Source organism: Exiguobacterium sp. LL15 (assembly GCF_024436095.1).
Taxonomy (GTDB): domain Bacteria; phylum Bacillota; class Bacilli; order Exiguobacteriales; family Exiguobacteriaceae; genus Exiguobacterium_A; species Exiguobacterium_A indicum.
In genome coordinates this window covers 951,409-1,009,079 of sequence record NZ_JANFNX010000001.1, presented here as the reverse complement: position 1 = coordinate 1,009,079, position 57,671 = coordinate 951,409, and the positions used below count along the sequence as shown (strand labels likewise).

The following is a 57,671-nucleotide window of genomic DNA, read 5'->3' as shown; positions in this document are numbered from 1 at the left end:
TTCCGAACGATCCTTTAAACGGATACTTTTCGTTCTTCTTCCGATACGCATCAATTCGAACTTGGAGCTTCTGTAACTCTTCTGCAACAAGTAAATCCATCAACTTAACAGTTGGTTTCGTGTCGACATCAACTAACAGATAGATGAATGTTCCGCCACCTTCAAAACTGTTTGATGGTGGGTCACTCATATAACGCGGAATGAGCCGCCCTAACTCGATTTGATAACGCTCCATGAGCGGAGTGTCCGCTTCCATCGTCTTAATGGGCAAAACACCCGTGTCTTTTTGATACGCATCGACAGCATCCTGTACGGTACGTAACTGTTGCGGATACGGTACGCGGTTCGACGGTTTCTGACTGTCTGGAAATAGACAACCTGATAACAACGTCACCGGAATGAGCATGAGGATCACGAACCACTTCTTCATGCGCTTGGTCCCGCCATGACGATGAACACCATGATGATCGATGCGACGATGAAACAGACGAATGCCAAAGTCGATACGAGAATCTGCCATATCCCTTTCAATTTCGTCCGACTGACCGTGACCAGCAAGACACTGATCGCAAAGAGTCCGATGCCAGCGAACGAGATCCACATTTTTATTAATCCTGGACTCAAGGTTTCCACCCCACTCCGTTAATCTTTCGTTGTGAAGAGATGCTCGATTTCATTTTTTTGTGGTCGTTGCATCAACTTTTTGACTTCTTCTTCCGGCGTATGACCATCGAAAAGAACGTGGTATAACGCAGAAGTGATTGGCAGTTCGCACTGCTTCGTCTCCGCTAAATCATAGGCGGCTTGTGTCGCACGAACACCTTCGACGACCATTCCCATGTTTTCTAGCACCGTTTCTAACTTTTCACCGCGACCGATGGCATTCCCCGCACGCCAATTGCGACTATGGACCGATGTACAAGTAACGATCAAGTCACCCATTCCCGTCAATCCAGTAAACGTCATCGGTTTAGCTCCAAGCATCGTACCGAGACGCGCCATTTCGACCATTCCACGCGTTATCAAAGCAGCTTTCGCGTTGTCACCATAACCAAGACCATCCGTCATCCCGGCGGCAAGCGCGATGATGTTCTTCAAAGCACCACCGAGTTCTGCGCCAATGATATCCGCATTCAGATAGACACGGAAGTTTTCATTCGTGAACAGCTCTTGAACACGACCTGCTTCTTCTAAATCTTCTGAAGCAATCGTTACCGTCGTCGGTTTACGTAATGCGACCTCTTCAGCATGGGATGGACCCGTCAAGACACAAATCGCTTTACGCTTCGCTGGATCGACCTCTGCTTCGATTAATTCTGACAACCGAAGATGTGTCTTTGGCTCGATTCCTTTCGATGCATGGATCAAAACGACAGGTTCCGTCAGCAACTCATTTAGTTGACGAGAAACCGCTCGAATCGCAGAGGATGGTGTGACGATCAAGATATGCGTCGCCCCTTCGACCGCTTCTTTAAGATCCGTCGTTGCCTTTAATGCTTTTGGTAACGCAACACCTGGCAAGAACTGCGTATTTTCATGATGCTCATTGATGCGGTCGACATTCATTTGTTCACGACCGTAAAGAATGACTTCTTGATCATTATCAGCTAAGACGAGCGAGAGGGCTGTTCCCCAGCTCCCTGCTCCGATGACTGCGATTTTGGTCATACTGACTCACCTCATTATTGTTTTTGACGGGCTAAAATCCGGATTGGTGTACCTGTGAAGTCAAATGCCTCCCGGATCCGGTTCTCGAGATATCGTTTATAGGAGAAGTGCAACAATTCTGGATCATTGACGAACAAAACGAACGTTGGCGGACGTGACGCGACTTGAGTCGCATAGTTGATCCGAAGACGAACCCCTTTATCCGTCGGCGCCGGGTTCATCGCGACCGCGTCAACGATGACATCGTTCAAGACACTTGTCTGAATACGTTGTGCATGACTGTGTGCTGCTTGTTGAATGACCGGTAACAACGTCTGCAAACGACGTTTTGTTTTTGCTGAGACGAAGACGATCGGTGCATAGTCAAGGAAACGGAATTCTTCCCGGATCTCTTCTTGCATCTTTTTCATCGTCTTATCATCTTTTTCGACAGCATCCCATTTATTGACGACAATGATGACCGCACGACCTGCTTCGTGCGCATATCCCGCCACTTTTTTATCTTGCTCGATGATGCCTTCTTCGCCATCAAGAACGACACAGACGACATCTGCCCGTTCGATTGCTTTTTGAGCACGCATGACGCTAAAACGTTCTGTTGATTCATAGACTTTCCCGCGTTTTCGCATCCCGGCCGTATCGATGATGACGTATTCTTGATCATCCCGCGTAAACGGTGTATCAATCGCATCGCGTGTCGTACCAGCGATGTTTGAGACGATGACACGTTCTTCACCGAGAATCGAGTTCGTCATACTTGATTTCCCGACGTTCGGACGACCAATCAAGGCAAACTTGATCGTACTTTCGTCATATTCTAATTCTTCTTTATCTGGTGCGAGTTCAAGGACACGATCGAGTAAGTCACCGAGACCAAGACCATGTGTACCAGAAATCGGGAACAAGTCTCCGAATCCAAGGGAGTAAAATTCATACATTAAATCACGCATTTCAAAGTTATCGACTTTGTTGACAGCGACGACGACCGGTTTATTCGAACGGAATAACATGTTCGCGACTTCCTCATCCGCTGCTGTAATTCCTTCGCGTCCGTTCACCATGAAAATGATGACATCCGCTTCATCAATGGCGAGCTCCGCCTGATGACGCATCATTTGAAGTAGGGGCTCATCCCCGACTTCGATTCCACCTGTATCAATCAAATGAAAATGACGATTCAGCCATTCTCCAGTTCCGTAAATACGGTCGCGGGTAACGCCTGGCTTGTCTTCTACGATTGAAACCCGATCTCCAATCACCCGGTTAAAAATCGTCGACTTTCCGATATTTGGGCGACCTACGATCGCCACGACTGGAATTGCCATCCCAACACCTTCTTTCTCTTCTCTCGCTTCATAGCCGTTCTATTGTATCAAATCAAACTGTCATATACCATAACAAACCGCATATAAAAAGCGGACACGCTTGTGTCCGCTTTGTGTCATTACTTATTCTTTCTGATCAGAATCGTCTTCAGTCAAGTCAGCGACTGAGAATCCTTCTGATTGATTCGTATAATCCGAATAATCGTCAGCGGATGATTCTTCCTCTTCAAGGACACGTGTTGATAGCGAAATCTTATGCTCATCAAGACGCACTTCGAGGACTTTCGCCTCAATTTCCTGTCCTTCTTCGAGTACTTCCGAAGGTGAACCGATGTGACGGTTCGCGATTTGCGAAATGTGTAAAAGTCCTTCTACTTGTGGCGCAAGTTCAATGAAAGCCCCGAACTGAACGAGACGACGCACACGTCCTTTGACGATATCGCCAGCTTCGATCTTCCCTTCCATCTGTTGCCATGGACCAGGTTGTGTTTCCTTGATCGATAACTTCACCTTTTCCGTATCACGGTCGACACCAAGTACTTTGACTTCGACTTTTTGACCTTCCGTGACGATATCCGAAGGACGTTCGACACGGTGGTGTGCCATCTCCGAAATATGAACGAGACCGTCGACGCCACCGATATCAACGAAAGCACCAAAGTCCGTTAAACGTTGGACTGTACCTTCGAGGATTTGACCTACTTCTAAATTTTCGAGTGTCTCTTTTTTCTTCGCGTTCAATTCGCCTTCAACGACGGCTTTATGCGAGAGAATGACACGGTTCTTCTCTTGATCGAGTTCAACGACCTTGACTTCGATCGAACGACCGATGTAATCCGAGAAATCCTCGACATAATGCCGTTCGACGAGTGACGCCGGAATGAATCCGCGGACACCGATATCAACGACGAGTCCACCTTTGACGATGTCCTTGACGACAACTTCAAAGATCTCACCTGATTTATACTTCTCTTCTACTTGCTCCCACGCTTTGAGCGCGTCGATTTCTCGTTTCGAGACGACGACCTCTTCATCCGTGATTTTCTTGACCTTCACTTGTAGTTCATCTCCGACGTTCAGCACGCCGCGAATATCATCGAGATGAAGACTCGATACTTCGCTGATCGGTAAGATGGCTTCTGTTTTATATCCGATATCAATGAGTGCTTGCTTGTCTTCAATTTTCACGACCATTCCGGTAACTACCTGGTCCCGATGAATTTCAAAATCAGGCATATCTTTCATTTCTTCGACCATTCCAAAACAACCTCCTCACGATGAGTACAAGAAACGCCTGACAGATGTCAATGCGTTTATCCTGCTTCTAACTTCTTACAATTCTGACTATTTGTCAAGGTATTAAGCGTGATTGAAGTAGACGGATTTGATTTCGTCCATGATTCGGTCAGAAATCGATTTCGCCGCGCCGCGTTGGTCACGTAAATCCGAGATATCAACTGGTTTTCCGATCGCAACATGCATCCGTTTGAACGGGCGGTATGATCCGATGATGGCAATCGGTAAAATCTGAGCATTCGATCGTAACGCAAAGAAGCCGACACCTGGTTGTGCTGATGTGAATTCACCTGGCGCAGATCGCGTTCCTTCTGGGAAAATACCGACCGTCTCATCTGAATTCAAGAGCTCAATCGTCCGTTTCAAAGCTTGACGATCGCCTTGACCGCGACCGACAGGATATGTTCCTGCCGCAATCATTAATTGTTTTAAGGCAGGAACTTTGAACAGTTCTTCTTTTGCCATGTAACGCACCGCGCGTTCCGGTGGGATCGCGCTGACGAGGAAGACTGGGTCCCAGTTCGAGCTGTGGTTGGCACAGACAAGTAAGGAACCGTCTTTCGGAATGTTCTCTTGCCCAGTCACTTTCAATCGGAAGACTGTTTTCGCAATGACCCAGACGACAAACCGCGCAATCCGGTAAATGGTATCTTGACGTTTCATTTTAGGACACCCTCTGCTAGCTCCATCAATCGGACGACGACTTCATCAATCGTCATCTCTGTCGTATCGAGATATAGTGCATCGTCAGCTTGGCGTAATGGCGAGACTTCACGCTCACTGTCGCGCTTATCACGCAGTGCGATCTCTTCTTGAAGAATCGTGATGTCACTGTCCATTCCACGCGCGATATTTTCACGATGTCTTCGAGCTGCACGCTCTTCCACAGTTGCCGTTAAAAAGACTTTTAATTCTGCATCCGGCAATACGACTGTACCGATATCACGTCCATCCATGACGATTCCGCCGCGTTCAGCTAATTTTCGCTGTGCCGTGACGAGTGCAGCCCGGACTTCTTTTTGACGAGCGACGAACGAGACATTATTCGTGATTTCGATGGAACGAATCGCATCCGTCACTTCGCGATCACCAATAAAGACACGTTGCCCGTTTTCGCCTGGTGTTAAACGAATATCAAGCGATTTCATTAATTCTCCGAGCGCTTCCCCATTATTGAGATCAAGCGATTGTTCAAGTGCTGCCAACGTCACGGCCCGGTACATAGCTCCTGTATCAATGTATACATAGTCAAGGCGCGCTGCCAATTGTTTTGCGATCGTACTTTTCCCAGCACCCGCTGGTCCATCTAAAGCGATTTGAATCTTTTTCATCATCCATCCAATCCTTCCATCTTCCCTATGATTGATAGGGATTCATTCTTCCGAACGTTATCATAGCAAAAAAATGCGGTCAGGTGAATGGATTCATGCCCCTTCTTGAACTTTTCATTTGCATTTGATAACAGTGACGCAATACAAGTTCACGACTTCTGTCGGGAATCATCGTAAATTGGAAGGCTAATTCATACCTTTCTTCCCGTCGATCGATTCGAACAAGTTCAGCCACGACGTCTAGTGTACTTGATACCCCATCACCCGTAGGTAAGATGAATGTCATCTCCACTTCTTCATCTTTTGCAATCGGTAATTGATCTGACAAGATCATCATTCCACCAGCCGATAAATCAAGCGTCACCGTCGTAAACGGCTCGAAATGCGCTTTATGAGGATGTACAGCGACATCGAGTATTTGCGGCACTCGAACGAACTGACGTCGTTGGATGCGTTCGATTTGATCATCCTTTGGTCGTTTCAAAGCATAACGTTGACCACGAAGTGGATCATTTTGTCGTTCAACGACGACCGTATCAAATCCAAATAATTTGCCTTTCTCCTTAAAAAAATAAAATGAAACTTCTTCTTGCTCTGACAAGATGAATGTTTTAAGTGTCGCGACCTCACTCGGCGCTTCAATCCAAATCAAACGGTTCGTCACGGCCGTCACTTTTGAGCGACCTTGTCGATCCTCACTATTCGAAAGCATTACCAAATCCCCGATTTCCATCATGTTACTCCGCTCCTACTCTCTATTCGATACCATCTGAATGTTGTTTTTTCCGTTTAAATCGTCGATTCAAACGATTGGCACCTCGTACTTGAAATAATCCGATCGTCCATAAGATAACCATAAAGACGATTGGCAAAAAAGATATACCACCATTTTCCAATATTAACAAATTAAATAAGATATGCGCAAATACCGGAAGCGCAATCGAAAGGGATAGCCAACGATAAGGATGAGGCGAGAATTTCGCCATCCCCATGAAGAATCCCATGATGACCGCAAACAATGCATGCCCAGATACGGGTAAGAGTGCCCGGAAAAGCATATGTTCGACGGTTCCATTCACCATCAGATATAAAATATTCTCAAGCGTTGCGAACCCAAGTGAACAAGCTACCGCGTAAATGATCCCGTCGTAATAATCATTAAACCGTTGATGAATATAGACCGTATAAAAGACGACAAACCATTTGGCGAATTCTTCCGTAACGGCTGTTCGAATCAATTGCACCTCTTCACGCCCACCAAATTCGGTCTGGACGATATAGTCGATGAACATCAAGGGAAAGACGAGTAATATGCCGAAAATGAAACTTCGAAGGATATAGCCGACTGGCTCCGACTCATGTTCGTGACGGAGATAAAAATAAGTTAGGAGTGCGATGCCTGGGGCAACTCCGGAGAAAACGATTTGAACCACGCTTCCTCTCCCCCTTTCTTCCTCATTTATAAGAATAAAGGTTTCTTGGAAAAAAGAAAACGTCCTCGTTGTTTCAAGAGGGAAAAAGGTTACAATATGGGAGAACGAATCGAATCCGTCATAGAAAGTAGGTGAAGGTCTTCTGTCTGTAGACAAGGACCCTTTAGCATGAAATCATTATTACTCATTCATACGGGTGGAACGATCGCCATGGCACAGGATCATGCTGGTCATGTCCTACCAAACGATATCAATCCACTCGACGCCTCACTCCCGCGAGCAACAGATATTGCCAACATCACGACGCGTCACTTCGCAAACTTACCTTCTCCGCACATGACACCTGACATCATGTTGCGTCTAGCCCATTTCATCGAGAGTGAGTTCAAGAAGGAACATTACGACGGCGTCGTCATCACTCACGGCACGGACACACTGGAAGAGACGGCTTATTTCTTACATTTGACGCTTGGTGCACCCGTTCCGATCGTTTTGACAGGAGCTATGCGTTCTTCCAATGAGGTCGGATCCGATGGTGAATTTAATCTGATTACGGCACTTCGTGTCGCTGTCAGTGAAGCTGCGCGCGGAAAAGGTGTTCTCGTCGTCTTCAACGGGGAAATTCATTCGGCATTCAACGTCACAAAAACACATACGTCATCCGTCGATACATTCAAATCCGTTCATTTCGGAAACCTTGGAATGGTAACGAAGGATCATGTCTACTTATTCAATACACCACTCTTAAAACAAACACACATGGTGACTTCGCTCTCAAAACGCGTCGCCGTTCTCAAAGTCTATGCCGGTATGGAACCCGACCTGTTACTTGCTGTGAAACAACTCGGCTATGATGGACTCGTCCTTGAAGTCCTTGGTCAAGGAAATGTACCACCAAGTATCGTAGATGCGATCGCTGAATTGATTACCGTCATGCCGATCGTCATCGTCAGCCGTTGTTTCAACGGAATCGTTCAAGACGTCTATGGATATACGGGTGGCGGACAACAATTAAAAGAACTCGGCGTCATTTTCTCAAATGGACTGAATTCACAAAAAGCACGGCTTAAACTGATGGTCGAACTTGAAATCGATGCTTCACAACTAGAACTCGAAGAATCATTTCGTGTTGAATAAATGAACAAAACCTCTTGATTCGGAAATTTTCCTTCCAAATCAAGAGGTTTTGTTTAGGCTTGTATCGATGCACCACGTAACCGTTCAACAAGATGATTGGCAATACTTGCACCGTGAAAACGACCATTTTCAATGAATATCTTATTGGCGTCATATCCTGCTGCCACGACACCTGCGATATAGATGCCCGGTACATTCGACTCCATCGTCTCTTCGTCATGACTTGGAATACCTGTTTTACGATCAATCGTAATGCCTGTGTCAGCGAACAATCCGACATCGGGTGTGTAACCTGTCATCGCAAACACAAAATCAGCACGGACGGTCTGTTTATCTCCATCTATTTGATAAACCACCTCTTGCTCCGTAATTTCTTCGATTGACGCTCCAAAAATCATCTTGACCTTTTCCGAACGAACGAGAGATTCGAAGTTCGGCAACACCCATGGTTTGATGGATGGACTATACTCCGGTCCACGGTAAAGGACTGTCACACGTGCTCCCGCTTTTTCAAGTTCAATCGCTGCATCGACGCTCGAGTTTTTTCCACCGATAACGACGACATCTTGATCAAAATACGGATGTCCTTCCGTAAAGTAGTGCGAGACATGAGGTAATTCCTCTCCAGGAACATCCATTCGGTTCGGTAAACCATAATAACCTGTCGCAAGCACGACGAAGCGAGCTTCTCGGCTTCTTTTTTCCCCGGAACGCTCCGAATGGATAATAAAATGATCCGCTTGACGTTCAATCCGCTCAACCGTCTCAAACGGACGAATCGTCAACTGTTTTCGTTTGACGACTTCTCGATAATAGACGAGCGCGTCGAGACGTCGCGGTTTTAATTCTTTATTGATAAACGGTATACCACCAATTTCTAACTTCTCACTACTTGAAAAGAACGTTTGATGCGTCGGATAACGATAGATCGCTTCGACGATATTTCCCTTTTCGAGCACTTCGACGTCTAGTCCCCGATCTTGCATTTCGATCGCTGCCGATAACCCACACGGTCCTGCACCGATTACGATACAATCTAACATTCGAATATCTCCTCTTCCGGTTGCTTTTTTTATATCTTAGCAAATCTCTACCATAGACGAAAGAAATTGCAATGCAAAACGCCCGCTCTTCGTAAAGAAGAAGCGGACGTTCATCTTAATATTAGACCCAGCCACGGAAACGAGATGCTTCCGCCATCTTCCGGACACCTACCATATAAGCGGCAAGTCGCATGTCGACATTTCGCGTCTGCGCTGTCTGATAGACTTGGTTGAACGAGTTCACGAGTACTTTTTCAAGTTTCTCGTGTACTTCCTCTTCCGTCCAGTAATATCCTTGGTTGTTCTGTACCCATTCGAAGTAAGAAACCGTTACGCCACCACTCGAAGCAAGAACATCCGGAACGATCAAAATGTCACGTTCAGCGAGAATTTTCGTCGCTTCGTTCGTCGTCGGACCGTTAGCCGCTTCAACGACGATCGCTGCTTTGATATCGTGCGCATTGTCTTCTGTGATTTGATTCTCGATTGCTGCCGGAACAAGAATATCACATTCAAGTTCAAGCAATTCTTTATTCGAGATCGTATTTTTGAACAATGTCGTCACGGTACCGAACGAGTCACGACGGTCGAGTAGGTATGGAATATCGAGACCGTTTGGATCATGGAGTGCCCCGTACGCATCGCTGATCGCGATGACTTTTGCACCTAAATCATACATGAATTTCGATAAGAAACTTCCGGCGTTGCCGAATCCTTGAACGACGACACGTGCGCCTTCGAGCGAGATACCCTTTTTAGCAGCCGCTTCCCGAATCATGATTGCGACACCTTTCGCCGTCGCTGTCTCACGACCGTGTGAGCCACCGAGGACGAGCGGTTTCCCTGTAATGAAACCAGGTGAGTTGAATTCATCGATTCGACTGTATTCGTCCATCATCCATGCCATGATTTGCGAGTTCGTGAAGACGTCAGGTGCTGGAATATCCTTCGTCGGTCCAACGATTTGACTGATAGCACGGACATACCCACGGCTGAGACGTTCGATTTCACGGAAGCTCATCTCACGTGGATCACAGATGATTCCGCCTTTCCCGCCGCCGTATGGTAAGTCAACGATACCTGCCTTCAGACTCATCCAGACGGATAATGCTTTGACTTCGACTTCCGTCACGTTCGGGTGGAAACGAATTCCACCTTTCGTTGGTCCAACGGCATCGTTATGTTGCGCACGATATCCTGTGAAGATTTTCGTCGAACCATCATCCATCCGTACCGGAATCCGGACTGTCAACATCCGGAGTGGTTCTTTAAGTAATTCGTACATCTCGTCTGGATAACCAAGTTTCCCTAGTGCCTCCTTGACGATTTCTTGTGTCGCTTCCAGTACGTTCTTGCGATGATTCGCATGTTGTTGGTCAGTGATCATTCCAACGTTCCTCCCCATAAGTGGCATCCCCTATGCCGTTTCCTTGTTCGGATAAAGTATACTCTTTTCTCGAACGTAATGAAAGGGGTTACGCCTATATTTGTAAGCGCTTTCTCACTTCTTTTCCTAGGATATCATTGATTTGGTTGTTTTGTTTGACGATGTCGTTCGATCGCAAGTTCCATGAAATATTCGACCAATTCCGGATATTCAATTCCCACTGCTCGTGCACCGTCCGGGAATAGACTAGTCGAAGTCATACCAGGAAGTGTATTCGTCTCCAAGATGACTGGATTTCCGGATTCCGGCACAAGGAAATCAGATCGCGAGTATCCTGCACAGCCAAGGACTTGATGCGCTTTAACAGCCCATTCTTGAAGTTTTTCTGTCGTTGCTTCATCCAGTTCAGCAGGACAAATATGCTCCGAACCACCGATGGCATATTTGGATTCATAGTCATAAAAGGCGTTCTTCGGAATGATCTCGATGACAGGTAGTGCTTTTTCTGCCCCTTTATGACCGACGACCGGGACTGTCACTTCACGCCCTTTAATGAATTGTTCAACAAGCACTGCATCGTCCGCTTCGAACGCCTTCGCGATTCCTTCACGTAACATCTTCTCGTCTTGAGCAATCGTCAATCCGTTTGATGAGCCTTCTTGTGCTGGTTTGACGACACAAGGAAATTGACCATCCCACTCTGCGATTTTCGCTTCGATATCAGCTCCACGCTCTAACAGCACATCACGGGCGATCGTAATGCCTGCTTTATCAAAGTGAACTTTCGAACGTGCCTTATCCATCGCAAGCGCTGACGCTAACACACCTGAACCTGTATATGGAATGTCTGCCAGTTCAAGCAATGCTTGTACGCGTCCATCTTCACCAATTTTCCCGTGAAGAGCGATGACAGCCACATCTACATCCAGCTGGAAGAGTTCATGCGCTTGATCAGGATGGAAATCAACAGCCGTGACCTCATGCCCTTTACTGTTTAATGCTTCCATGATCGACTTTCCACTGTTTAATGAAACCTCCCGTTCTCCTGAAGTCCCACCGTATAATACTGCCACTTTCATCCTACTTCACTCCTTCTTCTTACGTTCAATGATTATCATACCATCCTTCTGACGATGAAAAAATACAAAATGGTGCCACTTCCAGCAGAAGACAAAAAGGTGCGGCATCCCCCTATGATGGAATGTCGCACCTGATGTTTTACATATTAAACTGTTCGGCTATCGTTGCGACGGCATGTTCCGCCTGAATCGTTTTCCCATACTCCGCCATGACGAGTGGACTTTTCGGGCTCGGCTCACCGTATTCAGACAAAATCGTCGTCACCGTCTGCTCGAGCGCCTCATTCATTCGTTCTTGGAAATAGAGATAGTAGCTTCCCTCGAAGAAGTAGAGGCTACCACCTGTCTCTGTCCGAGGCATATGTCGCAATAATCCATGACTCGCTTGAATGACGTCTTCTAGCGAGTGTAGAGCATATAAGACGTGATGGACGATATCGACTGTCATGCGGATTTCGACTTGATCGAACTCCTCGTTCATCTCTTCTGGCAAATCGCCTTCACGACGTACATCAACGAGCATCCCGTCATTCGGAAAGAATGTAACGAAAAATTCGAGTGTTCCCGCTGCTTGAAAACCAAAATTCGATTCGGCTTCTTCTAATAGATTACGCAATAAAGCTTGTCCCTTCCCGATAGCCAACGTTTCTGGTCGGACGTCGTGAAGCGATAACTCTTGCTTTGTGATGAAGACACGAAGGTGTCCTTGTTTCATTTGTTCAAACCTCATAATAGACTCCTCCAGTCAAAACCGGAAACACAGATGTCTCCGTTCGTTATGAACCATACTATACACCAGTTGTCGGAGTGAGTCGACTTAACCAACTTTTCCAAGATTGATCGTCTGCACCAAGTAAATGTGGACCATATCGTTCCGGGAGCTGATCGACCGCATAACCACCAAGACCAATCTCAAGATCCGGAAAATCAGACATTAGACGTGCTAACGCTTCATCAAGTAACGGTAAATGATCGGATAACGTGCAGGAAAGAATAACGGCTTTCGGTTGCAACTGATGCGTGACAGTCACTAAGTCCTGAACCGGTATACCGGAACCGAGGAAAATGACATCAAATCCAGATTGACGTAAGTAAAGCGTGAAGAAAAGTAGCCCAAGTTCGTGTTCTTCTTCCGGCGCGCAGACACAGACGATTCGCGGTAAAAATGGATTGATCGGCATCTGTAACGACAGTGTCGAGAGGCGAGCTCTTAGAAATGCCGTCGCAAAATGCTCATGCGCAATCGTAATCTCTCCCGACTCCCACTTCACTCCAATCTCATGTAAGAGCGGACCGACGATGTCCTGAATGACTTTATCGAAGCTAAACATCGAGAATGCTTTATTCATAATGTCGTGCGCATGTCGTTCTTCAAAGTTCGTCAATGCCTGGAACAACTGATCTCGCAGTTCGACTCCATAATCGTGCGGTACCTCAGCCCGATTAACAGGCATCTCATACAACTGGATTGCTTTAGAGACAGACAATCCCTCTTTTTGTTTATCGACGATCCAGCGTAATTTCGCGACGTCGTTATCACTATAAATGCGATGTCCGGATTCACTTCGATCCGGATCGAGCACCTGATATCTCCGCTCCCAAGCACGAATGGTCGTCGGGTTGAGTCCCACTAACGCAGCGACTGCTTTGATATTATATTTCCCACGATCCATGCATCGTGCCTCCTTCCCCTTCCTTTCTAGTATACGCTGAAAGGAAAAAAATCTCCGTTCACAATGTGCCCTTACATCATGAAACCGATGGAGACGAAGGCGATGATGATCGTGATCATGAGTACCGTCAGCGTGATTGCTAGCGGATTTTTTCGAAACGGTTGTTTCAATCGCTCGTTACGAACGTGTTCGATACGCGAAGAACGCGGTGGCAATGACTGATCCTCTTCGTTCTGATGCAACCGTCGTTGATCTTGTTTACTCAATGTTTATCACCTTTTCTTGAAAAATATAACGATATTGTCTAGTTTACACCGAATCTAGTGATGAAAAAAAGACTTGTTCTAAACGCATTTTCCAATCTACCGGTTGATGGGTCTTTCTCTTCACCGGATTTTCCCATTCAATCGTTCCGCACACATCACAACACCGTGGTTGTACGATTGCCTGCTCATCAAAATGATGCAACAACATCGTACGGCGACATTCGTTCCGATGAATGTAGTCCATCATCAGGTTGACCTCTTGTCTTTTTAATTGTTTACGTTCCGTTTGCCACTGGATGATGCGTTCCTTCGACCACCCGTTCTCGAGTTGCGATTTGAGTAATCGATATGCCGGATCTTCCGGATTAAGACGAAGACGATTTTCCATCTTGGCATAGGATTCGCCTTGATTCATCCCTTGTTGCAATTGATCGATCCATAAGACGGGTGCATATTGCGTGTCGATCAAGTACGTCTGTAATTGTTCATCTTGAGCAGCGTAGAGTAAAATCGCCGTTGCCTCTTTACCATCACGACCAGCACGTCCGACTTCCTGCATATAGGCTTCAATCGTCGCAGGCATCGTATAGTGAATGACCGTTCGGACGTTACCTTTATCGACACCCATTCCGAACGCACTCGTACACACGAGACAGTCCATCTCATCATGAAGAAACTGTTGTTGAACAAGTTGGCGATCTTCTATCGTCAACCCAGCATGATAATAGGTCGCACCGTCAATGATTCCAGCAATTCGTTCCGCTTCTTTACGGGTCGTCGTATAGATGACGCATGGGCGAACGATGCGTTCCATCCACCGAGCAACTGCCGCATCTTTTTCTTCTCGATCAACGCGATCGACAACATATTGGATTTCTGGTCGGTTGACAGAACGACGGATGATTTGTGGCTCATGCATACGCAGTTGTGTTCGAATATCTTGCTCGACAGCACGAGTTGCTGTTGCCGTTAAGGCGAGACATGGTGGAAGGCCGAGTTCTTGTCGAATGTGACCAAGTCTTGCATACTCCGGTCGAAATTCGTGACCCCATTGGGAGATACAATGCGCCTCATCTACGACGAAGAGCGCAATCTTTACCTGTTTTAGCCGAGCCCGAATCTGCGGCAGCGCGAGTTGCTCCGGTGATAAGTAAAGATATCGTAGATGTTCGAGTACAGATAAAATCTGTTCTTTCTCTTCTCGCGTCTCGACAGATGTTAATTTAGCGACAGATCGCTCTCCTCGGCGCTTGATTTGCATGACCTGGTCTTCAATCAACGAGAGTAACGGAGACAAAATTAACGTCAGCCCTTCATTTTGTACATAAGAAGGAAATTGATAACAGACAGACTTTCCTCCACCTGTCGGCAAAATTGCTAGTGTATCTGTTCCGTTTAGGATGGCATCGATGATTTGGCGTTGCCCTGGTCGAAATGCTTCGTAACCAAAATGACGATGCAATAACGCTTCCATTACATTCCCTCCCATTTACTACGTGCTAACACCAATCGAATTTGAAAATAAGATATATCGGATTGCATCTCACTCTTGATTCGCTTTAGCGCGTAGGTTCCGAGTCGCTGTGCAATCTGTCGTACCTCTTCTTGCTGAGATGGCGTGACAAAATGATCCAGCGGAAACGAAGGAGCATACATCGCAATCTCAACGAGATGATCTTCCATCGTACTATTTTTTAATCGTCTTCGGATCGCAACCGCTTCAACGGTTAACCCCTGTTGCAATAACTCCCATGTCGTTTGCGCAGACTGCGTCATTTTTGTCGTGTGTAGATCAGCGCCTATTTGCTTTAAAAGTGGTGTTTTTTCCAAGTCATCGATGCACTTTCGCCAAGCGATCGTAAATTCGTATTGGACAGTCTCCACATCTGTTTTCATCATTTGAGCTAATTGTGGATAAGACCATCCTGCTTGCACGCCAGACAAGCGGTAACTAATTAATGTCGCATCTCGTTCTGATAAGCGCTCAAGGAGAAATATCAACTCTTGCTGCATATCATGTAACCATTCTGCTCGATTCGAGATGGTCGGAAGAACACTTTTTACCCATTCACGGACGATGGTTTCCTGTTGCACAGGAATGAACGGCTGTTTTGCTTCCAAGCAAATCATCGTTTGAACCAAAAGGCTGAGTCGTTTCCACATCATCTCAGCATAACCACGAAGTTCTCCACCTAGTTGATCAATGATCGCACGATCCGTTTGATTTATTAGTCGTGCGCCTTCGTGCGTCAGTCGCAAGGTCTCTTGCCGCTCAATCCAATTCTTCTGCGCGAGTTCAGCCAAGATTGTTTCGAATCGTTGTTTACTGACTAATACAGTACCGAACACCGATTCCAAATCATAAAAATGGGCATCTTGCAGAGAAGTCGCTGATTTCTTTCCTTGAAAAACATGATAAAGACTCCGGTCTGATCGTTCATTTCGAAGGCGCTGAATCGATTCCAGAAAAATACGCTCGAGTAAAGAAACTTCCATATGTCACGCTCCCTTCTAATGTAAATTGTTTATCAATTTGAAGATGATTTCCCATCCTTTTTCTTTTCGTTACGTTTTAGACATACTATTTGCGGGCATGTGATGATATATACATTTTCTGTTGTCACTTACGCTTCGTCATTGAAATGCAACGATGAGTCCGATACAATGACATATAGATGAGAACAGCGTGTTTCAATAATGTTTTCGTATAGAGAGGAGACCGTTCAATGGCTAAATTTACGATTGTCGACAAAGATACTTGCATCGCTTGTGGTGCTTGTGGAGCAGCGGCACCAGATATCTATGATTATGATGATGAGGGTTTGGCGTATGTCATTCTTGATGATAACAATGGTACTGCCGAAATTCCAGAAGCATTATTCGACGATATGATTGATGCATTCGAAGGTTGCCCGACGGATTCAATCAAAGTAGCAGATGAATCGTTCGATGGCGATGCGTTAAAATTCGAATAAGTGAATAAAAAAAGATGTTTCCTCGCGAAGCATCTTTTTTTATTGGACTTTTTCTCATTCAATCTATCGATTATCTAAAAAAACCGGACATCGCCAATTGGCAACATCCGGTCTATGATTAGTAAAAATTTAGCGTTTTCCTTTGATATACGGTACACCGACAGCTTTTGGTGCATCCGCACGACCAACGACACCAGCAAGTGCTAAGATCGTCAATAAATACGGCGCAATCAACAGATACACTTGTGGAATTTGATCGAGTAACGGCAATTGCTGACCGATGATCGAAATCGCTTGAGCGAACCCGAAGAAGAGGGCTGCCCCCATGGCACCGAGTGGATTCCATTTTCCGAAGATCATCGCCGCAATCGCGAGGAAGCCTTGACCGAGAATCGTCGTCACACTGAAGTTCAATGAAATCGACGTCGCGTAGACAGCACCAGCAAGACCACCGAAACCACCAGAGATCATAACACCGATGAAACGCATCTTCGTGACGTTGATTCCCATCGTGTCCGCTGCCATCGGGTGTTCCCCGACAGAACGTAAACGAAGACCAAATGGTGTCTTGAAGATGATGTACCAGGCGACGAACGCGAGAACGATCGCGATATACGATGTGTAGTAGACGTTCGCGAAGAACATCTTCAAGACTGGAATATCAGACAAGAATGGTACATTTTCTTTCGAAATCCGGTTTGGAATCGAATCCGTCTGTCCTTTACTGTAAAGTGCCCGGACAAGGAAGATCGCAAGACCGACCGCAAGCAAGTTGATCGCTACTCCAAGAACCGTTTGGTCTGCTCGGAAGAGGATTGCTGGAATCGCAAGGAACAGTGAGAAAACTGCCCCAACGACGATCGCGATGAGCATCGCAAGCCAAGGACTCGCAGCACCTAAGCCCATTTTCGATAAAGTCAATGCCGTGACGACACCTGTGAAGGCACCCATGACCATTAATCCTTCTAACGCGATGTTGACGACGCCAGAACGCTCACTGAAAATGCCGCCAAGTGCTGCAATGATTAACGGAGCCGAATAGGCGAGCGCGATTGGCACGATGATATAAAGTACTTCAAGAAAGCCCATTATTGACCGGCTCCTTTCGCTTTTTTAGATTCTTTCTTAACCGTGAACTTCTCGATGACGAGACGAATCGCGTAACCCGAAGCCACGAAGATGATGATGAATGCGATGATGATTTTGATCAGTTCCGGTGGAATACCAATCTGTTGCATCGACAGACCACCGATGTTGAGTCCTGCAAACAGTAACGCCGCGAGAACGACACCGATCGGGTTATTCGCACCTAACAAGGCAACCGCGATTCCGTCGAATCCAACACCTGTGAAGGACGCGTTCAATGTCATATTTTGGAACGTCCCAAGACCTTCCATCGCTCCAGCGAGACCTGCGAACACACCTGAGATGACGAACGATAAGATGATGTTTCGGTTAACGCCCATCCCTGCATATTCTGCAGCATTTTTATTGAATCCAACTGCTCGGAGTTCATAACCAAGCGTTGTTTTCCACAAAATGAACCAGAAGACGAGGGCAGCGATGACTGCGATGAAAATCCCGTTATGCAATCGTGAAAAATCCGTCATCTCTTGTAAGAACGGTGAAGCAAGGGATGCTGATTCCTTGACTGACTCCGTCCGCTCGTTCGTAATACCGATGACATGACGTAAAATATCATTCGTCACATACAATGCGATATAGTTCATCATGATTGACGTGATGACTTCATGCACATGAAACTTCGCTTTTAAGATACCAGGAATCGATGCCCAAAGTGCACCTGCTAAACCTGCTCCAATTAGAGCAAGCGGTAAATGAATCGCCATCGGTAGATCAAACTCAATCCCAATCCAAACTGCGACCATCCACCCGACGAGAACCTGACCTTCAACCCCGATGTTAAAGAGTCCAGTTCGGAAAGCAAACGCGACAGCAAGACCGGCAAAGATCAACGGAGCTGCTGCTCGCAATGTTTCACCGATGCTGTATGGTTCGCCAAAAATACCATAGAATAACTGATCAAAACCGGCAATCGGATCATACCCGCCGATGACCATGACGATCGCCCCGACGACCATTCCAAGGATGATGGAAAGAATCGGAATGAGGATGCCGTAAAAACGCTCTAACTTCATGAATGACCTACCTCCTCTTTCTTACCGCCGGCCATCAAGAAGCCAAGCTCGATCTCATTCGTTTCTTTTGGATCCAAGAAGGCAACTGTTTTTCCTTCATAAAGAACGGCAATCCGATCTGATACTTGAAGAATTTCTTCGAGTTCGAATGAAATCAACAAGACAGCGCGACCTTTTTCGCGTTCAAGAACCAACTGTTCATGAATGAACTCGATTGCTCCGACATCAAGACCACGTGTCGGTTGTGCTGCAATCAATAAGTCTGGTGAACGATCGACTTCACGCGCAATGATCGCTTTTTGCTGGTTACCACCTGACAAGGCACGAGCAAACGTCTCTGGACTTGGAGTTCGGACGTCGAACTTCTCGATGAGCGTTTTTGCTTTTTCCATGACTTGTTTATAGTTCATGATGCCTGCTTTTGAATACGGTTGTTTGTAATACGTTTGTAAGACCATGTTATGTCCGATTGAATAATCGAGGACAAGTCCATGTTTATGACGGTCTTGCGGAATGTGACCGACACCTGATTCCGTCACTTTACGTGGCTTCAAGTTTTTGATCGATTTATTGTTGAGGAAGATTTCTCCACTATCCGCTTTACGGAGACCAGTGATGGCTTCAATCAATTCCGTTTGCCCGTTTCCGTCGATTCCGGCAATTCCGACGATCTCTCCGGCACGAATGTCGAGATTTAATCCATCGACGGCTTTGATGCCGCGACTGTCCTTGACGACTAGATCCTTGATGTCGAGAACGAGTTCTTGTGGAGTTGCCTTGGAATACTCCGCATTAAAGTTGACTTCACGACCTACCATCATTTCAGCAAGACGCGACTGTGTCATCGTCTCATCGATATCGACCGTTCCGATATACTTACCACGGCGAATCGTCGTACAGCGATCAGCTACTTCCATGATTTCCTTCAGTTTGTGCGTGATGAGGATGATCGACTTTCCTTCTGCGATCAAGCGATTCATAATCTGAATCAATTCTTTGATCTCTTGTGGTGTCAAGACAGCAGATGGTTCATCGAAGATCAAGATGTCTGCACCACGGTACAACGTCTTTAAAATTTCAACACGCTGTTGCATTCCGACTGAGATATCCTCGATTTTTGCATCAGGATCAACAGCAAGACCATACTGTTCAGAAATCTGGCGTACCTTCTCACGTGCAGTTGCACGGTCGATCTTAATTCCGGCACGTGGCTCTGCACCTAAAATGATGTTTTCAGTAACAGTGAAATTTTGAACGAGCATGAAGTGTTGGTGCACCATACCGATTCCAAGATCGTTCGCGACGTTCGGACTCGTAATATTGGCTTTTTCACCACGTACACGAATTTCTCCAGCCTCAGGCTGATACAAACCAAATAAGACGTTCATCAGCGTCGATTTTCCGGCACCGTTTTCACCAAGTAAAGCGTGAATCTCACCTTTCCGAAGCTGGAGCGTGATGTTATCATTTGCGACGAAACTGCCAAACTCTTTTCTGATGTTTAGCATCTCAATGACGTATTCCAAGAAAATCCACTCCCATGTTTAGTTTAAAAGGGGGAGCCGCAATGCTAGCGACCCCCGCTTTCATTATTATTTCAGTGACGCTTCGTATTCTTTGTACTCGTCGTCTGTCGCTGGGACTTTAACGTCGCCATCGATGATTTGTTTTTTGTACTCTTCGACTTTGTCGAGCGCTTCTTTCGAAACGTTGTCTTTTGAAGGTGCGATATCAACACCGCCGTCTTTCAGACCAAACTCAACGACTTTACCTGCAGGGAAGTTGCCGTCTTTCGTATCTTTAGCGACTTGTTCAACTGCTGTATCAACACGTTTAACCATTGACGTCAATGTGACGTTCTCAGGCATACCTTCTTCGACTTGGTCACGGTCTACACCGATAACCCAAACATCTTCACCGTTTTTCTTACGGTTTTTCGCTTCTGTGAATACCCCTTGTCCTGTACCACCAGCTGCATGATAGATGACGTCGACTTTTTTACCGTACATACCTGAAGCGATCGCTTGTCCTTTTTCAGCAGCGTTGAAGTCTTCTGCATATTGAACTTCGATGTCAGCGTCAGGGTTGACTGCTTTAACACCTGCTTTGAATCCACTTTCGAACTTCTTGATCAAGTCAGAGTTAACGCCGCCGACGAATCCGACTTTATCTGATTTCGTTGTCAAACCAGCAACGACACCAACGAGGAACGATCCTTCATTTTCTTTGAAGACGATTGACGCGACGTTTGGCTTGTCAACGACCATATCGACGAGTGCGAAGTTGCTCTTTTTGAACTGATCCGCTACTTTACCGATATCTTCTCCCATCAAGAATCCGATACCGAGGATCAAGTCGTATTTCGCACGAGCTAATTGCTGAAGGTTTGGTTGGTAATCCGATTGTTTTGCAGATTGAAGATATTTGTAGCCAGTACCTTCTTTTAGGTCGTTGTCTTTTCCGAACTTCTGGATACCTTCCCAAGCAGATTGGTTGAATGATTTATCATCCACGCCGCCTGTATCTGTAACCATACCTACTTTAAAGCCTTCTGATTTGCTGCCGCTACCTGAATCTTTTGAATCGTCGTTGCCACCACATGCTGCAAGGACCGAACTCATTGCTAAACCTGTTGCTGCTAATGCGAGAAGTGACTTCTTTTTCATCTGGAAAATCCCCTTTCGAATATGGTCATACAAAGTTCAAGACTACGTCTAGCACCCGAGGCTGGCGATGAGGAGCGTTACGTAGGTTATGACGGAAAGCGCTTTCAGTATTCATCCTAAAACAATGGCTCACACACGTTTACGGATGACGTGGAAATCAAACTTATCTGCTCGGAAATAGTTCGCTGAAAAAAGAACGGAACGGTCGAGCTCATCATAATGCGTTTGACGCAAAGCGAGCAGAGGTTGGTCCGTATGTAATTGTTCAGCGATTTTCGGATCAATACGTGGCTCGATGTGCGTCACGGCATGCGTGACACGTCGTCCAAGTTCTTTTTCTAAAGCATCAAATAATGATGTCGAAGAGGTGAACTGCTCTTCATTTTTAATATAATGGCTTGGAATCTTATCGATACAATAGACGACAGGAACATCCCCTGCGAGTCGGATTCGTTCGATTCGATAAACCAATTCATCCGGACCAAGTTGAAAACGCTCTCGGTCGCGCTCAGTCGGTTGGACCATCTCGGATGATAACACTTCTGATGTCGGAACCATACCTGCGCGCGCAATCATTTCTGTTACGCTGTACAATTCTTCGATTCCAGAAGTAAACGGTGGTCTTGCATTGATAAACGTACCGACACCGTGTTTACGGATGACGATGTTCTCATCTTCAAGAATTCGTAATGCCTCTCGAAGAGTAGCTCGACTGACGCCAAGTTGCTTTGAAAGTTCAAACTCTGAAGGGAGCTTCTCGCCTTCCTTGTAAACGCCGTCATCGATGTCAGACTTGATCTTTTCAATCACACGTAAATAAAGCAAACGATGATCTAATTTAATCGACATGACGCATCTCCATCCTCTATCTAGTTGTAACCAGTGCTCAGACTTCTGACGTATGAGAACTCCAGCCAAGATAAGTATATGACGCCCAACACAATCCTGCAATCATTTTGTAACAGGTTAGAAGTCTGACTTCTGGCGCTTTTGTAACCCTTTTCATAACGCAATCAATAATGGAAGAAAATAGGGCATTCTACCTAAGAATGCCCCTTCTTTTTTCAACGCTTATTGCTCAGGTACTTCGATTTTTCCAGAAACGACATCTGATTTTGCTTTCTCAAGCGCAGTCAACGTCTTCTTCGAAATCTTTTCAGATGGTACGATATCAACTCCATCTTCTTTCAGACCATAACGAATCGTTTTGCCGCCCTCGAGTTTACCATCCTTCGCTGCGTTTGCTGTATCTTCGACTGCACGGTCGACACGTTTGATGACAGAAGTTAATGTAACGTCTTCCGGCATACCCTCTTCTTTTTGGTCTCGGTCGACACCGATGACTGAGACGTTTTCACCGTTTTTCTTGCGGTTTTTCGCCTCTGTGAAGACACCGTTTCCTGTACCACCTGCTGCTGGGAAGATGATATCTGCGCCTTTACCATACATTCCAGCTGCGATCGCTTGACCTTTTTCTGGAGCTGCGAAGTCTTCTGCGTATTGGACATCGATTTTAATCTTCGGATTGACGGACTTAGCACCTGCTTCGAAACCGGCACGGAAACGCTCGATGACGTCCATCTTCATCCCACCAACGAAACCGATATGATCTTTTTTCGTCTCCATTGCAGCAACAATCCCTGCAAGATATGCTCCTTCATTTTCCTTGAATGTGATCGACGTGACGTTCTTTCCTTCAACGACGTTATCGATGATTGCGAATTGTGTGTCTTTGAATTGATCAGCAACTGTTTTGATATCCTCATTGAACGTGTTCCCGATTCCGAAAACTAAATCTTCTCCCCCACGAGCAAGACGCGATAGATTCGGTTGATAATCTTGTTGCGATTTAGATTGTAGATAAGAGAACCCTTCATTCTTTTGAAGTTTGTTGTCTTTACCGTACGCTTGCAGACCTTCCCAAGCGGATTGATTGAACGATTTATCATCGATCCCACCCTTATCGGCTACCATCGCAACAGAGAATTGATCTTTTTGATCGGCTTTCTCACCTGAACCACCACAAGCAGCAAGACCAACTGTCGCTACTGACATCATCGATACGATTACCTGTTTCTTCTTCATTTCATCCATCTCCTCTGCAATTATGAGAGCGCTTTCATTATCTATTTGTGAAAAAGCCGCTCCCAGCCCTCGTGTTGAAGGTCGGTCACTCATATGACTGAGTATGCCAAAAACATTACTGAAAATCAACAGACGTCTGACAACTATTTTCATGAAAGCGATTTTATTTTTGATGCATTTATTATTTTTTCCAGTCATTTCTATTTATACAAAATCATCATGTCTTTTTTTTTATGTGTCTTTTCTTTTTTCGAGATACCGAGTCTTCTCTATACATTTTTTTAGAAAAGAAAAGGAAGCCTTGGAATATTCCACGACTTCCTTTCTACTCGATTAACGTCCCATGACGCGACGTGGTTTAGATCCTTCAGATGGACCAATCAGACCGTTTTCTTCTAACGCATCAATAAGACGGGCAGCTCGGTTGTAACCGATGCGGTACTTTCGTTGAATCATCGACGTTGATGCCGTCTCTTGTGTCAGAATGAACTGAACGACCTCATCGTATAGTGGATCGTCGACCTCTGTTTCGCCCTCTGGTACATCTTTTGGAATCATCGCTTCAACATACTGTGCCTTTTGCTGACTGATGACATGATTGACGACCTTCTCGACTTCTTCGTCCGATAAAAAGGCTCCTTGTACGCGGACCGGTTTGTTCATGCCGTTACCAAGTAACAACATATCTCCTCGTCCGAGCAATTTATCAGCGCCTCCCGTATCAAGAATCGTCCGCGAGTCAGTCGCACTCGATACACTGAATGCGATCCGCGACGGGATATTCGCCTTGATGACACCGGTGATGATGTCAACACTCGGACGCTGCGTCGCAATGACCATATGAATTCCTGCTGCTCGCGCCATTTGTGCAAGTCGCATGATCGCATCTTCGACTTCGTTTGACGCGACCATCATCAAGTCAGCTAACTCATCGACGATGACAACGATGTACGGTAATCGTTGATGCACTTTCTCCTCTGCGTTCATCTTATCAATGAGTGCATTGTAGCCTTCGATGTTGCGCGCTCCGTTTTGACTGAAGATCTCATAACGGCGTTCCATTTCCGAGACGACCTGTTTTAATGCCTGTGCCGCTTTTTTAGGATCGGTGACGACGGGCGCTAAGAGGTGCGGAATGCCGTTGTAGACGTTCAATTCGACCATTTTCGGGTCAATCATCATCAAGCGGACTTCATCCGGTCGTGCCCGCATCAATATCGAGACAATCATCCCATTGATACAGACCGATTTACCGGAACCCGTCGAACCGGCAACTAAGACGTGTGGCATCTTATTCAACTTCGCTGTCACCGTCTCACCAGAAATGCTTCGTCCGAGTGCGACGAGCAAACGATCGCTGTCCGATTGGACGCTCTCCGCTCCTAGTACTTCTCGAAGTGATACCATGGCGACTTCACGGTTCGGCACCTCGATTCCAACAGCCGCTTTACCCGGAATCGGTGCTTCGATCCGGATATCTTTTGCGGCTAACGCTAGCGCTAAGTCATCGGCGAGTCCCGTGATTCGACTCAGCTTGATTCCTTGTTTTGGTTCAATCTCGTACTTCGTGACACTAGGTCCGAGATGAATCTTTAAAACTTTTGCTCCGATCCCGAACGACTTTAAGGTCGCAATCAATTTCGTCGCATTGTCCTTCAGTCGTTTGTTCTCACCGGACAAGTCTTTTGATGTTGGTTCTGCTAACAAATCAAGCGACGGCAATTGATAACCGTCAGGTGTCTCTGTCATCGTCAACGGTCCTTGTGTCTCCGCTGCTTGCGGTTCAACATGATCCGTGAAACCGATGATCGGAACGTCTTGAATGTTGACGGAAGGATCTTCTGCTTCTTGTTCCGTTTCGATCGGTTCCTCGACAGTTGCTGGTCGCAATGTCTTCGTTTTTTTCTCACGAACCGGTTTCGCTTTCAACTCTTTTTCGACACGAGGACGTGGTGTCCGTTCACGATTGCGAAACTCTTCTGCACGTTCTCGGAGCCCAAGCCACAGCTCTCCATAAAACGATGGGTTTAGTATATGAACGGCCGTTCCGATGAAGAACAGACCAATCAAGAAGGCACCCACGCTCGAAATATAATAAGCTGCGTTTTGATAGAGCCATCCATTGAGAATACCACGTGGTGCTCCGAGCAATAGATCAATCCAGACGACTGAACCCATCAGTAACATCGACCATGCCCATTTTTGAGCACGCGACGCATTCGAGAGGAATAAAAGTAGCACAGCACCGATTCCACCATATAATAAGGAACCGAACTGACCAATTAACCGCTCTCCTCCATCGGCTAGCGTCAGTCCGACTTTCCCGAACTCCCCGAAAGCGAGAACGAAAGCTAATAATGAGACGATTGCGATGATGGTCGCATATGTACGATACGCAATCGGCTGACGTTGTTTCTTCGCTGCCGGTCGTTTCCGTGGCGGCGTTTTTTTTCGTACAGGTTTTCGTTTCGTCGTCGCCATACGTCATCCCTCCTGATAAAAAAACGGCTCAGTGGACCAGGTATTGGTCAATCTGAGCCGCTCGTTTGTTAAATCTCCATGATGATTGGAAGAATCATCGGGCGGCGTTTCGTCTGTTCATAGAGATAAGCACTCAGTTTATCTCGAATCAACGACTTCATCTCCGTCCAATCCAATTCTCCGTTTAATTTACCTTGTAGTTGTTTCGCAACGATTCGGTTTGCTTCGTTGATCATATCCTCTGATTCACGCATGTAGACGAATCCGCGAGAGATGATTTCTGGTCCCGATACGATCGTTTTGTTTTTCCGGCTGATCGTAATGACACAAAGGACGACACCGTCTTGCGATAACAAGCGACGATCACGAAGGACGATGTTTCCGACATCACCCACACCGATTCCGTCGATCAAGACGTTTCCAGCGTTCACTTTGCGTGACATCCGTGCTTTGCGCTTCTCGAACTCAACGACATCCCCATTCTCGATGATGAAGATGTTGTTCGCATTGACGCCAACCGTCTGTGCGAGACGACTGTGTGCCTTTTGCATCCGGAATTCTCCGTGAATCGGTAGGAAGAATTTCGGTTTGATCAAGTTGAGCATCAACTTCAGATCTTCCGCATGACCGTGACCGGACACGTGTACTTTCCGTTGGTTGTAAATGACATTCGCACCAGCACGGAACAAAAGATCGATCGTTTTCGAAACCGACTTTTCGTTACCCGGAATCGGCGAAGCCGCAACGACGACCGTATCGTTCAAGCGAATATTGACTTGCTTATGTGCGTTACGCGCCATTCGTGTCAAGGCTGCCATCGGCTCACCTTGCGATCCTGTCGTCAAGATGACGACTTGGTTGTCGTCGAGGCGGTTGATGTCAGATAGATCAATCAATGTTTTCTGTTTGAAGCGTAAGTAATTCAAACGCTGTGCCACTTCGACGTTATTGACCATGCTACGACCAACGACCGCTACTTTTCGATTGTTCGCTTCTGCTGCCGCAAACACTTGTTGTAGACGATGAATGTTCGAAGCAAATGAAGCGACGATGACACGACCTGGTGCCTCATAGATGACGTCGTTCAGTTCAGAACCGACGATCGATTCTGATCCAGACATCCCTGGTCGCTCTGCATTCGTTGAGTCAGACAGTAAGCAAAGCACTCCCCGTTGACCAATTGCTGCAATCTTCCCGAAATCCGCCTGTTTTCCATCAACTGGTGTGTAATCGAACTTGAAATCCCCTGTATGGACGATCGCACCTTGAGATGTTTGAATACATACCCCGACTGCATCCGGAATCGAGTGGTTGACCCGGAAGAACGTAATAAAATGACCTGCAACGGTTAATTTCGTCTTGGCATCAATTGGACGAAGATCTGCCTTTTTCAATAAACCGGCTTCTTTTAATTTGTGTTCAATCAAACCGAGCGTCAAACGCGTTCCGTAAACCGGTACTTTTAAGTCACGCAAGACGTAACTGAGTGCCCCGATATGATCCTCGTGACCATGGGTAATGAAAATCCCTTGAATCCGCTCTTTGTTTTCTTTTAAATAACTGATGTCTGGAATGACTTTATCGATTCCAAGCATCTCGTCTCCTGGGAACATTAATCCGGCATCGATGACGAAGATGTCCTCGTCGAGTTCGACGACGTACATGTTCTTCCCGATCTCACCGGCGCCACCAAGAGCAAAGACGCTTACTTTTTCCGTCTTCTTCTTTGACACAACATGACCTCCTATAATTCATATTCACTTTTCGTGAGCCGTCCACTTATCACTATCACTATTCTAGCCGAATTTTCACAATCTGCCAACAATCGGACTAGGAAATCTAAAAAAAACGTCATTCCTGCCACATTACTCCAGGAATGACGTTGATCACGTATTCAACAAATCTTCGACTTCTTCCGTTCGTTTCGCTTTTTCCGAACGGCTTGGACGTTCACCAGCCTTCAGTTCGTCGAGCGAATACCCGAACGTCATCTCAAAATGAGGATAGTCGACGAATCGTTTCCAATCGCCTCCCCATTCAAAACCGAGCGCTTTTCCGATATCCGCGACTTCACGCCAATCACTTTTCCCTGACCGATTCCCATCATACTCAAGATCATATGAAATCTCTCCATTCACGAGCTGAACGAAATCGACAGCGAGTCCATAATTGTGCATCGATTCACCACCACGTGCATTCGTGACGACTTCCCCTGCCTTAGAACGTCCTTGTTCATAAAGCGCGTTCTGTTGCTGAATCGAGCGGTATCCTTGCGTAATCTTGATATCGATATTGTAGCACGAATGCGCAACACGGATCAGATCCTTTGCCCCTGCTTCGACAGCTGGGTGGAGACGCTTCAGGTTCGTCTCGCTTGCATTAATTAAGCGATCTTCCCCCGCTACATCTCGTGGACAACTATCAATCCCGAGCTCCGGTTGATCCATTAAAATCGTCGGCATCCGATTCATGGATGCCGCAAGAAACAATCCAATCGCAAACATCGTCAATAAAAATACGATCCAACCGAAGATTGTTCCCCGTTTCATCAGCGGCGAAGCTTCTTCCGAAGTTTTTGTAGAATCGGTAACCCAGTCTCAAGCAACAGATAGAGCGGACGATTGAGTACATAATCGAACTCACCGATTTTTTCAATCATCCGGCTACCCCAACCAGATTTAAAGGCATAGAGTCCCGCGTAATGATCATCCGGGTCTGTCGAACCACTGACTCCACCGAAGTCATAGGAGAGCGCACCATGTTCTTTCGCATATTGCATCATCGTCCACTGCATCAAGTGGTTCGGCATGAATTCCCGGTACTCGTTCGATGAAGCGCCGTATAAGTAATACGAGCGACGACCAGCAAGCGTCAAAAGACCACCAGACAGGATGACACCGTTTGGATGTTTGGCAGCAATCGTCATCAATTCCGTCTTCGACTTCTCGGCTTTTTCGATTTGTGCTGTCGTCTGTTCCAAGCGGTTGTTTAAGCTTTTTAGCTTCTTCTCAGCCGTTTCTTTCTCGAGCTGACGATGAATCTTCGAGAGCTCCTTATCGGCTTGAAGTAATAAGGCTTCCGTATTCTCAAGCGCACGAACGACATCGAGTTTCGTCAAAAACAAGACCGCATCACCTTTTGGGTGAAGATGATCGTACAGATTCTCGAAATAATCCAGACCGCGGATCGAGAAACCATCCCGTTCGCCCGTCTCGACCATCAGTTTCGCAAATGTCTTTAGCCCTTCACGATCCGCTTGTTCGCATACGATACCTTTGCGTTCAGCAAGGCGGACGTTGTAGCGGAACTTCGAATGGAAACCGTCGAAGATCTCTTTTTCTGTCCCTACAAGACTCGTCTCCATCGTAAAGCGTGGCTGCGCGTAGTCAAAACCGCCACCGAAGCCATTATGTTTAAAGCCAAGTCCTTGCATCTCCTGCAACAGACCAGGATATTCTTCCCGCTCGACGTTTGGATCAAATTTAATCGCAATTGCCTTCTGTTGTTTTGCGACACGAATCGCTTCGTCACGAAGGGCGCGAAGTGCGTCCGTATCCGTATAATCGACGACGAAACCGCGCGGTGCATAACAAAGCGTGAACGGTAGCTTCGGTACTTTCTTGAACAAAAGAAGACCAACTCCGGCAATCTCACCGGAAGCCGTTCCGACCGCGATCCGTTCATGTGTCCATCCTGTCGCGCTTTTGACTTCTCCCCATGCTGGAAGCTGGAGTAAGTCGCCTTTGGGATGTGTTTTTACGAATGTTTCAAATTGATCTATGGTTACAACGATTGGTTGATAAGTCACTTCTGTTCCTCCATTTGCCGTATCATCTCTTTGACGATGATTTCCTCATCGAGCGGGAATTTCTCATCCCCAATGATTTGATATTTTTCATGGCCCTTACCGGCTAAGATGACGATATTATCTGGTCGTGCGAGTCGTGCTGCGTAACGCACAGCCTCTTCCCGATCACCGATTTCAACGAACTGATCGTGGGTCATCCCTTTGGCGATGCCGGATGTAATCGACTCATATGCTTCATATCGTGGATCATCCGTTGTGATGACAACGGTTCCTGCGTACGTCGAAGCGAGTTCGCCCATCTTTGGTCGTTTCGTCACATCGCGATTTCCACCTGTCCCGATCAGGAAGACGATCTTTTCCTTCGGTACGTCAACGAGTGCTTTCAGACACTGTTCGATGCCGTCAGGCGTATGCGCATAGTCGACATACACGTTATATCCTTCAATCGGCAAGCGTTGCATCCGACCTTTTGCCGGACGGATTGCTGAAATCGCGCCTGCAATCGTCGCTAGCTCATATCCGCAAGATAAGAGGATCCCTGTCGCAAGCAACAGATTGTAGACGTTGAAGCGACCGATGAAATTCGCCGTGACATCGACTTGTTCTTCCTTGTACAGCATCGTGAACGTCGTTTGTTGAAGCGACTGTTCAATCGCTGTTGCTCGAAGATCAGCTGCGTTGTCGATGCCGTATGTCATGACACGAGCACCTGTCATCATCTCATACAGCTCACTCGTCGGATCATCCGCATTCAAGACCGCGACTTTCTCTGTCGACAGCCGTTGACCGAGTTGTGCAAACAACAATCCTTTGGCACGCGCATAGTTTTCAAACGTTTTGTGGAAATCAAGGTGATCATGCGTCAGATTCGTGAATCCCGCAACGTCGTAATCGACACCCGTTACCCGACCAAGCTCTAATCCATGTGAAGAGACTTCCATGATGACATCTTGGACATCTTCTTCGTGCATCTGATACAGAAAGGCTTGTAACTCGGAGCTTTGTGGTGTCGTATTGCGACTTGGCACGACGCGGTCACCAATCTTGACTTCAACCGTACCGATGATGCCCGTCTTCCGACCAAGGTGCGCTAATATATCACGGACGATCGTCGTCGTCGTCGTTTTCCCATTCGTTCCCGTAATACCAATCATCCGCATCTTTTCAGAAGGATAATCATAGAATTTGCCAGCCAACTCGGCAATGGCACGTGATGTACTACGAACAAGAATGACAGGAATCGACACGTCGACCGGTTGTTCCGCAACGATCGCGACCGCTCCTTGTGCTTCCGCCTGTTTAGCATAGTCGTGTCCATCAACAGTATATCCTTTGATGGCGACGAACAATGTTCCCGGTTTAACATCCCGTGAATCGGTCGTAATGGACGTAACGTCCACTTCTACCATTCGTTCGATTTTTTGCGTCTGTATGACTTGAATCAATTCAGCTAAATTCAACGGTATTCCTTCTTTCTCGACATCGTCATTTCATATGTTTCATCTATTCCGTTCTGCTATCATGCTTCCTCTTCTTCGTCTGCCGGAAGAATATAGGCCTTTGCCGGTTCCTCCGAAAAGATGTGCTCAATCAGCCCTTCGATATCCGATGGACGAATCCGTTCGACATCCGCTAACACTTCTTCAAGTGATGGATGGCGATGTAGATGCAACTCATTTCGGGCGTTTCGATTCATGTGACTCGATGTGCCTTCGTTGCCTAGAATCAGAGAACCTTTCAGCTGTTCAATCCCATCTTCGAGTTCCTTCGTCGATAATCCATCCCGCTTCAAGCGATCGATTTCAGCAGCGAGGACCTGTTCGACCTCTTCGACCGATTCCGGAGACGTGCCGACATAGATCGTGAACGTTCCATGATCGTCAAACGTCGTGTAATAGGAAAAGACTGAATAGGCAAGACCGCGTTCCTCTCGGATGGATTGGAACAAGCGACTCGACATCGTCGCACCGAATGCATTATTGAGTAAGGCGAGGGCAGGCAAACGTGGGTCAGCAGAAGGAATCGCACGGAAATTATAACAAATATGAGCCTGCTCCGTATCCTTTTCCTTACGAATCACACCATTTTGTAACCTTGGCTCTGTCGTCTCGCGTGTCTTCGATCGTGATTCGAGAATCGACATCCGCTCTTGAATCTGCGCAATCAACTCGTCTGAGACGTTTCCGGCAACGGAAATGACGATTTGATCCGGAGCATACGCTTCTTCGAGATATCGTCCGATCATCGCACGATCAATCCGAAGCACACTCTCTTCCGTTCCAAGAATCGGTCGAGCCATGACATCTTCTCCGTAAGCCGCAACAGCTAATAACTCATGGACGAGATCATCCGGTGTGTCATCGTACATCTTGATCTCTTCAATGACGACCTTTTTCTCTTTTTCCAGTTCATCCGCGTCAAACGTCGATTCAAGGAACATGTCCGCCAATACGTGAAAGGCTTCGCCTGCATGTTCATCTAGTGTCTTGACGTAATAACACGTTTGATCCTTACTCGTGAACGCATTAATATTTCCACCAAGTCGGTCAAAGTAAACCGCAATCTCTTTTGCCGTATGGCGTTTTGTTCCTTTAAACATCATATGCTCGATGAGATGACTGATACCATGCTCCTCGATCTGTTCCGTCCGACTTCCTGCTTGAATGAAGATTCCGGTCGCGACGCTGCGTGCTTCCGGCATCCGTTCAACGATCAGTCGAACTCCGTTTTCTAATTGTATCCGTTCGATCATAGTAATTCCTCCAAATATAGGAAACAAGGTGGCTCTCGTTGCATTCTCTGCACCGTCGAGCCACCTTGGATTCATTAGTTACGACGTGGTGGACGTTGTCCGTCACGTGGTGGGCGTGAACCCTGATCCCGACGTGGCGGGCGGTTCTCACGCTCTGTCTTTTTCTTTTCTTCGTATGCAGCACGATCTTCTTCACTTAAGCCTTCGACGAGCAGGACTTTGTGTGAAGCGTTGACGCGTCCTTTGTCATCGATTTCCGTGACACGGACTTTTAGCTTATCTCCAAGTTTGACGACATCTTCCGTTTGACCGACACGGTTAAGTGCGAGTTCCGAAATGTGGACGAGTGCGTCTTTTCCTTTGAACAATTCGACGAATGCACCGAATTTCTCAACACGACGAACTGTTCCATCGAACTCTTCACCGACGACGACTTCACGGACGATATCTTCGACCAATTGACGGGCACGATCGATGCCGGCTTGATCCGTCGAAGCGATAAAGACGGTTCCGTCTTGATCGATGTCGATCTTGACGCCTGTCTCATCGATGATACCGTTGATGACTTTACCACCAGGTCCGATGACATCACGGATTTTATCTGGATTGATTTTGAGTGTGACGATTTTTGGTGCGTATTGTGACAATTCGACACGTGGTTCAGCGATGACCGTTTGCATATGCTCAAGAATGTGCAGACGACCAAGACGTGCTTGCTCGAGTGCTTCTTCGAGGATTTGACGCGTGATTCCGCCAATTTTCATATCCATTTGCAGAGCTGTGACACCTTCGTGAGTTCCAGCGACTTTAAAGTCCATATCTCCGAGATGATCTTCCATCCCTTGGATATCCGTCAAGATCGAGTAATTGTCGCCTTCCATGATCAAGCCCATCGCAATACCAGCGACAGGTGCTTTAAGTGGAACACCAGCATCCATCATGGCAAGAATCGAACCACAGATTGAAGCCTGTGATGAAGAACCGTTCGACTCAAGGACTTCTGACACGAGACGAATCGTGTACGGGAAATCGACTTCATTCGGAAGAACTGGTAAGAGTGCGCGTTCTCCAAGTGCCCCGTGACCAATTTCACGACGACCTGGTGCACGCATCGGACGTGCTTCCCCGACTGAGAATGGCGGGAAGTTATAGTGGTGCATGAAACGCTTCTCTTCCTTCAGACCCAGTCCATCGATGATTTGAGCGTCACCCGCAACACCGAGTGTCGCAACAGACAAGACTTGTGTCTGACCGCGAGTGAACAAACCTGAACCGTGTGCACGTGGTAAGAGACCGACTTCTGAATCAAGTGGACGGATCTCAGCAAGACCACGACCATCTGGACGGATTTTATCTTCTGTGATCAGACGGCGGACTTCGTCTTTGACGAACTTGTTGAGAACGCCTGATACTTCTGCTAGTTGTTCTGCTGTGACTGACTCGTCAGCTGCATACAACTCGATGTATTTTGCGATGACTTCGTTGATGGCAACGTCACGTGCTTGTTTTTCTTCGACTTGAACTGCTTGTGTGACTTCTGCCAATGCTTCTGCTTTCAGGCGATTGACGATTGTCTCATCGAAGCTTGATACCGTGTAGTCAAACTTCTCTTTACCGACTTGTGCGACGATTTCTTCTTGGAACGCGATCATTTCCTTGATGACATCGTGTCCGAGCAAGATCGCTTCAAGCATTGCTTGTTCCGATACTTCCTTCGCACCTGCTTCAACCATGTTGACGGCATGTTTTGTCCCGGCAACTTGAAGGTCGATGTCGCTGACTTCCATTTGCGCTGAAGTCGGGTTCACGACGAACTCTCCGTCGACGCGACCGATTGTCACGCCTGCGATTGGACCGTCGAATGGAATATCCGAGATCGAAAGCGCAATCGAAGCTCCGATCATCGCAGCGACTTCTGGTGAATTGTCAGCATCTGACGAAAGAACCGTCGTCGCGACTTGAACGTCGTGACGGAAACCGTCCGGGAATAATGGACGGATCGGACGGTCGATCAGACGCGAAGTCAAGATCGCGCTCTCTCCAGGGCGTCCTTCACGTTTGAGGAATCCACCTGGGATTTTCCCTGCCGCATATAATTTTTCTTCATAGTTCACTGTTAATGGGAAGAAATCTAAGTCCTTCGGTTGTTTTGATGCAACGACCGTAGCAAGAACGGCTGTATCGCCGTAGCGAATCAATGCTGCTCCGTTCGCTTGTTTTGCTAATTGACCGATTTCAATCGTTAATGGACGTCCACCGAGTTCGGTCGAAAACGTCTGTTTTGTTTGTGACATGCACAAATCTCCTCTCACTGCTATCCGTTTTTTCATTCAAATCTAATTATGTAGGTTCTTGCGCAAAAAGTCCATGAATCGGCAAAAAAAAGAAACAGGAGACGATGCTCCTGCTTCCCTACCTCGTTCTCGTCGGGATTAGCGACGGAGACCAAGACGCTCGATCAACGAACGGTAACGTGCAACATCCTTGTTACGAAGGTATGTGAGCAAGTTACGGCGACGACCGACCATTTTCAAGAGACCACGACGTGAGTGGTGATCCTTTTTGTGTGTACGTAAGTGATCGTTCAAAGTTGTGATCTGTTCAGTTAAAACAGCAACTTGTACTTCCGGCGAACCAGTATCACCTTGTTTCGTAGCATATGCTTCGATGATTTCGTTTTTACGTTCTTTTGTGAGTGCCATTGTCACTCCACCTCCATCTTATGAATGACCGTATTCCCGAGCATCGGATGGTGAGACCAGATGCCAAGTGAATCGGCTGTACGTAATCGTACTGACCTATCATAACGAACCCTGTCCGTACTGTCAAACGCTTAATCGTGTATTTGCCTCTTCGCGGTCTCGTGCCAACTGTTCTTTCAATTGATCGATACCATTGAAGGCTTTTTCATCGCGTAAATAAGCAATCCATTCAAGCGTCAATTCTTGACCATAAAGATCCTCATCAAAGTCAAGAAGATGTGTCTCAATACTGACGTCTCCCGTCTCATAAAACGTCGGGCGTCTGCCGACGTTCGTCATCGCTTTGAATCGACGACCGTCCGCTAAGCGAACGAATGTCGCATACACACCAAGTTTCGGTATGACGTAGGCGAATTCTGGGCGCATGTTGGCTGTCGGGAAGCCAATTTGTCGACCGCGTGCGTCACCGTGAATGATCGTGCCTTTGATTTGGTAGGGTTCTCCGAGTAAACGTGCAGCCGGTTCGACTTCTCCTGCAGCAAGTAAACGACGAATCCGGGTTGAGCTGATTTTTTCTGCTTCTTCTTGGAACTCTGCTACAACGGTGTGCGTGAACGTGCCACGACTATGAAAATCAAGCGTCGTCATTTTGCCAGCTCCGAAGCGACCATAGGAATAATCAAATCCAGCGACGACATGCTCTGCACCGGACGCAATCAGATATTCATCGACGAAAGCTTGCGGTGACAATTCCGAGAAAGGAATCGTGAACTCAATGACGTAAACACGATCGACACCAAGGCGTTCGATTTTCTCTAATTTACGTTCAAGCGGCGTGATGTAGCGGACCGGTTCATCTCCTTTACCAAGTACTTGTTTCGGATGTGGATCAAAGGTCATGACAGCCAAAGGCAGGCGACGAGCCTCCGCTTCTTTCCGTGCTGCTGCGATGACTTGCTGATGTCCGAGATGTACACCGTCAAAAAAGCCAAGTGCGATGACAGCAGGGGCTTTTTGAGGCTGTTTCGGATATGTCAAATGTATGATGTCCATGATGCTCTCTCCGATCTTAATCGATTTGTAGCATGACCTCGACGCGTGCTACCTGTTCTTCTGGAAGACGTCGATATAGCGCTAAAGGTACGTCCTCTTCATTATAGACAGTAAACAGCTCGAATTCGACTGGAATGCTTGTCAGCTTTGCTCCGTTCAAGACACGTTGCGCTGTTGCTGCATCAACCGTCAATCGTGGCCATTTTTGGATGACGTGTTCGATCGGAAGGACGTGTTGCATCCGCTCTTCGACTGTCTCATACGATTCGAGTGTCTCGAGTGTGACGGTGTCCGTCTCAGCAATCGCACCAGAACCTGTCCGGCGTAAGTCGCTCATGTGTGCCGCATAACCGAGTCGTTCTCCGATTTCGACTGCTAGTGTCCGGATATAGGTCCCTTTTCCACATGCGATATCAAGGCGGAAGCGACAAAGACCATCTTCGAACACAAGGTCCGATGTCCGTTCCAATCGATCGATACGGACGATCCGTGTCGGTCGCTCGACTTCAATCCCTTTTCGTGCATATTCGTATAGTTTCTTCCCGTTCACTTTGACTGCTGAATAATACGGTGGCGTCTGTTCGATCTCTCCTGTCAAGGCGCTCAGAATATCAGCGATCGCCTCTTCAGTAATACTTTCGGGTTCGACCGGTGTTTCACGAACGATCTCTCCGTGTGCATCTTCTGTCGTCGTTGCAAAACCGATCGTCACTTCCGCCGCGTAACGTTTTCCTTCATCCGTGATGAAACGGGCAAGTTTCGTCGCTCGACCGAGACAAATCGGTAAGACACCTGTTACTTCTGGGTCAAGCGTCCCTGTATGTCCGACTTTTTTCGTCTGAAACAAGCGACGTAGACGAAAGACACAATCATGACTCGTCATGCCGGCTGGTTTATCTAGTGGTAATACTCCGATGGGTTCCACGTGATGTCCTCCTTGAAAAAAGGCAACCACACGCGTGGTTGCCTTAGGTGTTAATCTTTGTTCAAATTCCGAAGCAACTCATCAATGCGTGATCCGTATTCGACAGAAGAATCGACCTCGAACAATAGTTCAGGTGTTTTCCGCAGACGAATCCGCGATCCGATTTCCTTACGCATGAAGCCTTTTGATTTTTCAAGACCGATGCGCGCATCCTCACGTGCTTTTTCGTCACCGAGGACTGAATAGAAGATCGTCGCTTGTTGCAAGTCTCCTGTCACTTCGACACCTGTGACGGTAATCGGCTTGACGCGTGGATCCTTGACATCCTTGATGAGCAGTTGCGTAATTTCCTTACGCACCTGTTCGGCGACACGATTCGAGCGTAAACTCATGTTTGTTCCCTCCAGTTCGGAAGAATGGATTCCGTTCTGTTACTTCCGTTTGACTTCTTCCATGATGAACGCTTCGATGACATCATCGACTTTTACGTCATCATAACGTTCGATCTTAATACCACACTCGTAACCAGCAGCGACTTCTTTGACATCATCTTTGAAGCGGCGAAGTGTATCGAGTTTTCCTTCGTAGATGACAATGCTGTCACGAACGACACGGACACCTGCATCACGCGTTAACTTACCTTCCGTGACATATCCACCCGCGATCGTACCAACTTTCGATACTTTGATGACATCGCGGACTTCAGCTTGACCGATGATTTTCTCGACGAATTCAGGATCAAGGAGACCTTTCATCGCTTGCTCGATTTCTTCAATCGCGTTATAGATGATCCGGTGAAGACGAATTTCAACCTTCTCCTGATCCGCCATTGATTTCGCGTTACCATCCGGACGAACGTTGAATCCGATGATGATCGCATTTGCTGCCGAGGCGAGGATGACGTCACCTTCCGTGATCGCACCAACACCTGAGTGTACGATGTTAATTTTAACACCTTCGACATCAATTTTCTTCAATGAACCGGCTAAGGCTTCAACTGAACCTTGGACATCACCTTTGATGATGATGTTGAGGTCCTTGACTTCGCCTTCTTTGATGCGGTCGAAGAGATCTTCTAAGCTAACTTTCGCTGAATCGCGACGTTGTGCTTCGATTTCACGTTGGTAACGTGCTTCACCGATTTGGCGTGCTTTTTTCTCATCTTCGAATGCGAAGAATTGATCGCCCGCTTTCGGGACATCGTTTAGACCTGTGATTTCGATTGGCGTCGATGGTCCGACTTCTTTGACACGACGACCGATATCGTTGACCATTGCCCGGATACGACCGAACGTGTGACCGACAACGATCGGGTCACCAACGCGAAGTGTTCCGTGTTGAACGAGAAGTGTAGCGACTGGACCGCGTCCTTTATCGAGTTTCGCCTCGATGACTGTTCCGCGACCGTTCATGTCTGGTGTTGATTTGTATTCTTGAACTTCTGAGACGAGAAGGATCATCTCGAGCAATTCGTCGATGCCGTCTCCTTTAAGAGCTGAAACCGGTACGAAGATCGTATCGCCGCCCCAGTCCTCTGCAACGAGTTCGAACTCTGTCAATTCTTGTTTGACACGGTCAGGGTTCGCACCCTCTTTATCCATCTTGTTGACAGCGACGATGATTGGAACGCCAGCTGCTTTCGCGTGGCTGATCGCTTCTTCCGTCTGCGGCATGACACCGTCATCGGCTGCAACGACGATGATCGCGATATCCGTGACATCTGCTCCACGTGCACGCATCGTCGTGAACGCCGCGTGACCTGGTGTATCAAGGAACGTGATCTTCTTGCCGTCAATCTCAACTTGGTAAGCACCGATGTGCTGCGTGATCCCGCCGGCTTCGCCTGCAGTGACCTTCGTGTTACGGATCGAATCGAGCAATGTCGTTTTACCGTGGTCGACGTGTCCCATGATCGTAACGACCGGTGGACGTTCAGACAATTCGTACTGGTCAAGGTTCAATTCGTATTGATCAAAGTCCGTCTCATCGACTTGGACAGTCTTTTCGACTTCAAAACCAAACTCTGTCGCGAGCAGTTCGACTGTCTCGTCATCAAGATCTTGGTTGATCGTCGCCATGACACCGAGACCCATCAATTTCATGATCAGTTCATTCGGTTTTTTCGCCATTTTTTCAGCGAGTTCACCGACTGTCAAGTTGTCAGAGTATTGAACGACGTTTGCCATCGCCTCTTCTTGCGCTCGGCGAGCTGCTTTCCGTTGACTCGACTTCGAGTTCGGATCCGCTACTTCAAGTTTGCGTGGTTCTGCTTTCTTTTGGTTCGGACGACGTTTGCCCCCACGGTTGTTACGGTTGCCGAATTCTGGGCGTCCGCCTTTGCTGTTACGTGATTGGTTACCTGCTGGTTTGTTTGTACTTCCTGGTCGGTTCGGTTTATTATCTGATTTCACTTGTTTTGGAGCCTCCGTCTTTTGAGCCCGATATTTTTCGGGATTAAATACTTGATCGAGTTGCTGTACTGTCTGTTCATCTAATACTGCCATATGATTCTTGACTGGTTTCTCCAGCTTTTCGAGCTGGGTGATGACCTGCTTACTTGTTACGTTTTGTTCCTTGGCGAATTCGTATACACGCTTACCCAAAGGATCCACCTCCAATTAGTCGTTCGAGAGGAGTTCAGTTAGCTTTTTCGCAAATCCGGCTTCATTGACTGACACGACAACACGCGCATCCTTTCCTAATGCTTGACCGAGAATCGTCCGGTCGGCGACTTCTAGGTAAGGAACCTGATAACTCGTACATTTATCTGTGACTTTCTTACGCGTGGCAGCCCCCGCATCTGCTGCTAAAAGAACAAGCTTCGCTTGTCCTCCTCGTACTTCTTTCAGTACGAGTTCTTCTCCCGTCGTCACTTTTCTAGCTCGATTCGCGAGACCGAGAAGGGATTCCCATTTACTCATTTGTACCTCCCGCGATTTCAAGCAATTCATCGTATAAGGCATCTGTCGTCTTGACCTTCAAATGATGATCAAGCGTCCGTTTTTTCTTCGCCGTCGCAATGACTGCCGCATCTTTCGATAAATAGGCACCTCGCCCATTCATCTTACCATTTAAATCGATGACGACCTCTTGTTCAGGTGTCCGGACGACGCGAATTAATTCTTTTTTCGGTTTCATTTCTTGTGTGATGACACACTTACGTAATGGTACCTTTTTTTGCACGAATTATTCCTCGCCTTCGACTTGGACCGCTTCTACTGCCGGCTCTTCCGTCGCGAAGACATCTTCGAGATCCATTGCTTCCGCTTCAGACTCGCTCTTGATGTCGATTTTCCATCCTGTCAATTTCGCTGCGAGACGCGCGTTTTGACCACGTTTCCCGATGGCAAGCGACAATTGGAAATCTGGAACGACGACGATTGTCGCTTTCGCTGGTTCGTTGACATAGACCGCAACGACTTGAGCTGGGCTGAGTGCATTCGCAACATATTCTTTCGGATCATCCGAGTAACGGACGATATCGATTTTTTCCCCGTTCAAATCATTGACGATGCGTTGAACACGTGCCCCTTTTTGCCCGACACATGCACCGACTGGATCGATGTCATCCGCCGCGACTGCGATTTTCGAACGGTCGCCCGCTTCACGCGCCACAGACTTGACTTCGACTTCGCCACTTGAAATCTCTGGTACTTCGATTTCAAAGAGACGTTTTAAGAGACCTGGATGTGTCCGTGACACAAGAATCGATGCCCCTGATCCTTTGACCATTGGATCAACTTTCGTGACGTACACCTTGATGCGATCACGAATCCCGAAACGCTCGTTCGGCATTTGCTCGTGTGTCGTCAAGACAGCTTCGATACCTTCTAGGTTGACGTACAAGTTGCGTGCATCTTGACGCTCGACGATACCTGTCATGATCTCATCTTCACGATCCGCGAAGTGATTGTAGATGCGTTCGCGTTCTGCTTCACGCATTTTTTGTGTGACGATCTGTTTCGCCGTTTGTGCTGCAACACGACCGAAGTCGCCTGGCGTCACTTCGACTTTATGGAAATCGCCGAGTTCATATGTCGGATCGATCTCGTGCGCTTCTTCAAGCGAAAGTTGCTCTTCTGGTTGTGTCAATCGTTCGACGACTTCCTTAAGCGCGAAGACACGGATGTCTCCTGTCTGCTGGTCGAATTCGACCTTTACAGCCTCCGATTCTTTTCCGAAGTTGCGTCGGTACGCTGAAATCAATGCCTGTTCGAGCGCATCGATGATGATGTTCTTGTCAATTTCCTTCTCTTTCGCGATTTGATTGATCGCCTCGAGTAACTGTGGTCCCATCGTTCTCTTCCTTTCCGTCAGAACATTACCGCAAGTCGCGCAAGTGAAATCTTGTCGACCGGTATCTCAATTTTCAATTTTCTTGTTTTGACACGCACTTCGATTTCAAGCATCTCAGGTGTGTACGCGAGCAACGTTCCTTCGAATTCAACCGCATTCTTTACTGGATCGTGCGTTTTGATGTACACATGTTTCCCAATCGCCTTTTCGAAGTCCTCGTCTTTCTTCAGTGGACGTTCCGCTCCTGGACTAGCGACGTCGAGGTAATACGGCTCGTCGATCGGATCATTGTCATTCAATGCTTCCGATAACTGTTCATTGATTTTGACGCAGTCTTCAAGATCCACGCCACCCTCTTTGTCGATGGAGACACGTAGGAACCAATCCGCCCCTTCTTTGACGAATTCAACGTCGACTAGCTCCATCCCCTCTCGTTCGACGATTGGTTTTGCGAGCGCTTCGACCTTTTCCGTTACGTTCGTCATCTTCATCCTCCTTCAAAAAACAAACAAGAAAGGAGCAGGTCCCCCTACTCCTTCCAAGTCGTAGTATAAAAAACATTTCCTCACTCAATATAGCATAGGAAAGCGCTCAAAGCAAGTGTTCCTAAGGGCTTACAAGTCGAACAAGGAGAGCTGATTCTCGTCCGGTAACCCTTCGAGACAGCCTAGGTTATCGAGCGTCTCAATGATCGATTTCGATAACTTAGCGCGTTTTTGGAGGTCTTCCTTCGAGAGGAATTCGCCGCCTTTACGTGCTTCGACGATCTGCTTCGCTGCATTCGTCCCGAGACCTGTCACGGCATTAAACGGTGGTAACAACGTATCTCCGTCAATGAGGAATTCCGTTGCACTTGAGCGGTAGAGATCGACCTTTTGGAACGTAAAGCCACGTTCGATCATCTCAAGCGCGATTTCAAGAACCGTATACAGCCCTTTATCCTTCGCCGTCGCTTCAAATCCTTTATCCTTGATGTCTTGCAAGACTTTCCGAACGGCAGCAGAGCCTTTATTCATCGCACCGATATCAAAGTCACCCGCACGAACCGTAAAGTACGAAGCGTAGTAATACATCGGATGGTGGACCTTATAGTAAGCAATCCGGACAGCCATCAAGACGTAGGCGGCAGCATGGGCTTTCGGGAACATGTACTTGATTTTCTTACAAGAATCGATATACCAGAGAGGTACATCGTTCTCGATCATCGCCTCTTCCATGTCAATCGAGAGTCCTTTCCCTTTTCGGACCGACTCCATGATTTTAAAGGCAAGCGACGGTTCAAGACCGGCGTAGATCAAGTAGACCATGATGTCATCTCGACAACCGATGACGTCTTTTAGTTCACACGTTCCGTTGTAGATCAATTCGCTGGCGTTTCCGAGCCAGACATCCGTTCCGTGCGAGAGTCCTGAAATCTGAACGAGCTCTGAGAACGTCGTCGGTTTCGTCTCTTCTAACATTTGGCGGACGAACTTTGTTCCAAACTCCGGAATGCCGAGCGTTCCTGTTTTTGAATCAATCTGTTCCGGCGTTACACCGATCGATTCCGTCGAACTGAAGATTTTCATGACTTCTGGGTCATCGACCGGAATCGTCTTCGGATCACGTCCTGACAGATCTTGTAGCATCCGGATCATTGTCGGGTCATCGTGACCGAGGATATCGAGTTTGAGTAAGTTATCGTGAATCGAGTGGAAGTCAAAGTGTGTCGTCTTCCATTCAGAACCCATATCGTCTGCCGGATACTGAATCGGACTAATATCGTAAATATCCATATAGTCCGGTACAACGATGATCCCACCCGGGTGTTGTCCGGTCGTCCGTTTGACACCGGTGACACCACTGACGAGACGATCGACTTCCGCATTCCGATACGTCAACTCATTCTCCGACTGATACCCTTTGACGTAGCCATACGCTGTCTTCTCAGCGATCGTACCGATCGTTCCGGCACGGTAGACGTAATCGTCACCGAACAGGACTTTCGTATAGGCATGGGCTTGTGGCTGGTATTCTCCACTGAAGTTCAAATCGATATCCGGTACTTTATCCCCTTTAAATCCGAGGAACGTCTCGAACGGAATATCATGACCATCCTTAAACAATGGGACATCACATTTCGAACAAGACTTATCCGGTAAATCGAATCCCGAACCGACGGAACCGTCATCGAAGAACTCCGATTCCTTACAATTCGGACAGACGTAATGCGGTGGCAATGGATTGACTTCCGTGATCTCGGTCATCGTCGCAACGAGACTTGATCCGACCGATCCTCGTGAACCGACCAAATAGCCGTCGTCGAGTGATTTTTTAACGAGTTTATGGGAAATCAGATAGATAACGGCGAATCCGTGACCGATGATCGACTTCAACTCTTTTTCGAGGCGGGCTTCGACGATCTCCGGTAACGTGTCGCCGTAAATCCGGTGCGCCATATCGTACGACAAGTTCCGTACTTCTTCATCTGCCCCTTCGATCTTCGGTGTATAGAGATCCTTTGGAATGATGTCGATGTTCTCGAACTGTTCCGCGACGGCTTGACTGTTCGTGATGACGAGACGTTCCGACACATCCGGTCCGAGGAACTTGAAGTCATCCATCATTTCCTTCGTCGTCCGGAAGTGTGCCGGTGGCAATTGTTTTCGCATATTCAGCATGTTTGCTCCACCTTGCGTCCGGATCAAGATCTCCCGGTACGTCGCGTCATGTTGATCGAGGTAATGCACGTTCCCTGTCGCGACTGGTAAGATATCATGTTCTTCCGCGACGCGGATGATCTTTTTGATCAGTTCGCGCAGTTCGAGTTCATTCTGAACGATTTCCCGTTCAATCAAATGACCATACATCGCGGGTGGCTGAATCTCGATGAAATCATAGAACTGCATCACTTTTGCTAAATCTTCGTCCGACTTGTTCAAGGCAGCATCAAACACCTCGCCATTATCGCAAGCTGATCCAATGATCAATCCATCCCGATGCGCGACGAGTTGCGAGCGTGGTGTGCGGACGACACGGTGCACGTGTTTCGTGTGAGCAATCGAAATCAATTGGTACAAATTCTTCAAGCCCGTCCGGTTCTTCGCATAGACCGTCGCGTGGTATGGTCGTGCCCGCGAGATATCTTTCCCCATCTCCCGGTTGAGTGAGGCGTGTGTCTTCATGTCGAACATCTCATCTGCCATTTGCAGCAATTTGACCATCAAATAGCCTGTCGCTTCCGCGTCATAGATGGCGCGGTGATGCTGCGTCAATTCGATGTCAAATCGTTTCGCGAGTGTGTTCAATCGGTGGTTTTTTAGCGTCGGCATCAAAACACGGGCTAGCTCAAGCGTATCAATGACTGGCAAGACCGATTCATCGTGTCCACCGGAACGGAGTGTCGCATTCAAGAATCCGATATCGAATGAGGCATTATGGGCAACGAGAATCGAGTCGCCGACCCAGTCCATGAATTCCTTGACGACTTGTTCCGGGTCTGGTTTTCCGCGGACCATATCATCGGTGATCCCTGTCAAATCAATCGTCGTCGCCGACAATAGATGCTTCGGATCCGCGAATGCTTCGAACTTATCGATGATATCACCGTCGTGGATCTTGACGGCTGCAAGTTCGATGATCTTGTTGTACATCGCCGATAGACCCGTCGTCTCGACGTCAAAGACGACGAATGTCGCGTCATCTAAGTTACGGTCCACGGGATGATAGGCGACTTGCACCCCGTCATCGACGACATTCGCTTCGATTCCATACAATACCTTGATATCGTTTTTCTTTCCGGCATAGTAGGCATCCGGGAAACTTTGGGCACCCGCGTGATCCGTGATCGCAACAGCAGGATGACCCCATTTCGCCGCTCGTTCAACGTATTTCGTCACGTTCATGACGGCGTCCATCTGGCTCATTTGCGAGTGCGCGTGTAACTCGACACGCTTCTCGCCTGCCCAAGGGTCAGCCGGTGCTTCCATCTTCACTTCTGACAGTTGGGCAATCATCATACAAAGATCGCGCAGGAATGTATCGAACTCAACGCGACCTGCCGCCTGGATCCACATCCCTTTTTTGATCGCAGAGAGAATCTTGACGTCTGTTTCGTCACGCGCAAACATCTTGACGACGAGGGAGTCCGTATAATCCGTCATCTTAAACGTAAAGATCGTCTTTCCACTTCGTAGTTCACGACTCTCTGCCGAGAAGACGAGACCACGAATCGCGATCCGTCGTTCCTCGTCTTGGATCGTCTTGATTGGGACAATCTCATCTTGAATCGGTTTTCCGATCCGGATCTCAACCGGTCCTTCATCGTCATCCCGCGATTGTTCCCGTTTGAATTGCAACTCGAGCATCCGCTTTGCTTCTTCCATGTCTTCCTGTTTCACCTGATTGCGCAACGCTTCTTGTTTCGATTCGTTAATTTGAACAATCGGTTCACAGTTGAATTTCGGGAATCCGTAAGCACTATAAAGTAACTGCAATTCCCCACATAAGCTACTTTTTAAGAATCCTGCTTCCGGTTCACTCCGGACTGGAATGAATAATTTCTGTTCTTTGAACTCCGGTAAGACACGTCCGAGTTGTGTCCGCATCGCCGATGAAACGTCGGCGAGATCTTGCACGACATATGGCCAGTAATCATGATACAGGCGTTCGTCTGGTCGACCATCCGCGTATAGGATGACCTTGACTTCGGCGAATTGCTGATACCGACTTATCAAACGACTCGTAAAGAGTTGATAGACGTTTTGGGGCAAAACGTGTGGCAAGCGGATTTCAAATGTCCAGGTTGCTTTTGCTTTATTGACGCGAAGCTTCTCAAGAACTGCTTCGTTAAAGTATTCTTCAATGATACCGTTCGGTAATTCCAAGTCACTCAGCAACAGTGACATGCGTTGTTGTGTATCCACTCGCAATTGTGCTGTCTGATCGCTTCACACCGTGACAGCAACTCCTCCTCCTCTTGCGGATTGCCCAAGGGGCGAATGGGTGTGAGACAAGAAAACAGTCACTTTATGAAAAGTGACCGTCTCCATTCTTTATTCTAAACCTTCATAGAGTGAACGAACAGCCTCAACGACTTGTTCTTGTCCAATTTCTTCTGCATCGCCACCGCGACGAGCTTTTAATTCGACGATTCCTTCTGCCGCTTTTTTGCCGACGTTCAAGCGAACCGGTAGACCAATCAAATCCGCATCGGCGAATTTGACGCCTGCTCGTTCTTTCCGGTCGTCAAGCAGGACGCTGAATCCTGCAGCTGTCAACTCCCGGTATAGTGTTTCTCCGAGTTCAAGCTGTTCTGCATTTTTACCATTGACGACAATCAAATGGACATCGTATGGTGCGATCGCTTTTGGCCAAATGATTCCGCGCTCATCATAATGTTGTTCGACGACTGCCGACAATGTCCGCGAGACACCGATGCCGTAACATCCCATGATGAGTGGTTGTGCTTTACCGCCTTCATCAAGGAACGTCGCTCCCATTCCTTCAGAGTAACGTGTTCCGAGTTTGAAGACTTGACCGACTTCGATGCCACGTGCGAATTTAACGTTTCCGTTGCCGTCTGGTGACGCGTCACCTTCTTCGACGAAGCGCAAGTCCGTATAGTCTGCTTCGAAATCACGGCTTGGATCGACATGGATATAATGTGTTTCCGCTTTGTTTGCACCACAGACAGCGTTCGTCAAGGCACGTACCGCGTAATCGGCGACGATCTTCATGTCTGCCCCGATCGGTCCGAGTGTTCCAGGCGTTGAGTGCAGCGCTGCTTCAATCTCTTCGTCGCTCGCCATCGTGATGTCGAGTGCGCCCAGATAGTTTTTCAATTTGATATCGTTGACTTCGTGATCGCCTCGGACGAGTGCCATGACAAGCCCTTGTTCCGTCTTGAAGATGACGGTCTTGATCGATTCATTTGCTGGTAAGTTCAGATGTGCACTGACCGCTTCGATCGTCTTCGCATCTGCTGTATGCACTTCTTCAAGTGCTTCTGGTGCTTTGTCTTGCTTCGGATAGGCATCGATCGACTCTGCCATCTCTAAGTTCGCTGCATAATCCGATTGGTCCGAGTAGACGATCGTATCTTCACCGATTGCTGCTAACGCATGGAACTCATGTGTTCCACTACCACCGATTGCACCCGAGTCAGCGACGACTGGACGGAACTCAAGACCCACACGTGAGAAAATCCGCGAATACGTATCAAACATGTTTTGATACTCTTCGTCTAAGCTCTCTTGTGACGAATGGAACGAGTATGCATCTTTCATGATGAACTCACGACCACGTAATAAACCGAAACGTGGGCGACGTTCGTCACGGTATTTCATTTGAATCTGGAAGAGATTGACCGGTAACTTTTTGTACGAGTTCAATTCATCACGAACGATTGAAGTGATCAGTTCCTCGTGCGTCGCTCCGAGCGCGAACCGGCGATCATGACGATCCGTCAAGCGCATTAATTCAGGTCCATAGATATCCCAGCGTCCTGTTTCTTCCCATAGTTCAGCTGGTTGAATCGCTGGCATCAGTAATTCTTGCGCACCCGCTGCCTCTAATTCCTCGCGAATGATTGTCTCGATGTTTGCGAGAACGCGTTTTGCGAGTGGGAGATACGAATAGATTCCAGCGGCATTTTGACGCATGAATCCTGCACGAAGCAAGAGTTGGTGACTGATGGCTTCTGCATCAGATGGTACTTCACGCAACGTTGGCATGAATAGTTTTGATTGTTTCATAATGAGTCACGAACTCCTTTGACTGAGTGATTAATTAAAAGAATTTTTGAATGTCGTTCCAAGTAACGACGAGCATGAGTAACATCAAAAGCGCAAAACCGACGAAGTGAACCAATCCTTCTTTTTGAGGATCGACCGGTTTACCGCGTAAGGCTTCAAGGAAGAGGAACAGCAAGCGTCCTCCGTCAAGTGCTGGAAGTGGTAATAAGTTGAAGACTGCTAAGTTCACGGACAACAATGCAGTCCATGTCAATAGCATCGAGAACCCACTATCTGCGACCTGATCGGTCATCTTGACGATCCCGACTGGTCCTGATAATTGATCGACGCCAACGACACCGGTCACGAGATCTCCAACCGCTCCGACGATGAGCGTCGACATCCGCCATGTTTCTGAAACGCCCGTTTGTAGTGCTGTTCCGAATGATTTTTCTGTCTCATTCGTAACACCGATGATGCCGACCTTCTGTTCTCCTTGCTGTTGCACTTTTGGCGTGATTTCAGTTGTCGTCTCTTTCCCATCACGCTCATATTTTACTTCTGTCGCTTTCCCAGCACGATCTTGGAATCCAGCACGTAAATCCGTCCATTTGGCTGTATCCTGTCCGTTGACTGAGATGATCCGGTCACCTTCAACAAGTCCTGCTTGATCGGCAGGTGAACCTTTTTGTACTGTTCCGATGACGCTTTCCCCTGTCGGAGAGCCATTATATAAGGCAAGACCGAATAAAATGACGAACGCGAGGACAAAGTTCATGAACGGTCCTGCAGCAATCGCAAGGACGCGTTTCCAAACGGATTTCGAACCAAATGTGCGGTCATACGGCGCAATTTGTGTCCGTGTCTGACCTTCGACAAGAAATGCTGTCGGGGAGACAGGGTATCGGACCGAGGTCTCATCCTGTAACCCAACGAGTTCGAGTTGACGCAACAAGTCAATCCGCTCGACAGTAACGACTTGGTCGACTTGTGGCTGATCTGCATCGAAATAAATCGTCTCGATGACACCGTCTTTTAACTGTAATCCGACGGTTTGACCTGATTTGATCTCAACGAGTTCAGGTTCTTCACCCGCCATCTTGACATAACCGCCAATCGGCAACAGGCGCACCGTATACAACGTCTCATTTTTAAACACTGAAAAGATCTTCGGTCCAAATCCAATCGCGAATTCCCGACAGAGAATACCTGCCCGCTTCGCCATTACGAGATGACCCCATTCATGGACGGCGACGAGTACACCGAACATCAGTACGATTGAAATAAAGGTCGTCATTACTTATCCCATCCTTAGTTAGCGAATGTAAGAGACGATACGAACTCACGCGCCCATCGATCGGCTTCAAGGATTTGATCCAAGGAAGGCTCGTCGATAAGGGTGTGAGCTTGAAGCGCCGCCTCAACGCTCGCTTCGATTTCTAAAAAGCGAATGTCCCCTTTTAAAAAACGGTCCACTGCTTGTTCGTTCGCAGCATTGAGTACTGATGGCATCGATCCACCGGCTTGACCCGCTTCAAAAGCAAGTCGTAACAACGGATAACGATCAAATGATGCATCAGCAAAGTGTAAGCGTCCGATTTCCTTTAAGTTTAACCGTTCTCCCCCTTGGATTTCAAGGCGGGACGGATATGTAAGAGCGTACTGAATCGGCTCCCGCATGTCGGGCATACCAAGCTGCGCCATGACGGCACCATCGTTGAACTCAACCATCGAGTGGATGATCGATTCACGATGAATGACGACATCGATATCCGCATAGTCGACATCAAATAACCAGTGCGCTTCAATGACTTCGAACCCTTTGTTCATCATCGTCGCCGAATCAATCGTGATTTTTGCTCCCATCGACCAGTTCGGATGCGCCAGTGCTTGTTCGACCGTCACGTCTGCCAGTTCTTCCCGTGATTGATCACGGAAGCTTCCGCCTGATGCCGTTAAGATGATTTGACGCACATCCTCTCGCCGCTCCCCGTTCAAGCATTGGAAAATCGCCGCATGTTCACTATCAACGGGTAAAATCGTCACGTTTTTTTCGCGCGCGAGCTTCATGACAAGGTGCCCTGCCGTGACGAGTGTTTCTTTGTTCGCAAGACCAATCGTTTTACCCGCCTCGATCGCGGCAAGCGTCGGACGTAAGCCGACAGCTCCTACGACCGCTGTAATGACTGTATCGACTTCAGGATGCGTCACGACATCAAGCAATCCTTCTTCACCGATGACGATCGTCGGCTGATAACTCAACTGCTGCTCGAGTTCTTGACGTGTTGTCTCATCTTGAACTCCGACAAGCATCGGTTGCAAACGATTCAACCACGGTACGGCGACCGTCGTGTTGCGACCAAATGCAAAACTCGTCAATTCAAAAAGATCTGGATTAGCCGCAATGACATCAAGTGTCTGCGTACCAATCGATCCCGTTCCACCGATGATACTGATTTTCTTCATAATGAAGTGCCTCCTCAAGCAAAGATATCGAGTACGACGAGGACCGTAAAGACGATCATCATGCTGTCGAACCGATCTAGAATACCACCATGGCCCGGTAGTAACGTTCCAGAATCCTTCACACCATAATGGCGTTTGTAAGCGGACTGGACCAAGTCACCAAGTTGCCCAACGACGGCAACGATGATGGCAAGGACAATGACTTTCCCAAAACCGACTGTCGGTTCGATACTTTCAAACACGACACCGAGTAAGATGGCAAGTAGCACGCCACCGACTGCCCCTTCAATCGTTTTGTTCGGGCTGATTGACGGCCACAGTTTATTCTTACCAAATCGTTTCCCGACGAAGTACGCCCCTGAATCCGTAAACCAGATCAAGAGAATGATCAAGAGCGACCACGTTAATCCATGTTCGAGTAAGCGGATGTAGGCGAACGATGCAAAACCGACACCAACATAAACCGCAGTCAGCAGTAAAAAGGCGACATCATCGAACGTAAAGACATTTTTCGAAAACACGTTCCAAAAGAGACCGATCAATAAAATGATCATTGCCCAAGCGATTGGTGAAAGTCCGATTGGGAGTGTCCGATCGACTGCCTCTTCATAGATACCGACGAATGGTAATAACGTACCGATCCCGAATAAAATTCGTGGAATGCGCGAGCCGCTCCATTGTCGCATCCGGACGAGCTCGGTATAACCGAGAATCGTTAGTACTGCCATAAACGCTAAAAAGGGAAGTCCACCGATGTACAAAAGCGCCAAAAAGATGGCGCCTGCCCATATCCCTGTGATAATCCGAGTTTTCATAAGCTAGTTCCTCATTTAATCAGACGCCGCCAAATCGGCGTGTCCGTTGATTGTAATCTTCAATTGCTGCCAAGAAAGCATCCCGACGAAACTCTGGCCACAAGACATCTGTAAAATAAAACTCTGCGTACGCCGCTTGCCAAAGTAAGAAGTTCGATAACCGTTGTTCGCCACTCGTTCGAATCACGAAATCGACATCGGTTACGGATCCTGTCATTAGCTCGCGCTCGATCGTCTCCGGTGTAATCGCATCCGGTGACAATGTTCCTGCCTGAACCTGTGCGCCCAGTTTTTGCATGACTTGCACGAGTTCATCGCGTCCTCCATAATTCAGAGCGAAAATCAGACGAAGTCCTGTATTGTGTTGCGTATCCAGTTTCGCTTGTTCGACCGCCTCACGCGTGAAATGAGGGAGGCGAGATACTTCACCTGCTACCTCGACCTTAACATTTTGGGCATCGAGTTCTTTCAAATCTGATTCTAAAAACTGAGCTGGGAGCTTCATCAAAAAATTAACTTCTTCTTCTGGACGCGTCCAGTTTTCAGTTGAAAAGGCATATAGTGTCAAGCTTCTGATACCAAGCTCATTTGCAACTCGAACGACTTCTCGAATCGATTTCATCCCTTCACGATGTCCCATAATTCGCGGAAGCCCACGTTTTTTTGCCCATCGTCCATTTCCATCCATGATGATCGCAACATGTTCTGGCACCCGTTCATAGGTTTCGGTTTCTTTCGTCTGATTCAACCATTGAAACATTCGCACTTCCTCCTCTCTCAATTATGAAGAAAGGGACTCTTCGTGTGACAAAGAGTCCCCCACATGACGATCCGTCGCGTCATACTTCCATGATTTCTTGTTCTTTTTCCGTTGCCGTTTGATCAAGTTGTTTGACGAACTTGTCTGTCAACGTCTGAACATCTTCTGTATAACCACGTAGATCATCTTCTGTCAATGCACCATCTTTTTCTTGTTTCTTCAACTGTTCGTTCGTGTCACGACGAATGTTACGGAGGGCAACCTTGCCTTCTTCCGTATACTTCTTGACGAGTTTAACCAGTTCCTTCCGACGCTCTTCCGTTAATGGTGGAATCGCAAGACGGATGACCGTACCATCAGATGATGGTGCAAGACCAAGATCAGCACGTTGAATCGCTTTTTCAATCTCACTCACCATTGACTTATCCCAAGGAGTGATCAAGATTAGGCGTGCCTCTGGTGTGTTGACATTCGCTACTTGATTCAGCGGTGTTGGTGAACCATAGTATTCGACTTGAACGGGATCCAAAATCGCAACGTTCGCACGACCTGCACGGAGTGTCGCAAGTTCCTTCTTAAGTGAAAGATGTGCTTTTTCCATCCGTTCTTCGGCTTGTTTTAAGATTTCTTTTGACATATTAGTTCCCCCTTACGATTGTCCCGATTTCGTCACCGATGACGACACGTTTGATGTTACCTTCTTCCATCAACGAGAAGACGATGAGCGGGATGTCATTGTCCATACAAAGTGATGTAGCTGTAGAATCCATGACTTGGAGTCCATCTTTTAAGACATCCAAGTAAGAGAGCGTCTCGAATTTTTTCGCTTCTGGATCAACGTTCGGATCCGCTGAGTACACACCATCGACATTGTTTTTCGCCATCAAGATGACTTCTGCTTCGATTTCTGCTGCACGAAGAGCAGCCGTTGTGTCAGTTGAGAAATAAGGATTTCCGGTACCTGCTGCAAAAATAACAACTCGTCCTTTTTCAAGATGACGCATTGCACGGCGACGAATATATGGTTCTGCTACTTGGCGCATCTCGATCGATGTTTGAACACGTGTTTCAACACCTACATCTTCTAAACTGTCTTGAAGCGCAAGCGAGTTCATGACTGTCGCTAGCATCCCCATATAATCGGCATTGGCCCGGTCCATCCCAAGTTCTGCACCTGTTTTACCACGCCAAATATTTCCAGCTCCGACAACGACCGCTACTTCAACATTTAATTCAATCAATTCGCGAATCTGTTCCGAGATGGATTTGACGATGACAGGATTAATCCCAAACCCTTGATCTCCTGCGAGCGCTTCTCCGCTCAATTTTAACACAATCCGGTTATATTTCGGTTGCATGACTATGTCCCCCTTGCTAAATTCCGTAAAAAAGGAACACGAACCACTTCCACACGAAAGTGGATTGAAGCATACGTGTTCCTTCTCTTGTCATCAGGATGATCCCGATTCTTATTTTTTAAGTTGGTTCATAACTTCTTCAGCGAAGTTCTCTTCGCGTTTTTCCATACCTTCTCCAACTTCGAAGCGTACGAATGACACGACTTTACCGCCTTTAGATTCTACATATTTACCAACTTTGAAGTCTGGATCCTTAACGAACGTTTGATCGACGAGGCAGATTTCCTCGAAGAACTTGTTCATACGACCAACGATCATTTTTTCAACGATGTTAGCTGGTTTTCCTTCGTTCAATGCTTGCTCAGTGAGGACTTTTTCTTCACGTGCTTTTTCTTCTTCTGTGACAGAAGTACGGTCAACGTAAAGTGGACGTGCTGCTGCGATGTGCATTGCAACGTCTTTTGCAACTGTTTCGTCTGTCGTACCTTCGATAACGACGACTGAACCGATGCGACCACCCATGTGGAGGTAAGAACCGAAGACTGCATCATCTGCTTTTGTGAAGAGCGCTACGCGACGGAGTGAGATTTTCTCTCCGATTGTTGAAGCTTCTTCTGAGATGTATGTGTCGATTGTTTTGCCTGCTTCGTATTCAGAAGCAAGAGCAGCTTCTGCTGTCTCAGAACCGTTACGGAGAACAGCGTCTGCGATGTTTTGAACGAGTGTTTGGAAACGTTCGTTTTTCGCAACGAAGTCTGTTTCTGAGTTGATTTCAACGAGTGCCGCTTTGTTGCCGTCAACTGCAACTGCAGTCAACCCTTCAGCTGCGATACGATCGCCTTTTGCTGCTGCTTTAGCGATCCCTTTTTCACGCAAGAAATCTACTGCTGCGTTCATGTCACCGTCAGTTTCAACGAGTGCTTTTTTGCAGTCGAGCATACCTGCACCTGTTTTTTCACGAAGTTCTTTAACCATTGCTGCTGTAATAGCCATTCGATATTCCTCCTTATAACATCCTTAGTTTCAAAAAAAAGGTGATAAAAGGTCGATTCCCTTTATCACCTGGCATCACGAATTACTCAGCGTCTGCTACTACTTCTTCAGTAGTTTCAGGTGCTACGTTATCTTCGCCTTGTTTAACTTCGAGGATTGCGTCAGCCATTTTACCAGTGAGCAATTTGACTGCACGGATCGCATCGTCGTTCGCTGGGATGACGTAGTCGATTTCGTCTGGATCACAGTTCGTATCAACAATCGCAACGATTGGGATGTTGAGTTTGTGTGCTTCTGCAATCGCGATACGCTCTTTGCGTGGGTCAACGATGAAGAGTGCATCCGGAACGCCTGGCATATCTTTGATACCGCCGAGGAATTTCTCAAGACGAGTCATTTCTTTTTTAAGAATGATGACTTCTTTTTTAGGAAGAACTTCGAATGTACCGTTCTCTTCCATTTTTTCAAGTTGTTTCAAACGGTTGATACGTTTTTTGATTGTAGAGAAGTTCGTGAGAGTTCCACCCAACCAACGTTCGTTGATGAAGTATTGACCTGCACGGATCGCTTCTTCTTTCACAGTGTCTTGAGCTTGTTTTTTCGTACCAACGAAAAGAACGTTTCCGCCTTCAGACGCTACTTCACGGATGAAGTTGTATGCTTCGTCTACTTTTTTGACCGTTTTTTGAAGGTCGATGATGTAGATTCCGTTCCGTTCTGTGAAGATGTATTTCGCCATTTTTGGGTTCCAACGGCGTGTTTGGTGACCGAAGTGTACACCAGCTTCTAACAATTGTTTCATCGAGATTACTGCCATGATGAATTCCTCCTTTTGGGTTTTGGATGTCCTCCGCGATGATCGTCTGTCCAGCTAACCTATTAAAGGCACCGCAGCTGGCGATACATGCGTGCGTAATTAACACCGTAGACTAATATAGCATAAAGATTAACGAGGAGCAACCTTCGTTTGACGAGAAAGTTTAGCAATTAAAGCGACCTCACCCGTTCCCCGGTTCAAAGAACGAGCGAGTGTCTCAATATCTGTTCCTTCGCGTAAAGCCTGCTCCACATCTGTTAAGACCTGTTCTTCGTTCTGTACTTCAGAAGGAACTGGTGTTTCAATATATGATTCAGCTCGTTCATTTTGTACAACATTTTCCTCAGGTAAAACTGATTCTATTGATGGATTCTGATATGTTTCATTTATAGGATTAGATGATACCTCAGATTTTACGTTCTGCTCGGTCATTTCATTTACTTGCTCCATAAAGCTTAATAAAACTTGCTCTGTTTCGCTTTTTTCAAGCTCTAAACGGGATATACGATCTTTTAAATCCGCTTGCTGACGAAACAGCACAAGTAGTGCGTAGCATATAAGAGCTGCTAAGAGTATATACACGACTGTCATGATTGATTTCCTTTCACATTGCGACACGATCTGCTAAGTAGGCACTTCCCAATGCATTTTTTAATTTACGGAGAGCCTTAGAGTGGATTTGAGAAATTCGAGATGTTGACAATTCAAGGATTTCGCCAATCTCAGTCAATGTTAATTCTTCATAGTAGAACAAGGAAACGACGAGTTGTTCTTTTTCTGACAATTCTTTAACTTCCTCTGCTAATTTAGCAATCAACTCACGCATTAATAACATGTCTTCCGGAGTCGCAGTATCAGGGTCTAGATAGGAAACGGTCATTGCTTTCCCTTCATCTTGTAAAGTGACGGCTTCGTCAATCGATAATACATTTGCAAAATAACTTTCAGCTAACGCACTCTTCACTTCATCTGTAGACATTTCTACAATCGAAGATACTTCTTCAATCGTCGGAGTTCTTTGAAGAGATTGCTCTAGTATTTCAACAGCTGCTTCGACCCGCTTTGCTTTTTCTCGTAAAGAACGTGGTAACCAATCGATTTTTCGCAATCCATCTAAAATTGCTCCTCGAATCCGAAAGGCGGCATACGTGTCGAATTTATTATTATGATTTTGATCGAATTTTTGAAGAGCATCGTACAATCCCATCATCCCTAAACTTTTCAATTCATCCCGATCGACACTTTTAGGTAATGTTGCACTTAGTCGTTGAACATGATACTGAACGAGAGGCTCGTAATTCAAAAGTAATTCATCTGCTACCGTGATATCACGTGTCGATAGCCATCGATCCCAAAGTTGTTGTAATTCCTCACGCATGACCATTCCTCCTCTATATTTCCAACGTCCCGACATTTACTGTCCGGATAACGAGACGTCCTGACTTTGAGTGGAACTCGATCGTCCGCCCATTCGTGCCACCTACATCTTCTGCAACGAGTGGGATTCCTGTCTTTTGTAACATATCTTTGACGGACGCAATGTTTCGTTCTCCAATTCGCATCGATTCATGTTCGTATTTGAATTGGAACATCTGTGCACCACCAGCAATCTTAGCACGTAAGCGTAATGCACCATTTGCTCGTAAGCGTTTTACGATTTCTAAAATAGCAGTATCTGCAAACTTACCGATTTCTGCCTCGCGATTACGACTAATGGCCGAATCTGGCAACATCACATGTGCCATGCTTGATAACCCTCGCTCTTGATCATAGATGACGACCCCAACGCAAGAACCAAGACCAGCAGTGCGAAGAATGACAGGCTGTTTGCTGATTGCGTATTCTGCAATTCCAATACGTATGAGTTCATCCATCAATGTCCACACCCAATCGCTGAAAAACTGTCTGAAACGCATTTGCTTCTGGAAGGAGAAGCAAGTGTCCAGTCAATTCATTCCCGGCACTAGAAAGATGAGTGTCGATATACAAAGCCATATTTCCCGGTGTTGAAGATTCAAGCAATGCCACCTCGAGAAGTGCGCCAACCATATCAAATGCAGAAGCAGGAACACTGACTTGGAGGGACAAATCCAACCAATCTGAAATCGATCGTGCATATGCCCCAATTAGTATATTCCCGATTTCCTCCCAGGCAGAAACCCCCATTTCATGAGAATCAGAGAAAAATTGGAATTCAGATTTCATTAGC

At 47.1% G+C, this 57,671-nt stretch carries 55 protein-coding genes (2 of these 55 only partly in view); 2 read left to right on the top strand and 53 right to left on the bottom strand.

The genetic code is table 11. The annotated features are described in order from the left end of the window. The 9 genes from NOM72_RS04950 to prsW form a co-directional block, all read right to left on the bottom strand. Positions 1-430: the 5' portion of a hypothetical protein gene (locus NOM72_RS04950; RefSeq protein ID WP_035396816.1), read on the bottom strand. The gene continues 305 nt to the left of window position 1, outside the view; only the first 430 of its 735 coding nucleotides appear in the window; it begins with the start codon at positions 428-430; its stop codon lies off the left edge, out of view. Next, on the bottom strand, positions 427-603 hold the full coding sequence (locus NOM72_RS04945; RefSeq protein WP_023468644.1) for a DUF2768 domain-containing protein: 177 nt from the start codon (positions 601-603) through the stop codon (positions 427-429). Before NOM72_RS04945 ends, NOM72_RS04950 begins: the two co-directional genes overlap by 4 nt. A 39-nt stretch (positions 604-642) precedes the next feature. Continuing rightward, positions 643-1,668 carry an NAD(P)H-dependent glycerol-3-phosphate dehydrogenase gene (locus tag NOM72_RS04940; RefSeq protein ID WP_023468645.1) on the bottom strand — a complete coding sequence of 342 codons (1,026 nt, stop codon included), beginning with the start codon at positions 1,666-1,668 and terminating at the stop codon, positions 643-645. Positions 1,669-1,682: 14 nt separating this feature from the next. After that, positions 1,683-2,993, bottom strand: a complete 1,311-nt coding sequence (der, locus tag NOM72_RS04935) for a ribosome biogenesis GTPase Der (RefSeq protein ID WP_023468646.1) — start codon at positions 2,991-2,993, stop codon at positions 1,683-1,685. A 123-nt stretch (positions 2,994-3,116) separates the two neighbouring features. Then, a complete protein-coding gene (rpsA, locus tag NOM72_RS04930) occupies positions 3,117-4,250 on the bottom strand; it encodes a 30S ribosomal protein S1 (RefSeq protein WP_023468647.1) in 1,134 nt (377 codons plus the stop codon). 102 nt (positions 4,251-4,352) lie between these two features. Further along, complete coding sequence (locus NOM72_RS04925; protein ID WP_255997971.1) at positions 4,353-4,952, bottom strand: lysophospholipid acyltransferase family protein; 600 nt, start codon at positions 4,950-4,952, stop codon at positions 4,353-4,355. Next, positions 4,949-5,623 carry a (d)CMP kinase gene (cmk, locus tag NOM72_RS04920; protein ID WP_023468649.1) on the bottom strand — a complete coding sequence of 225 codons (675 nt, stop codon included), beginning with the start codon at positions 5,621-5,623 and terminating at the stop codon, positions 4,949-4,951. The genes NOM72_RS04925 and cmk overlap by 4 nt, the downstream gene beginning before the upstream one ends. Before the next feature lie 76 nt (positions 5,624-5,699). Then, positions 5,700-6,356, bottom strand: coding sequence for a flagellar brake protein (locus NOM72_RS04915; RefSeq protein ID WP_023468650.1), 657 nt, complete (start codon positions 6,354-6,356; stop codon positions 5,700-5,702). Between the two features lie 19 nt (positions 6,357-6,375). After that, complete coding sequence (gene prsW / locus NOM72_RS04910) at positions 6,376-7,053, bottom strand: glutamic-type intramembrane protease PrsW (RefSeq protein WP_023468651.1); 678 nt, start codon at positions 7,051-7,053, stop codon at positions 6,376-6,378. Positions 7,054-7,221: 168 nt separating this feature from the next. Here prsW and NOM72_RS04905 point away from each other — a divergent pair, with 168 nt between their 5' ends. Beyond that, positions 7,222-8,190 carry an asparaginase gene (locus tag NOM72_RS04905; RefSeq protein ID WP_058713740.1) on the top strand — a complete coding sequence of 323 codons (969 nt, stop codon included), beginning with the start codon at positions 7,222-7,224 and terminating at the stop codon, positions 8,188-8,190. A 53-nt stretch (positions 8,191-8,243) separates the two neighbouring features. On the opposite strand, the gene NOM72_RS04900 is transcribed toward NOM72_RS04905, so the two are convergent. From NOM72_RS04900 to NOM72_RS04865, 8 genes are all read right to left on the bottom strand, one after another. Next, positions 8,244-9,233 (bottom strand): YpdA family putative bacillithiol disulfide reductase, encoded by a 990-nt coding sequence (locus tag NOM72_RS04900; RefSeq protein ID WP_174316411.1) that lies wholly within the window; start codon positions 9,231-9,233, stop codon positions 8,244-8,246. Positions 9,234-9,354: 121 nt separating this feature from the next. After that, on the bottom strand, positions 9,355-10,620 hold the full coding sequence (locus tag NOM72_RS04895; protein ID WP_023468654.1) for a Glu/Leu/Phe/Val family dehydrogenase: 1,266 nt from the start codon (positions 10,618-10,620) through the stop codon (positions 9,355-9,357). 134 nt (positions 10,621-10,754) lie between these two features. After that, on the bottom strand, positions 10,755-11,699 hold the full coding sequence (locus NOM72_RS04890) for a D-alanine--D-alanine ligase (protein ID WP_023468655.1): 945 nt from the start codon (positions 11,697-11,699) through the stop codon (positions 10,755-10,757). A 139-nt stretch (positions 11,700-11,838) separates the two neighbouring features. Beyond that, the gene (locus NOM72_RS04885; protein ID WP_023468656.1) at positions 11,839-12,429 is read right to left on the bottom strand and encodes an adaptor protein MecA; all 591 of its coding nucleotides are present in this window, start codon (positions 12,427-12,429) and stop codon (positions 11,839-11,841) included. 58 nt (positions 12,430-12,487) lie between these two features. Then, complete coding sequence (locus tag NOM72_RS04880; RefSeq protein WP_023468657.1) at positions 12,488-13,372, bottom strand: MerR family transcriptional regulator; 885 nt, start codon at positions 13,370-13,372, stop codon at positions 12,488-12,490. A gap of 71 nt (positions 13,373-13,443) precedes the next feature. Then, positions 13,444-13,638 (bottom strand): hypothetical protein, encoded by a 195-nt coding sequence (locus NOM72_RS04875; RefSeq protein WP_023468658.1) that lies wholly within the window; start codon positions 13,636-13,638, stop codon positions 13,444-13,446. A gap of 43 nt (positions 13,639-13,681) precedes the next feature. Beyond that, entirely contained in the window at positions 13,682-15,112 is a 1,431-nt protein-coding gene (locus NOM72_RS04870; RefSeq protein WP_041255143.1) for a RecQ family ATP-dependent DNA helicase, read from the bottom strand. Further along, complete coding sequence (locus NOM72_RS04865) at positions 15,112-16,134, bottom strand: YpbB family protein (RefSeq protein WP_023468660.1); 1,023 nt, start codon at positions 16,132-16,134, stop codon at positions 15,112-15,114. The genes NOM72_RS04870 and NOM72_RS04865 overlap by 1 nt, the downstream gene beginning before the upstream one ends. A gap of 230 nt (positions 16,135-16,364) precedes the next feature. Between NOM72_RS04865 and NOM72_RS04860 the strand changes: the two genes are divergently transcribed. After that, positions 16,365-16,613: a ferredoxin gene (locus tag NOM72_RS04860; protein WP_023468661.1), complete on the top strand. Its 249-nt coding sequence runs from the start codon at positions 16,365-16,367 to the stop codon at positions 16,611-16,613. Positions 16,614-16,742: 129 nt separating this feature from the next. On the opposite strand, the gene NOM72_RS04855 is transcribed toward NOM72_RS04860, so the two are convergent. The 36 genes from NOM72_RS04855 to NOM72_RS04680 all read right to left on the bottom strand — a co-directional run. Beyond that, on the bottom strand, positions 16,743-17,702 hold the full coding sequence (locus NOM72_RS04855) for an ABC transporter permease (protein ID WP_023468662.1): 960 nt from the start codon (positions 17,700-17,702) through the stop codon (positions 16,743-16,745). After that, entirely contained in the window at positions 17,702-18,772 is a 1,071-nt protein-coding gene (locus NOM72_RS04850; RefSeq protein WP_029342028.1) for an ABC transporter permease, read from the bottom strand. Before NOM72_RS04850 ends, NOM72_RS04855 begins: the two co-directional genes overlap by 1 nt. Next, on the bottom strand, positions 18,769-20,298 hold the full coding sequence (locus tag NOM72_RS04845) for an ABC transporter ATP-binding protein (RefSeq protein WP_029342029.1): 1,530 nt from the start codon (positions 20,296-20,298) through the stop codon (positions 18,769-18,771). Before NOM72_RS04845 ends, NOM72_RS04850 begins: the two co-directional genes overlap by 4 nt. A gap of 66 nt (positions 20,299-20,364) precedes the next feature. After that, entirely contained in the window at positions 20,365-21,438 is a 1,074-nt protein-coding gene (locus tag NOM72_RS04840) for a BMP family lipoprotein (RefSeq protein WP_255997965.1), read from the bottom strand. 129 nt (positions 21,439-21,567) lie between these two features. Next, complete coding sequence (locus NOM72_RS04835) at positions 21,568-22,287, bottom strand: GntR family transcriptional regulator (protein ID WP_023468666.1); 720 nt, start codon at positions 22,285-22,287, stop codon at positions 21,568-21,570. Between the two features lie 222 nt (positions 22,288-22,509). Continuing rightward, positions 22,510-23,523: a BMP family lipoprotein gene (locus tag NOM72_RS04830; protein WP_214723578.1), complete on the bottom strand. Its 1,014-nt coding sequence runs from the start codon at positions 23,521-23,523 to the stop codon at positions 22,510-22,512. 333 nt (positions 23,524-23,856) lie between these two features. Then, entirely contained in the window at positions 23,857-26,004 is a 2,148-nt protein-coding gene (locus NOM72_RS04825; RefSeq protein ID WP_255997962.1) for an FtsK/SpoIIIE family DNA translocase, read from the bottom strand. 68 nt (positions 26,005-26,072) lie between these two features. Further along, complete coding sequence (locus NOM72_RS04820) at positions 26,073-27,737, bottom strand: ribonuclease J (RefSeq protein ID WP_023468670.1); 1,665 nt, start codon at positions 27,735-27,737, stop codon at positions 26,073-26,075. A 153-nt stretch (positions 27,738-27,890) separates the two neighbouring features. After that, positions 27,891-28,553 (bottom strand): M15 family metallopeptidase, encoded by a 663-nt coding sequence (locus NOM72_RS04815; protein WP_023468671.1) that lies wholly within the window; start codon positions 28,551-28,553, stop codon positions 27,891-27,893. Beyond that, positions 28,553-29,812 (bottom strand): lipid II:glycine glycyltransferase FemX, encoded by a 1,260-nt coding sequence (locus NOM72_RS04810; RefSeq protein WP_029342035.1) that lies wholly within the window; start codon positions 29,810-29,812, stop codon positions 28,553-28,555. Before NOM72_RS04810 ends, NOM72_RS04815 begins: the two co-directional genes overlap by 1 nt. Then, positions 29,809-31,257, bottom strand: coding sequence for a UDP-N-acetylmuramoyl-L-alanyl-D-glutamate--2,6-diaminopimelate ligase (locus NOM72_RS04805; RefSeq protein ID WP_483298312.1), 1,449 nt, complete (start codon positions 31,255-31,257; stop codon positions 29,809-29,811). The genes NOM72_RS04810 and NOM72_RS04805 overlap by 4 nt, the downstream gene beginning before the upstream one ends. A 74-nt stretch (positions 31,258-31,331) precedes the next feature. Continuing rightward, the gene (locus tag NOM72_RS04800) at positions 31,332-32,564 is read right to left on the bottom strand and encodes a M16 family metallopeptidase (RefSeq protein ID WP_023468674.1); all 1,233 of its coding nucleotides are present in this window, start codon (positions 32,562-32,564) and stop codon (positions 31,332-31,334) included. Between the two features lie 74 nt (positions 32,565-32,638). Further along, positions 32,639-34,858 (bottom strand): polyribonucleotide nucleotidyltransferase, encoded by a 2,220-nt coding sequence (gene pnp / locus NOM72_RS04795; protein ID WP_075642535.1) that lies wholly within the window; start codon positions 34,856-34,858, stop codon positions 32,639-32,641. Between the two features lie 138 nt (positions 34,859-34,996). Next, complete coding sequence (gene rpsO / locus NOM72_RS04790; RefSeq protein WP_023468676.1) at positions 34,997-35,266, bottom strand: 30S ribosomal protein S15; 270 nt, start codon at positions 35,264-35,266, stop codon at positions 34,997-34,999. Positions 35,267-35,389: 123 nt separating this feature from the next. After that, a complete protein-coding gene (locus NOM72_RS04785) occupies positions 35,390-36,319 on the bottom strand; it encodes a bifunctional riboflavin kinase/FAD synthetase (protein ID WP_255997952.1) in 930 nt (309 codons plus the stop codon). A gap of 16 nt (positions 36,320-36,335) precedes the next feature. Then, positions 36,336-37,244 (bottom strand): tRNA pseudouridine(55) synthase TruB, encoded by a 909-nt coding sequence (truB, locus tag NOM72_RS04780; RefSeq protein WP_023468678.1) that lies wholly within the window; start codon positions 37,242-37,244, stop codon positions 36,336-36,338. Between the two features lie 50 nt (positions 37,245-37,294). Further along, positions 37,295-37,636 (bottom strand): 30S ribosome-binding factor RbfA, encoded by a 342-nt coding sequence (rbfA, locus tag NOM72_RS04775; protein WP_023468679.1) that lies wholly within the window; start codon positions 37,634-37,636, stop codon positions 37,295-37,297. Positions 37,637-37,675: 39 nt separating this feature from the next. Next, a complete protein-coding gene (gene infB, locus NOM72_RS04770) occupies positions 37,676-39,847 on the bottom strand; it encodes a translation initiation factor IF-2 (RefSeq protein ID WP_023468680.1) in 2,172 nt (723 codons plus the stop codon). 15 nt (positions 39,848-39,862) lie between these two features. Then, positions 39,863-40,165, bottom strand: a complete 303-nt coding sequence (locus NOM72_RS04765; RefSeq protein WP_023468681.1) for a YlxQ family RNA-binding protein — start codon at positions 40,163-40,165, stop codon at positions 39,863-39,865. After that, entirely contained in the window at positions 40,158-40,427 is a 270-nt protein-coding gene (gene rnpM / locus NOM72_RS04760; RefSeq protein ID WP_023468682.1) for an RNase P modulator RnpM, read from the bottom strand. The genes NOM72_RS04765 and rnpM overlap by 8 nt, the downstream gene beginning before the upstream one ends. 3 nt (positions 40,428-40,430) lie before the next feature. Beyond that, on the bottom strand, positions 40,431-41,540 hold the full coding sequence (gene nusA / locus NOM72_RS04755) for a transcription termination factor NusA (protein WP_023468683.1): 1,110 nt from the start codon (positions 41,538-41,540) through the stop codon (positions 40,431-40,433). A 17-nt stretch (positions 41,541-41,557) separates the two neighbouring features. Next, a complete protein-coding gene (rimP, locus tag NOM72_RS04750; protein ID WP_023468684.1) occupies positions 41,558-42,025 on the bottom strand; it encodes a ribosome maturation factor RimP in 468 nt (155 codons plus the stop codon). Positions 42,026-42,154: 129 nt separating this feature from the next. Continuing rightward, positions 42,155-46,426, bottom strand: coding sequence for a PolC-type DNA polymerase III (locus NOM72_RS04745; protein ID WP_200934663.1), 4,272 nt, complete (start codon positions 46,424-46,426; stop codon positions 42,155-42,157). 147 nt (positions 46,427-46,573) lie between these two features. Continuing rightward, positions 46,574-48,274, bottom strand: a complete 1,701-nt coding sequence (locus NOM72_RS04740; protein ID WP_023468686.1) for a proline--tRNA ligase — start codon at positions 48,272-48,274, stop codon at positions 46,574-46,576. A gap of 34 nt (positions 48,275-48,308) precedes the next feature. Next, positions 48,309-49,550, bottom strand: coding sequence for an RIP metalloprotease RseP (gene rseP / locus NOM72_RS04735; protein ID WP_023468687.1), 1,242 nt, complete (start codon positions 49,548-49,550; stop codon positions 48,309-48,311). A 14-nt stretch (positions 49,551-49,564) separates the two neighbouring features. Next, the gene (locus tag NOM72_RS04730; RefSeq protein WP_255997942.1) at positions 49,565-50,719 is read right to left on the bottom strand and encodes a 1-deoxy-D-xylulose-5-phosphate reductoisomerase; all 1,155 of its coding nucleotides are present in this window, start codon (positions 50,717-50,719) and stop codon (positions 49,565-49,567) included. A 14-nt stretch (positions 50,720-50,733) separates the two neighbouring features. Then, positions 50,734-51,534 carry a phosphatidate cytidylyltransferase gene (locus NOM72_RS04725; protein WP_023468689.1) on the bottom strand — a complete coding sequence of 267 codons (801 nt, stop codon included), beginning with the start codon at positions 51,532-51,534 and terminating at the stop codon, positions 50,734-50,736. A gap of 19 nt (positions 51,535-51,553) precedes the next feature. Beyond that, the gene (locus NOM72_RS04720) at positions 51,554-52,294 is read right to left on the bottom strand and encodes an undecaprenyl pyrophosphate synthase (RefSeq protein WP_023468690.1); all 741 of its coding nucleotides are present in this window, start codon (positions 52,292-52,294) and stop codon (positions 51,554-51,556) included. A 79-nt stretch (positions 52,295-52,373) separates the two neighbouring features. Continuing rightward, positions 52,374-52,931 carry a ribosome recycling factor gene (gene frr / locus NOM72_RS04715; RefSeq protein WP_023468691.1) on the bottom strand — a complete coding sequence of 186 codons (558 nt, stop codon included), beginning with the start codon at positions 52,929-52,931 and terminating at the stop codon, positions 52,374-52,376. A gap of 1 nt (position 52,932) precedes the next feature. Next, on the bottom strand, positions 52,933-53,652 hold the full coding sequence (gene pyrH, locus NOM72_RS04710) for a UMP kinase (protein ID WP_023468692.1): 720 nt from the start codon (positions 53,650-53,652) through the stop codon (positions 52,933-52,935). Between the two features lie 111 nt (positions 53,653-53,763). Further along, positions 53,764-54,645 (bottom strand): translation elongation factor Ts, encoded by an 882-nt coding sequence (gene tsf / locus NOM72_RS04705; protein WP_023468693.1) that lies wholly within the window; start codon positions 54,643-54,645, stop codon positions 53,764-53,766. A gap of 82 nt (positions 54,646-54,727) precedes the next feature. Next, a complete protein-coding gene (gene rpsB, locus NOM72_RS04700) occupies positions 54,728-55,462 on the bottom strand; it encodes a 30S ribosomal protein S2 (protein WP_012370721.1) in 735 nt (244 codons plus the stop codon). A gap of 129 nt (positions 55,463-55,591) precedes the next feature. Beyond that, on the bottom strand, positions 55,592-56,053 hold the full coding sequence (locus NOM72_RS04695; protein WP_035396785.1) for a hypothetical protein: 462 nt from the start codon (positions 56,051-56,053) through the stop codon (positions 55,592-55,594). A 13-nt stretch (positions 56,054-56,066) separates the two neighbouring features. Beyond that, positions 56,067-56,840 (bottom strand): FliA/WhiG family RNA polymerase sigma factor, encoded by a 774-nt coding sequence (locus NOM72_RS04690; protein WP_053453774.1) that lies wholly within the window; start codon positions 56,838-56,840, stop codon positions 56,067-56,069. Positions 56,841-56,853: 13 nt separating this feature from the next. Beyond that, on the bottom strand, positions 56,854-57,336 hold the full coding sequence (locus tag NOM72_RS04685; protein WP_023468696.1) for a chemotaxis protein CheD: 483 nt from the start codon (positions 57,334-57,336) through the stop codon (positions 56,854-56,856). Next, positions 57,329-57,671 carry the 3' portion of a chemotaxis protein CheC gene (locus NOM72_RS04680; RefSeq protein ID WP_023468697.1) on the bottom strand. 266 nt of this gene lie beyond the right edge of the window, so the window shows 343 of its 609 coding nt (coding positions 267-609); its start codon lies beyond the right edge, outside the window — the gene reads right to left on this strand; the stop codon is at positions 57,329-57,331. Before NOM72_RS04680 ends, NOM72_RS04685 begins: the two co-directional genes overlap by 8 nt.

Excerpts from the sequence above, each read along its gene's own strand:
- NOM72_RS04945 (WP_023468644.1), bottom strand. The coding sequence starts at position 603 with ATGTGGATCTCGTTCGCTGGCATCGGACTCTTTGCGATCAGTGTCTTG.
- NOM72_RS04940 (WP_023468645.1), bottom strand. The coding sequence starts at position 1,668 with ATGACCAAAATCGCAGTCATCGGAGCAGGGAGCTGGGGAACAGCCCTC.
- der (WP_023468646.1), bottom strand. The coding sequence starts at position 2,993 with ATGGCAATTCCAGTCGTGGCGATCGTAGGTCGCCCAAATATCGGAAAG.
- rpsA (WP_023468647.1), bottom strand. The coding sequence starts at position 4,250 with ATGGTCGAAGAAATGAAAGATATGCCTGATTTTGAAATTCATCGGGAC.
- NOM72_RS04925 (WP_255997971.1), bottom strand. The coding sequence starts at position 4,952 with ATGAAACGTCAAGATACCATTTACCGGATTGCGCGGTTTGTCGTCTGG.
- cmk (WP_023468649.1), bottom strand. The coding sequence starts at position 5,623 with ATGATGAAAAAGATTCAAATCGCTTTAGATGGACCAGCGGGTGCTGGG.
- NOM72_RS04915 (WP_023468650.1), bottom strand. The coding sequence starts at position 6,356 with ATGATGGAAATCGGGGATTTGGTAATGCTTTCGAATAGTGAGGATCGA.
- NOM72_RS04905 (WP_058713740.1), top strand. The coding sequence starts at position 7,222 with ATGAAATCATTATTACTCATTCATACGGGTGGAACGATCGCCATGGCA.
- NOM72_RS04900 (WP_174316411.1), bottom strand. The coding sequence starts at position 9,233 with ATGTTAGATTGTATCGTAATCGGTGCAGGACCGTGTGGGTTATCGGCA.
- NOM72_RS04895 (WP_023468654.1), bottom strand. The coding sequence starts at position 10,620 with ATGATCACTGACCAACAACATGCGAATCATCGCAAGAACGTACTGGAA.
- NOM72_RS04890 (WP_023468655.1), bottom strand. The coding sequence starts at position 11,699 with ATGAAAGTGGCAGTATTATACGGTGGGACTTCAGGAGAACGGGAGGTT.
- NOM72_RS04885 (WP_023468656.1), bottom strand. The coding sequence starts at position 12,429 with ATGAGGTTTGAACAAATGAAACAAGGACACCTTCGTGTCTTCATCACA.
- NOM72_RS04880 (WP_023468657.1), bottom strand. The coding sequence starts at position 13,372 with ATGGATCGTGGGAAATATAATATCAAAGCAGTCGCTGCGTTAGTGGGA.
- NOM72_RS04870 (WP_041255143.1), bottom strand. The coding sequence starts at position 15,112 with ATGGAAGCGTTATTGCATCGTCATTTTGGTTACGAAGCATTTCGACCA.
- NOM72_RS04865 (WP_023468660.1), bottom strand. The coding sequence starts at position 16,134 with ATGGAAGTTTCTTTACTCGAGCGTATTTTTCTGGAATCGATTCAGCGC.
- NOM72_RS04860 (WP_023468661.1), top strand. The coding sequence starts at position 16,365 with ATGGCTAAATTTACGATTGTCGACAAAGATACTTGCATCGCTTGTGGT.
- NOM72_RS04855 (WP_023468662.1), bottom strand. The coding sequence starts at position 17,702 with ATGGGCTTTCTTGAAGTACTTTATATCATCGTGCCAATCGCGCTCGCC.
- NOM72_RS04850 (WP_029342028.1), bottom strand. The coding sequence starts at position 18,772 with ATGAAGTTAGAGCGTTTTTACGGCATCCTCATTCCGATTCTTTCCATC.
- NOM72_RS04840 (WP_255997965.1), bottom strand. The coding sequence starts at position 21,438 with ATGAAAAAGAAGTCACTTCTCGCATTAGCAGCAACAGGTTTAGCAATG.
- NOM72_RS04835 (WP_023468666.1), bottom strand. The coding sequence starts at position 22,287 with ATGTCGATTAAATTAGATCATCGTTTGCTTTATTTACGTGTGATTGAA.
- NOM72_RS04830 (WP_214723578.1), bottom strand. The coding sequence starts at position 23,523 with ATGAAGAAGAAACAGGTAATCGTATCGATGATGTCAGTAGCGACAGTT.
- NOM72_RS04825 (WP_255997962.1), bottom strand. The coding sequence starts at position 26,004 with ATGGCGACGACGAAACGAAAACCTGTACGAAAAAAAACGCCGCCACGG.
- NOM72_RS04815 (WP_023468671.1), bottom strand. The coding sequence starts at position 28,553 with ATGAAACGGGGAACAATCTTCGGTTGGATCGTATTTTTATTGACGATG.
- NOM72_RS04800 (WP_023468674.1), bottom strand. The coding sequence starts at position 32,564 with ATGATCGAACGGATACAATTAGAAAACGGAGTTCGACTGATCGTTGAA.
- pnp (WP_075642535.1), bottom strand. The coding sequence starts at position 34,858 with ATGTCACAAACAAAACAGACGTTTTCGACCGAACTCGGTGGACGTCCA.
- rpsO (WP_023468676.1), bottom strand. The coding sequence starts at position 35,266 with ATGGCACTCACAAAAGAACGTAAAAACGAAATCATCGAAGCATATGCT.
- NOM72_RS04785 (WP_255997952.1), bottom strand. The coding sequence starts at position 36,319 with ATGGACATCATACATTTGACATATCCGAAACAGCCTCAAAAAGCCCCT.
- rbfA (WP_023468679.1), bottom strand. The coding sequence starts at position 37,636 with ATGAGTTTACGCTCGAATCGTGTCGCCGAACAGGTGCGTAAGGAAATT.
- NOM72_RS04765 (WP_023468681.1), bottom strand. The coding sequence starts at position 40,165 with ATGAGTAAATGGGAATCCCTTCTCGGTCTCGCGAATCGAGCTAGAAAA.
- nusA (WP_023468683.1), bottom strand. The coding sequence starts at position 41,540 with ATGGGACCACAGTTACTCGAGGCGATCAATCAAATCGCGAAAGAGAAG.
- rimP (WP_023468684.1), bottom strand. The coding sequence starts at position 42,025 with ATGACGAACGTAACGGAAAAGGTCGAAGCGCTCGCAAAACCAATCGTC.
- NOM72_RS04745 (WP_200934663.1), bottom strand. The coding sequence starts at position 46,426 with ATGTCACTGTTGCTGAGTGACTTGGAATTACCGAACGGTATCATTGAA.
- NOM72_RS04740 (WP_023468686.1), bottom strand. The coding sequence starts at position 48,274 with ATGAAACAATCAAAACTATTCATGCCAACGTTGCGTGAAGTACCATCT.
- rseP (WP_023468687.1), bottom strand. The coding sequence starts at position 49,550 with ATGACGACCTTTATTTCAATCGTACTGATGTTCGGTGTACTCGTCGCC.
- NOM72_RS04730 (WP_255997942.1), bottom strand. The coding sequence starts at position 50,719 with ATGAAGAAAATCAGTATCATCGGTGGAACGGGATCGATTGGTACGCAG.
- NOM72_RS04725 (WP_023468689.1), bottom strand. The coding sequence starts at position 51,534 with ATGAAAACTCGGATTATCACAGGGATATGGGCAGGCGCCATCTTTTTG.
- NOM72_RS04720 (WP_023468690.1), bottom strand. The coding sequence starts at position 52,294 with ATGTTTCAATGGTTGAATCAGACGAAAGAAACCGAAACCTATGAACGG.
- frr (WP_023468691.1), bottom strand. The coding sequence starts at position 52,931 with ATGTCAAAAGAAATCTTAAAACAAGCCGAAGAACGGATGGAAAAAGCA.
- pyrH (WP_023468692.1), bottom strand. The coding sequence starts at position 53,652 with ATGCAACCGAAATATAACCGGATTGTGTTAAAATTGAGCGGAGAAGCG.
- tsf (WP_023468693.1), bottom strand. The coding sequence starts at position 54,645 with ATGGCTATTACAGCAGCAATGGTTAAAGAACTTCGTGAAAAAACAGGT.
- rpsB (WP_012370721.1), bottom strand. The coding sequence starts at position 55,462 with ATGGCAGTAATCTCGATGAAACAATTGTTAGAAGCTGGTGTACACTTC.
- NOM72_RS04695 (WP_035396785.1), bottom strand. The coding sequence starts at position 56,053 with ATGACAGTCGTGTATATACTCTTAGCAGCTCTTATATGCTACGCACTA.
- NOM72_RS04690 (WP_053453774.1), bottom strand. The coding sequence starts at position 56,840 with ATGCGTGAGGAATTACAACAACTTTGGGATCGATGGCTATCGACACGT.
- NOM72_RS04685 (WP_023468696.1), bottom strand. The coding sequence starts at position 57,336 with ATGGATGAACTCATACGTATTGGAATTGCAGAATACGCAATCAGCAAA.